49 protein-coding genes and 1 pseudogene (1 of these 50 running past the window's edge) are annotated in these 57,671 nt (G+C 51.1%); 30 read left to right on the top strand and 20 right to left on the bottom strand.

Annotated features, from left to right (window positions below):
• Positions 1-908: 908 nt before the first annotated feature.
• Positions 909-2,621, top strand: a complete 1,713-nt coding sequence (locus tag JQ822_RS17860) for an aryl-sulfate sulfotransferase (protein WP_213134585.1) — start codon at positions 909-911, stop codon at positions 2,619-2,621.
• A 66-nt stretch (positions 2,622-2,687) separates the two neighbouring features.
• Here the strand turns inward: JQ822_RS17860 and JQ822_RS17855 are convergent, their stop codons facing one another.
• Together JQ822_RS17855 and JQ822_RS17850 are read right to left on the bottom strand one after the other, a co-directional pair.
• Positions 2,688-4,259 carry a bifunctional metallophosphatase/5'-nucleotidase gene (locus JQ822_RS17855; RefSeq protein ID WP_213134584.1) on the bottom strand — a complete coding sequence of 524 codons (1,572 nt, stop codon included), beginning with the start codon at positions 4,257-4,259 and terminating at the stop codon, positions 2,688-2,690.
• A 104-nt stretch (positions 4,260-4,363) separates the two neighbouring features.
• A complete protein-coding gene (locus JQ822_RS17850) occupies positions 4,364-5,122 on the bottom strand; it encodes an outer membrane protein OmpK (protein ID WP_213134583.1) in 759 nt (252 codons plus the stop codon).
• Positions 5,123-5,693: 571 nt separating this feature from the next.
• Between JQ822_RS17850 and JQ822_RS17845 the strand changes: the two genes are divergently transcribed.
• From JQ822_RS17845 to nhaR, 6 genes are all read left to right on the top strand, one after another.
• Positions 5,694-7,187 (top strand): sulfatase family protein, encoded by a 1,494-nt coding sequence (locus tag JQ822_RS17845; protein WP_213134582.1) that lies wholly within the window; start codon positions 5,694-5,696, stop codon positions 7,185-7,187.
• A gap of 99 nt (positions 7,188-7,286) precedes the next feature.
• A complete protein-coding gene (locus JQ822_RS17840) occupies positions 7,287-8,486 on the top strand; it encodes an anaerobic sulfatase maturase (RefSeq protein WP_213134581.1) in 1,200 nt (399 codons plus the stop codon).
• A gap of 24 nt (positions 8,487-8,510) precedes the next feature.
• Positions 8,511-9,761 (top strand): IS1 family transposase, encoded by a 1,251-nt coding sequence (locus JQ822_RS17835; protein ID WP_213134580.1) that lies wholly within the window; start codon positions 8,511-8,513, stop codon positions 9,759-9,761.
• Between the two features lie 118 nt (positions 9,762-9,879).
• Positions 9,880-11,595, top strand: coding sequence for an aryl-sulfate sulfotransferase (locus tag JQ822_RS17830; protein WP_213134579.1), 1,716 nt, complete (start codon positions 9,880-9,882; stop codon positions 11,593-11,595).
• 165 nt (positions 11,596-11,760) lie between these two features.
• The gene (gene nhaA, locus JQ822_RS17825; protein WP_213134578.1) at positions 11,761-12,927 is read left to right on the top strand and encodes a Na+/H+ antiporter NhaA; all 1,167 of its coding nucleotides are present in this window, start codon (positions 11,761-11,763) and stop codon (positions 12,925-12,927) included.
• A gap of 38 nt (positions 12,928-12,965) precedes the next feature.
• Positions 12,966-13,865 carry a transcriptional activator NhaR gene (gene nhaR, locus JQ822_RS17820; RefSeq protein ID WP_213134577.1) on the top strand — a complete coding sequence of 300 codons (900 nt, stop codon included), beginning with the start codon at positions 12,966-12,968 and terminating at the stop codon, positions 13,863-13,865.
• Positions 13,866-13,918: 53 nt separating this feature from the next.
• On the opposite strand, the gene JQ822_RS17815 is transcribed toward nhaR, so the two are convergent.
• The 3 genes from JQ822_RS17815 to rpsT all read right to left on the bottom strand — a co-directional run bounded on the left by JQ822_RS17815 (position 13,919) and on the right by rpsT (position 18,086).
• The gene (locus JQ822_RS17815; protein ID WP_213134576.1) at positions 13,919-15,958 is read right to left on the bottom strand and encodes a glycoside hydrolase family 31 protein; all 2,040 of its coding nucleotides are present in this window, start codon (positions 15,956-15,958) and stop codon (positions 13,919-13,921) included.
• A 40-nt stretch (positions 15,959-15,998) separates the two neighbouring features.
• A complete protein-coding gene (locus JQ822_RS17810) occupies positions 15,999-17,372 on the bottom strand; it encodes an MFS transporter (RefSeq protein WP_213134575.1) in 1,374 nt (457 codons plus the stop codon).
• A 450-nt stretch (positions 17,373-17,822) separates the two neighbouring features.
• A complete protein-coding gene (gene rpsT, locus JQ822_RS17805; RefSeq protein ID WP_003018940.1) occupies positions 17,823-18,086 on the bottom strand; it encodes a 30S ribosomal protein S20 in 264 nt (87 codons plus the stop codon).
• A gap of 104 nt (positions 18,087-18,190) precedes the next feature.
• On the opposite strand from rpsT, the pseudogene JQ822_RS24425 reads away from it, so the two are divergent.
• From JQ822_RS24425 to JQ822_RS17765, 9 genes and pseudogenes are all read left to right on the top strand, one after another.
• Positions 18,191-18,406: pseudogene (locus JQ822_RS24425) on the top strand (DUF2575 domain-containing protein).
• A gap of 7 nt (positions 18,407-18,413) precedes the next feature.
• Positions 18,414-19,352, top strand: a complete 939-nt coding sequence (ribF, locus tag JQ822_RS17800) for a bifunctional riboflavin kinase/FAD synthetase (protein WP_213134574.1) — start codon at positions 18,414-18,416, stop codon at positions 19,350-19,352.
• Between the two features lie 37 nt (positions 19,353-19,389).
• A complete protein-coding gene (gene ileS / locus JQ822_RS17795; RefSeq protein WP_213134573.1) occupies positions 19,390-22,206 on the top strand; it encodes an isoleucine--tRNA ligase in 2,817 nt (938 codons plus the stop codon).
• Entirely contained in the window at positions 22,206-22,703 is a 498-nt protein-coding gene (gene lspA / locus JQ822_RS17790) for a signal peptidase II (RefSeq protein WP_213134572.1), read from the top strand. The genes ileS and lspA overlap by 1 nt, the downstream gene beginning before the upstream one ends.
• A gap of 84 nt (positions 22,704-22,787) precedes the next feature.
• Positions 22,788-23,237, top strand: coding sequence for an FKBP-type peptidyl-prolyl cis-trans isomerase (gene fkpB / locus JQ822_RS17785; protein WP_003018929.1), 450 nt, complete (start codon positions 22,788-22,790; stop codon positions 23,235-23,237).
• A gap of 1 nt (position 23,238) precedes the next feature.
• Positions 23,239-24,189, top strand: a complete 951-nt coding sequence (gene ispH / locus JQ822_RS17780; RefSeq protein ID WP_213134571.1) for a 4-hydroxy-3-methylbut-2-enyl diphosphate reductase — start codon at positions 23,239-23,241, stop codon at positions 24,187-24,189.
• 66 nt (positions 24,190-24,255) lie between these two features.
• Positions 24,256-25,170 carry a ribonucleoside hydrolase RihC gene (gene rihC, locus JQ822_RS17775; RefSeq protein WP_213134570.1) on the top strand — a complete coding sequence of 305 codons (915 nt, stop codon included), beginning with the start codon at positions 24,256-24,258 and terminating at the stop codon, positions 25,168-25,170.
• A gap of 97 nt (positions 25,171-25,267) precedes the next feature.
• Entirely contained in the window at positions 25,268-25,831 is a 564-nt protein-coding gene (locus tag JQ822_RS17770) for a glucose-6-phosphate isomerase family protein (RefSeq protein WP_213134569.1), read from the top strand.
• Positions 25,824-26,606: a glucose-6-phosphate isomerase family protein gene (locus JQ822_RS17765; protein ID WP_213134568.1), complete on the top strand. Its 783-nt coding sequence runs from the start codon at positions 25,824-25,826 to the stop codon at positions 26,604-26,606. The genes JQ822_RS17770 and JQ822_RS17765 overlap by 8 nt, the downstream gene beginning before the upstream one ends.
• Positions 26,607-26,923: 317 nt before the next feature.
• On the opposite strand, the gene JQ822_RS17760 is transcribed toward JQ822_RS17765, so the two are convergent.
• From JQ822_RS17760 to JQ822_RS17740, 5 genes are read right to left on the bottom strand one after another with little or no spacing between them, the layout of a single operon-like run.
• A complete protein-coding gene (locus JQ822_RS17760; protein WP_213134567.1) occupies positions 26,924-27,742 on the bottom strand; it encodes a PTS system mannose/fructose/sorbose family transporter subunit IID in 819 nt (272 codons plus the stop codon).
• Positions 27,742-28,539 carry a PTS mannose/fructose/sorbose/N-acetylgalactosamine transporter subunit IIC gene (locus JQ822_RS17755; RefSeq protein ID WP_213134566.1) on the bottom strand — a complete coding sequence of 266 codons (798 nt, stop codon included), beginning with the start codon at positions 28,537-28,539 and terminating at the stop codon, positions 27,742-27,744. The genes JQ822_RS17760 and JQ822_RS17755 overlap by 1 nt, the downstream gene beginning before the upstream one ends.
• 10 nt (positions 28,540-28,549) lie before the next feature.
• On the bottom strand, positions 28,550-29,044 hold the full coding sequence (locus JQ822_RS17750; RefSeq protein WP_213134565.1) for a PTS system mannose/fructose/N-acetylgalactosamine-transporter subunit IIB: 495 nt from the start codon (positions 29,042-29,044) through the stop codon (positions 28,550-28,552).
• Between the two features lie 11 nt (positions 29,045-29,055).
• Positions 29,056-29,484 carry a PTS sugar transporter subunit IIA gene (locus tag JQ822_RS17745; protein ID WP_213134564.1) on the bottom strand — a complete coding sequence of 143 codons (429 nt, stop codon included), beginning with the start codon at positions 29,482-29,484 and terminating at the stop codon, positions 29,056-29,058.
• Positions 29,485-29,488: 4 nt separating this feature from the next.
• The gene (locus JQ822_RS17740; protein WP_213134563.1) at positions 29,489-31,234 is read right to left on the bottom strand and encodes a class I mannose-6-phosphate isomerase; all 1,746 of its coding nucleotides are present in this window, start codon (positions 31,232-31,234) and stop codon (positions 29,489-29,491) included.
• Between the two features lie 187 nt (positions 31,235-31,421).
• On the opposite strand from JQ822_RS17740, the gene JQ822_RS17735 reads away from it, so the two are divergent.
• The 5 genes from JQ822_RS17735 to caiF all read left to right on the top strand — a co-directional run bounded on the left by JQ822_RS17735 (position 31,422) and on the right by caiF (position 38,903).
• A complete protein-coding gene (locus tag JQ822_RS17735; RefSeq protein WP_213134562.1) occupies positions 31,422-32,429 on the top strand; it encodes a LacI family DNA-binding transcriptional regulator in 1,008 nt (335 codons plus the stop codon).
• 133 nt (positions 32,430-32,562) lie between these two features.
• A complete protein-coding gene (gene dapB / locus JQ822_RS17730) occupies positions 32,563-33,384 on the top strand; it encodes a 4-hydroxy-tetrahydrodipicolinate reductase (protein WP_213134561.1) in 822 nt (273 codons plus the stop codon).
• Positions 33,385-33,840: 456 nt separating this feature from the next.
• On the top strand, positions 33,841-34,989 hold the full coding sequence (gene carA, locus JQ822_RS17725) for a glutamine-hydrolyzing carbamoyl-phosphate synthase small subunit (RefSeq protein WP_213134560.1): 1,149 nt from the start codon (positions 33,841-33,843) through the stop codon (positions 34,987-34,989).
• Positions 34,990-35,007: 18 nt separating this feature from the next.
• Positions 35,008-38,232 carry a carbamoyl-phosphate synthase large subunit gene (carB, locus tag JQ822_RS17720; protein ID WP_213134559.1) on the top strand — a complete coding sequence of 1,075 codons (3,225 nt, stop codon included), beginning with the start codon at positions 35,008-35,010 and terminating at the stop codon, positions 38,230-38,232.
• Positions 38,233-38,507: 275 nt separating this feature from the next.
• A complete protein-coding gene (gene caiF, locus JQ822_RS17715) occupies positions 38,508-38,903 on the top strand; it encodes a carnitine metabolism transcriptional regulator CaiF (RefSeq protein WP_213134558.1) in 396 nt (131 codons plus the stop codon).
• A 76-nt stretch (positions 38,904-38,979) separates the two neighbouring features.
• Here caiF and caiE read toward each other — a convergent pair whose 3' ends face one another.
• The 6 genes from caiE to caiT form a co-directional block, all read right to left on the bottom strand.
• Positions 38,980-39,576, bottom strand: a complete 597-nt coding sequence (gene caiE / locus JQ822_RS17710; RefSeq protein WP_213134557.1) for a carnitine operon protein CaiE — start codon at positions 39,574-39,576, stop codon at positions 38,980-38,982.
• 6 nt (positions 39,577-39,582) lie between these two features.
• Positions 39,583-40,368 carry a crotonobetainyl-CoA hydratase gene (caiD, locus tag JQ822_RS17705; RefSeq protein ID WP_213134556.1) on the bottom strand — a complete coding sequence of 262 codons (786 nt, stop codon included), beginning with the start codon at positions 40,366-40,368 and terminating at the stop codon, positions 39,583-39,585.
• A gap of 54 nt (positions 40,369-40,422) precedes the next feature.
• Positions 40,423-41,976 (bottom strand): crotonobetaine/carnitine-CoA ligase, encoded by a 1,554-nt coding sequence (gene caiC / locus JQ822_RS17700; RefSeq protein WP_213134555.1) that lies wholly within the window; start codon positions 41,974-41,976, stop codon positions 40,423-40,425.
• A gap of 63 nt (positions 41,977-42,039) precedes the next feature.
• Positions 42,040-43,257 carry an L-carnitine CoA-transferase gene (gene caiB, locus JQ822_RS17695; RefSeq protein ID WP_213134554.1) on the bottom strand — a complete coding sequence of 406 codons (1,218 nt, stop codon included), beginning with the start codon at positions 43,255-43,257 and terminating at the stop codon, positions 42,040-42,042.
• A 60-nt stretch (positions 43,258-43,317) separates the two neighbouring features.
• Complete coding sequence (caiA, locus tag JQ822_RS17690) at positions 43,318-44,460, bottom strand: crotonobetainyl-CoA dehydrogenase (RefSeq protein ID WP_005124373.1); 1,143 nt, start codon at positions 44,458-44,460, stop codon at positions 43,318-43,320.
• Positions 44,461-44,494: 34 nt separating this feature from the next.
• The gene (gene caiT / locus JQ822_RS17685) at positions 44,495-46,012 is read right to left on the bottom strand and encodes an L-carnitine/gamma-butyrobetaine antiporter (RefSeq protein ID WP_213134553.1); all 1,518 of its coding nucleotides are present in this window, start codon (positions 46,010-46,012) and stop codon (positions 44,495-44,497) included.
• A gap of 480 nt (positions 46,013-46,492) precedes the next feature.
• On the opposite strand from caiT, the gene JQ822_RS17680 reads away from it, so the two are divergent.
• The 9 genes from JQ822_RS17680 to folA all read left to right on the top strand — a co-directional run bounded on the left by JQ822_RS17680 (position 46,493) and on the right by folA (position 54,775).
• On the top strand, positions 46,493-47,263 hold the full coding sequence (locus JQ822_RS17680; RefSeq protein WP_213134552.1) for an electron transfer flavoprotein FixA: 771 nt from the start codon (positions 46,493-46,495) through the stop codon (positions 47,261-47,263).
• Positions 47,264-47,278: 15 nt separating this feature from the next.
• Positions 47,279-48,220 (top strand): electron transfer flavoprotein subunit alpha/FixB family protein, encoded by a 942-nt coding sequence (locus JQ822_RS17675; RefSeq protein ID WP_213134551.1) that lies wholly within the window; start codon positions 47,279-47,281, stop codon positions 48,218-48,220.
• Between the two features lie 49 nt (positions 48,221-48,269).
• Positions 48,270-49,556, top strand: a complete 1,287-nt coding sequence (locus JQ822_RS17670; RefSeq protein ID WP_213134550.1) for an FAD-dependent oxidoreductase — start codon at positions 48,270-48,272, stop codon at positions 49,554-49,556.
• Positions 49,553-49,840, top strand: a complete 288-nt coding sequence (fixX, locus tag JQ822_RS17665) for a ferredoxin-like protein FixX (RefSeq protein WP_096758345.1) — start codon at positions 49,553-49,555, stop codon at positions 49,838-49,840. Before JQ822_RS17670 ends, fixX begins: the two co-directional genes overlap by 4 nt.
• 99 nt (positions 49,841-49,939) lie before the next feature.
• Positions 49,940-51,283, top strand: coding sequence for an MFS transporter (locus tag JQ822_RS17660; protein WP_213134549.1), 1,344 nt, complete (start codon positions 49,940-49,942; stop codon positions 51,281-51,283).
• 90 nt (positions 51,284-51,373) lie between these two features.
• Positions 51,374-51,607 (top strand): YgdI/YgdR family lipoprotein, encoded by a 234-nt coding sequence (locus JQ822_RS17655; protein WP_213134548.1) that lies wholly within the window; start codon positions 51,374-51,376, stop codon positions 51,605-51,607.
• Between the two features lie 104 nt (positions 51,608-51,711).
• The gene (kefF, locus tag JQ822_RS17650) at positions 51,712-52,242 is read left to right on the top strand and encodes a glutathione-regulated potassium-efflux system oxidoreductase KefF (RefSeq protein ID WP_213134547.1); all 531 of its coding nucleotides are present in this window, start codon (positions 51,712-51,714) and stop codon (positions 52,240-52,242) included.
• Entirely contained in the window at positions 52,235-54,097 is a 1,863-nt protein-coding gene (kefC, locus tag JQ822_RS17645; protein WP_213134546.1) for a glutathione-regulated potassium-efflux system protein KefC, read from the top strand. The genes kefF and kefC overlap by 8 nt, the downstream gene beginning before the upstream one ends.
• A gap of 198 nt (positions 54,098-54,295) precedes the next feature.
• Positions 54,296-54,775 carry a type 3 dihydrofolate reductase gene (folA, locus tag JQ822_RS17640; protein WP_213134545.1) on the top strand — a complete coding sequence of 160 codons (480 nt, stop codon included), beginning with the start codon at positions 54,296-54,298 and terminating at the stop codon, positions 54,773-54,775.
• Between the two features lie 59 nt (positions 54,776-54,834).
• On the opposite strand, the gene apaH is transcribed toward folA, so the two are convergent.
• The 4 genes in view from apaH to pdxA are tightly spaced (at most 10 nt apart) and all read right to left on the bottom strand, a layout consistent with a single transcriptional unit that may run on beyond the window.
• On the bottom strand, positions 54,835-55,683 hold the full coding sequence (apaH, locus tag JQ822_RS17635) for a bis(5'-nucleosyl)-tetraphosphatase (symmetrical) ApaH (protein ID WP_213134544.1): 849 nt from the start codon (positions 55,681-55,683) through the stop codon (positions 54,835-54,837).
• A 10-nt stretch (positions 55,684-55,693) separates the two neighbouring features.
• A complete protein-coding gene (gene apaG / locus JQ822_RS17630) occupies positions 55,694-56,071 on the bottom strand; it encodes a Co2+/Mg2+ efflux protein ApaG (RefSeq protein ID WP_213134543.1) in 378 nt (125 codons plus the stop codon).
• Positions 56,072-56,073: 2 nt separating this feature from the next.
• Complete coding sequence (gene rsmA / locus JQ822_RS17625) at positions 56,074-56,895, bottom strand: 16S rRNA (adenine(1518)-N(6)/adenine(1519)-N(6))-dimethyltransferase RsmA (protein WP_213134542.1); 822 nt, start codon at positions 56,893-56,895, stop codon at positions 56,074-56,076.
• A protein-coding gene (pdxA, locus tag JQ822_RS17620) for a 4-hydroxythreonine-4-phosphate dehydrogenase PdxA (protein ID WP_213134541.1) crosses the window boundary here: on the bottom strand, positions 56,888-57,671 show its 3' portion. The gene runs 209 nt beyond the window's last position; the window shows 784 of its 993 coding nt (coding positions 210-993); its start codon lies beyond the right edge, outside the window; the stop codon is at positions 56,888-56,890. Before pdxA ends, rsmA begins: the two co-directional genes overlap by 8 nt.

Raw genomic sequence — 57,671 nt, 5'->3', positions numbered from 1 at the left:
GTAATGCCCATCCGTGGGCATTCTCATCCTATGGGAGGTAAAATAAATTTGCTACACAGGTGATAGTAAGGATAATTAAACCTAATATTATATAGTGGATATATTTTTTTTGATTGATATTTTTGTTGTTTTCAACATGCTTAATCTCTATGTTATCGTTAATCTTTATTCCTTGTCTGGGTATTGTAATAAATAAGTCATCAATCCCAAATATTCTGAGGTCTTTTCTGACCAGATAAAACAGCTGAGTTAAGTTTGCGTCACTTATAAATTCGCTTCGTTCCTCCCATAATGCCATTGAGATTTGGTTTTTTCTGATAACAAGCTCTTGAGTATGGGTGAGTATGAAATCTAAACATCTGGAGCGCATGTACGTAAGCTTTACAGTTCTCGTTCCATCTCTACTTTTTAACTCATGATTGATGTTATCATATATACAACAGTTTTTAATGATGTAGATGGTCATTTATATACCAGATATTAGTTGATATGTCAGGAAAGAATAAATATTAACTTCCTGTGATTCAATATGAATATGTTTTTATTAAATGTAAAAAAGACCTGTTTCACAAAAAAAAGTACTTATTTAGCAATTATGAATTCCCACTTAAATGGACTTTTAAGTATTCATCTGGCATTTGGTGGTGTGCGATAAGAGGGGGAAGTTGTCTGGCATAGGTCGGATGGCATTGTTTATAAGAAATTCATGCTGAAATGTTTATCATCGTATCTAATGATGCTATATCTATATATAGTGTTAGGGTCACAAAATATCCATTTCCATATTAAAAATATCATAAATTATTTTTTATATTTACTGATTTGTACTGCAGTTCTTTTATCAATATTTTAAATGTGTCGGGACTATATTATCGACATTAAATAAAATATTTTTAAAAGGTAATAATATGAACATTAATAATTTATTTTTAAAGCACCCCGCTCCTCGTCCTCCTGTTAATCAAAAAATTGATGTTAATAACACGATGGTGCTTGCGCATAATGCAATCTACCAAGGTTTATTCTCCGCAGTTACAGAAAATAATAGTTATAGCAATGCATTAATTACTTTAGATCCATATGATACAGCTCCTTTAACTCTTTACTTGGGCGTTTGGGCAAATAAGAATGAAGATTTGACTATTAGTGTCCAGGATCGTAATGGCAATAATGTTATTTTATCGTGGATATACTCAGCTCAAAATGGTACAAACCTAATCCCTGTATCAGGCTTGATTTCCGGAGAGGATAATGTAATCACATTAATGTTAGAGTCGCAGATTGTTGGCCAATATATAGTGACACCTGCCGCTTTACCTCCATCTGACTCTGCTGATATTAATCTTGGTTTCCCCATCATTACTGTAACTCACAGTGTTGAAGACCCATCATTGATAGCTGATGGACTTTACTTCTCAACATATTTTGATCGTTACAATTTGGCGTTTGATCAAAACGGAATAGTACGTTGGTATGTATCGCAAGATATCCCTTCCTATAATTTTGTGCGGATGGATAACGGTCATTTTTTGGCGACATCCCAAGGCATTAATCACTGTTTAGATATGTATGAATTTGATGTTATGGGCCGAGTATATACCGTTTATTTACTTGATAATGAGTTTCATCATTCCATCCTACCATTAAATGGAAGTCTTGCCATTGCCCCGTCTGAGTACAGTAATGGTCGTCCGGATGATTATTCAACTGGTAAAGACGGTGTCTCTATTATCGATCTAACAACAGGGTTTGAAGTTGCATACTACGACATGCTAAAAGTAATGGATTATTCACGAGCCCCACGTCCATCAGGGAGTGCGCCAGGTCAATCAGCAACAATGGATGACTGGCTACATATTAACCAAAGTTATATTAATACTACCAATAACTTATTAGTTTCATCCGGGCGTCACCAGAGTGCTGTTTTCGGTGTTGATGTCGACTCTGGCCAATTACGTTTTATTATGGCTGATCACGAGGGGTGGGGGGCTGATTTTGCACAATACTTGCTTACTCCAGTCGATGAGTCTGGAAATCCCCTATTCGATTTTTCGACGCAAGATGGGATTGATTCAGCAAATAGTAACTTTTGGACATGGGGACAGCATAATATTGTAGAGATTCCAAATGCCGAGAGCGGTATTCTGGAGTTCTTAGTTTTTGACAATGGAAATTATCGTTCTCGAGACGATGCCAGTAGCTTGTTGCCAATTGACAACTTTAGCCGGGTAGTTCAGTTTAAAATTGATTTAAATACGATGACGGTAACACGCTCGTATGAATATGGGAAAGATGAGGTCGGGAGCAGGGGCTACAGCAGTTTTGTTAGCGCCAAGCATTTATTGAACAATGGTAATCTGGTCATCCATTTTGGTGCAAGTACTATGGATGAAAATGGTCGTCCTCTATCTGCCCAACCGGGATACAGTGATATTGTGGATCCACAGGATGGAAGCCAGGCACTGGGGATGTTGGTATTACAAGAGATCAATAAACAGACGAAACAGCTTCTGTTTGAAGCGACGGTAACGTCAGGTTATTATAAAAATGCTGAAGTAAATGGTGATGATTATCGCTATGATATCTCAGCTTTTAGAGTTTATAAGCTTCCATTATTTTAACCAATGATAAAACAATGCGGCCACTTATGTGACCGCATTGAGTTTAAATATGAGATAAATTAATCGTTATTTGCTGATATCATCAACACGCATTGTGTGATCAGGCTGAATATTATTGACCTTCTTCATATAGTTAACAATCGCTGGTGCTGTTTGTATTCCGATATATTTGATATTTTTCCCTTTCGTGAAAGTAAATCCGCCACCGCCTTTACCGATGAATGAATCTAGCGCGACGGTATAGAGCTTATTGTCTTCTACCGATTTGCCTTTGATATCAAATTCGACAATACGCTGGCCTAGTGGTTTGGTGCTGTCATATTTAAACTGTACTGTTTTCGATACGTGCAGAGTGCCATTTTTCAGATCGGCTGCGTGTGACATAATGGATTTCAGATCTTTACCGCTGATTTCCATGCTCATTACATCATTGGTGAACGGATACATACTCAGCACATCGCCATAGGTGATGTTGCCTTTCGGCAGTTCGGTACGGATCCCACCAGCGTTATAGAAAGAGGCGTCGGCATAAGGAACAGTTGCCATCAACGCGTCGGTGATTAAATTGCCGGTTGGCGCGGATTCGCCGTAAGAACGGGTCAGTATTTCTGGAGAGTGAGCGACCACTTCATCGGTAATTTTCTTAACTTTTTGATTCCATTCGTCAATTTTAGCCTGCGTTTCAGGATCCGGCTTATAAGTGTCGGCATACATTGTGATTAGCTTGCCGTTATAGCTGTCCACTTTCTTAGTTTTCGGGTTCCAGTCAAGCACCAGCTTACCTAATTCAATAGTGTAAGCATCGGTGGAAACGACTAGGGTCTCGCCAACTTTAATCGGCTCTGGCGTACCTTTGTGCGCATGGCCGGTAATCAGAACGTTAAGGCCATAGCCTTCAAGTGATTTAGCCATCTCAACGTCAGTTTTCAGCGCACGGGCTACATCAGCCTCGCCCGCGCTGGACTGCATACCCGGCACGCCTTCGTGGGCAAGCAGAACGGTTAGGTCAACTTTACCTTTTAATTCTTCCAGCTGTTTTTTCACATAAGGAATAGGATCACGACAGTCAACGCCTTCACGTACACCAGCGGCAATAGCTTCATAGAATGCAGAAACGCCATGCATGCCGATGACGCCGATTTTTAACCCGTCTTTTTCTACAATGGTATACGGATCTTTAATTAACGGAGTATCCGTGCCGCTGTAAAAGACGTTATCCAATAGTACCGGGAATTTCATCTTGCTCAGTTGCTTTATCAGATTCTCATGTCCATGATCGAATTCATGGTTACCGACAGAAACGGCGTCATAAGGCATTGTGTTTAAAATATCAACAATGGCTTCGCCTTTAGTCAGCGTACTGATAAATGGTCCCGTGAAATAATCGCCCGCATCAAAGAAAAATACATCTTTTTCATTCGCTTTTGCATCTTTGACGATTTTTGAAATAGGTGCAAAACCGCCCACCGGACGTGTCTTAGATACATAAGGAATAATTTCCGGCGTTACATGGGCATGTAAGTCGTTAGTGTAATAAATAGTGATATCTCTGGCATTTGCTGATAAAGAGATTGCAGAAGACAGACCTATGCAGAGTGAAAGTAGAGATACCGAAAATTTCTGTTTCATATTACCCATCCATTTGCGCTACATTAAAGAATAACATCACAATACATCCATGCCATATTGGATGCACATCAGGAGAACACATGTAAGTGTTATATTTACTAGATTGATAAGAATTAAAACTCGAAACCAATCAGGTAATTCATACGGTCACCATAACCGTCGTATCCCAGCTTATTATTGAAATAGCGATAGGATACTGAGGCTGTCCATCTGGGCATAAATTTCCAGGTGAAGGTGAGTGCGCCGTTTAAACCAGTATCACCGCCTTGCTGCTCTGCATAGGCATCGTTACGATCGAACTCAATTTCATTCCAGTTAGAAATGGCAAAACGCTCATTAAAAAGTTCAAAATTATAGGCTGCTACCCAACCAGCAACATAGCCGTTAAAACCTGTTGCTTGTCCGTAGGTTTTGGAATTGTAGTCGTTAGATAAATTATGAATAGCTAGATACGGCTTGATAAACCAGGATTTTTCAACCAATCCTAAATAGCCAATGCCATACATCATATTCAGCTCATCGCCAAATTTGTTTTCCATCGACATATAGAGTTTCATCATTGCCGTAAAATCAGAACCCTCAATCGGACGATAATGACCTAAGAATTGCGTGACATGGTTACGTCCTTCTACTGGGTGGTTAAGCACATTCATCTCATAAAAAGATGCAAATTCGCCTCTGTCGAAAACGGCACCAAAATCGGCTACCGCTTTCCATACTTCGCCACGATCGACGTTTACAAAACCTTTATTCCAGTCACCATACCCGAGACTAATTTTTCCATATACGCGTTTTAGTTCGGCTGAATGACCATTAAAACAGGATAAGATAAGGCATGCACTAAGTAGGCTATTAATATATTTTTTGTTCATGCTCAGCTCCATGAGATAAAGACAATAACAAAGGGTAATGCTTTCGAAAAAATGGAAGTCTATTGGTTGATGTTTTGTTCGTGAGTGATAGATGTCGCAAAAATACCAGTGTTCGCATATTAATTCTGGAAAGTGTCGGGCGATGTTGTTTTTTTAATGCTAACTTTATGTTTTTTTTAATATAAGGCGTGTTACGGAAGTAACGTGAATATTTTTTTATCGATGTTCGCAATATTCTTTTTTGTATGATTTCTTCGCTATTAGTTACTTAGTGTCAGGAAAGCAACATATGCTGACATTAACGAGAGATAGAGAGGGTAGCGGAGGTATTTGAGATCTCCGTCACTTGTTGTTGTGCGGCTTTTTAATAGACTTTTCTGGTTGGTTTATATAAGTGAGAGTGACGTTTTCATTATTAATATAATATATATGAATATATATTCCTTTATTTTTACAATCGCTCTTTATTGCATGCTGATGTAATAGTGAGTGCCAGAAATCAACCGAAAATATTAAGCCTTTTGGCAAGTCTATTGCGTAATTGGTGATGTGATAATTCAAAGGAGTTGAAATGAAAAGAACTGTTGTTGCCAGTATGATCGGACTGGCCTTATGTGCCGGAAGCGTATCGTCTACCGCGCAGGCAGCTGCGGATAAACGTCCTAACTTAGTCATCATACTTGCAGACGATTTAGGCTATGGCGATCTGGCTGTTTATGGGCACCAAATAGTTAAAACGCCGAATATCGACAAACTGGCTCAGGAGGGGGTGAGATTTACGGATTATTACGCGCCCGCTCCGCTATGTTCCCCTTCTCGTGCCGGGCTGTTGACCGGACGAATGCCATTCCGTACAGGGATCCGTTCCTGGATCCCTGAAGGCAAAGATGTCGCGTTGGGACGAAATGAACTGACGATTGCCAACCTGTTAAAGCAACAGGGGTATGACACGGCGATGATGGGGAAATTGCACCTGAATGCCGGGGGCGATCGCACCGATCAACCGCAGGCGAAGGACATGGGGTTTGACTATGGTTTGGTGAATGCGGCTGGATTTGTTACCGACTCCACCTTGGATAATGCAAAAGAACGCCCACGCTATGGCATGGTGCACCCGACGGGATTTGTGCGTAATGGCAAACCCATTGGCAGAGCGGAAACGTTTAGCGGCGAGCTTGTCAGTTCTGAAGTCGTCAACTGGCTGGATAACAAGAAAGACGACAAACCGTTCTTCTTATATGTCGCGTTCACGGAAGTTCACAGCCCGCTGGCCTCGCCGAAAAAGTATCTCGACATGTATTCGCAATATATGAGCGCTTACCAGAAACAGCATCCGGATCTGTTTTATGGCGACTGGGCGGATAAGCCGTGGCGCGGAACGGGTGAATACTACGCGAACATCAGCTATATGGATGCTCAGGTCGGTAAAGTTATGGATAAGATCAAGGCAATGGGTGAAGAAGATAACACCATTGTCATTTTCACCAGTGATAACGGCCCAGTGACACGCGAGGCTCGTAAAGTATATGAACTGAACCTGGCGGGTGAAACGGATGGGCTTCGCGGTCGTAAAGACAACTTATGGGAAGGTGGTATTCGTGTTCCGGCAATCATCAAGTACGGTAAACATATTCCGCAGGGGATGGTAACGGATACGCCTGTTTATGGCCTTGATTGGATGCCGACGTTAGCAAACATGATGAATTTTAAACTGCCAACAGATCGTACTTACGATGGGCAGTCTCTGGTTCCATTACTGGAACAGAAAACGTTAGAGCGTCAGAAGCCACTTATTTTTGGCATTGATATGCCGTTCCAGGATGATCCTACTGACGAATGGGCGATCCGTGATGGCGACTGGAAGATGATTATCGATCGTGAAAATAAACCGAAATACCTCTACAACCTGAAAAAAGATCGCTTTGAAACTCTTAATCAGATTGGCAAACAACCTGAAGTCGAGAAACAACTGTATGGCAAGTTCCTGAAATACAAACAGGATATTGACAACGATTCGCTGATGAAAGCTCGCGGTGACAAGCCAACGCCAGTCACCTGGGGCTAATTGAATAATTATAAGAAACATTAGGTATGCCACTTAGGGCTATGCCCGCCTGGCTCAGTATTTTTATGCTGAGCCGGGTTCTTTTATTTATGGACTTCCGTGATGCAAAGGAAAAGTTGTCAGGTCATGATTAAACCGACAGGCTCGGTATGTAATCTGGACTGTAAATACTGTTTTTATCTGGAAAAAGAGATGCTTTATCCGGATAGAAAAGCGAATTACAGAATGTCAGATGACATGCTTGAATTATTCATCAAGCAACACATTGCCGCACAGGATGTGGATGACGTCATTTTTGCATGGCAAGGCGGAGAACCGACTCTGATGGGGCGCGGGTTTTACCTGCGGGCGATTGAACTTCAGCAGCGTTACGCTGAGGGGAGAACCATAGTAAATACCTTTCAGACTAATGGCATTTTGATCGACGATGAATGGGCTGAGTTTTTCAAGAAGAATGATTTCCTGGTGGGGATTTCTGTTGACGGTGATGCTGCGCTACATGATGAATGGCGAGTTACCCGTTCAGGCAAACCGACGCATAAGAAAGTGGAGCAGGCCATTAAATGCCTGGTACGTCACGGGGTTGAGTTTAATACGCTGACCGTGGTTAACCACACCAATATGTCTCATCCACTACAGGTTTACCAATATCTGAAAAGCATAGGTAGCCAGTATATGCAGTTTATTCCATTAGTGGAGAGGCGTAGTGACAACAGTGATTCTGAGTTGGCTGCACCCAGCGATAAACAAACGGAAATGATGCCGTGGTCCGTTGACTCACTTGAATTCGGCCATTTTCTCAATGCTATTTTTGATGTCTGGATCCGCAAAGATATAGGCAAAATTGGTATACAGATATTTGAACAAACGCTGGCGGCCTGGTGCGGATTACCACCGCAGGTGTGCGTATTTGCACCTACCTGTGGCAGCGCGTTTGCAATGGAGATGAATGGCGACGTGTATAATTGCGATCACTTTGTCTACCCGCAGTACAAACTGGGGAATATTCAGCATACAACGTTGCGTGCGATGAACAATAGTGAGCAAAATCAGCAATTCGGCAATGATAAAAGCCGTACCATGGCACAAGAATGTTACTCCTGCCAGTGGCAGTTTGCCTGCTATGGCGGTTGCCCAAAACATCGTTTTTTACCCTCAGTTTCGGATATGTCGAATCATAATTATTTATGTGCTGGTTATAAGGCCTTCTTCGCGCATACCGCTCCGACGATGGGCGCAATGAAAACGCTCTATGATAATAATATTTCACCAGCCGAGATAAGAACAATATTTGTGTGATAGTGATATTCGCAGGGAGTGAATATGTTTTCTAAAATTAATGTTGATGCCTGTAAAACGCCCGACTGTAAAAATATGGGCATCCTTAACAGCCCAGATTATTTATCTCAGGGAAAGGATATTTTATGCAGAGAATGTGGTTTTTTGTTTCCTGTCATTTCTGAACGGTCGCTTAATCTCTTCCGACAGTCGGTAAACCGGGCATGGCAAGGATTAATTAAGGCTTGCCCCGGCTGTGGTAGCTCATCATTGAAAAAATATGGTTTTTCCGCTCAGGGAGAGCCGCGAATGTACTGCCTCAAGTGCCATAAAACATTTATTTCGCCGGGCGAACATAAAGCTGATGCCCGTCAGGACAATCTTGTTCAACTCATCCAGGGCGGCTCTTCATTAGCAGATATCAGAGCGACGCTTTCTTTAGATAGCACGGGGTTGAATCGCGCCTTACAAAAATTGTCCCGCAAGGTTAATCAGGCTGAACGGGCGTTCATTTTTCCTGCATTCGACTTAGCCATGAGCACCCGTGCTTTTCGGGTTAATTATAACGGCAGTGATAACTGCCTGTATGTTCTGGTCACGGCAGAAGAGAGCAGTGGCAGGGTTATCGCTATTACAACCAATTATTCATCACAACCAGTCGAAAACGATTATCAATATATTTCTGACTATGAGGAGCGTCTGCCTCCAGGCACGTTAGCACATCTTGTCCAGCGCAAAGAACTCATGACGATGCGGCGAAATACCCTATTTGATGTCGACTATGGTCCCGCCACGTTGTACAAAAATGATCCAGGTATGTTGGTGAAACCTGTTCTGCCTGCATATCGCCATTTTGAGTTAGTCAAAGAACTTACGGATGAGCACTCTCTCAATGTTCAACACTACATCGATCATGAGTGTTTTATATTAGGAGGATGTATGATGGCTAATCTGCAATCTGTGCGGCAAGGTCGTTGTCATATTTCATTTGTAAGAGAAACAGGAGTTTTACCTCCGGATAAAGACTTTCCATATCGGGTGTTCCGTAGTGGCGGAATACGCAATAATGTCTGGCGAGCCTTCTCAACACGCGGTTACGCTAAAGGCGTGTGTAACCTCACAGGAAATAAAAAAACGAGTATGTTACGTCATGCTACCTTAACGGGTGGCACTAAATTTATTCAGTTTTTGCATACGCATCCGTTTTTCTTTCAGCTTAGTCGCCTGTCTCCTGCCAATGTTACGGTCGTACTGAATTATTTAAAATTTGAGTATAATAAAAATATAATGCGATAGCGGAATGTATTTTTTGATATCAATTGATGCTTTTTGATTGCCTGATTGATACATCCCCAGTGTATTTATTTTGCCGTTCCGCTGTGGAATGATGAAGTGAATACATTGGAAACGCATAATGAAAAATATTATTTCTACGGATATTAAGTTGCCGACACCTCGTCCGGCTGTTAATCAGGGGATTGACAGCAATAATGAGATGGTTCTCAGTCATACAGCTGTTTACCAAGATTGTCTGGCTCGGATCACTGATGAGAATACGCTGGAAAATGCGGTCATTGTTCTAAACCCTTATGGCACAGCACCTTTAAGTGCATATGCTGGTGTCTGGAGTGATGAGGAGCGCATTGTAACGCTGGAAATTCAGGATCTGACGCAAAGCGCGAGACAAATGGTGCAAGATTTTACGTTGGATGTTGGGGCAAATCTGCTGCCTGTACTTGGCCTCGTGGCTGATACCGATAATCAGCTGGTTATGTCAGTTGATAAAGTCGTTATCGCCACTTATACGATTGTAACCCAACCTTTACCTGCAACAGATTCTGCAGATGTGCAGCTAGGGTTTCCCGTTATTAATGTGACTCAACTGGCGACTGACGCCGACCTGATTGCGCCAGGCTGCTATTTCATTACGCATTTCGACCGCTATAACTACGCTCTGGATCAGGATGGCGTGGTGCGTTGGTACGTGACACAAGACTTCCCATCATTCAATTTGGTGCGCATTGAGAACGGTCATTTCCTGGCTACATCAGAAGCTAAAAACACCTATCTTGAGATGTATGACTTCGACATGATGGGACGGCTATATACTTTTTATATTTTGGATAACCAATTCCACCACTCAATTTGGCAATGGGACAGCAATACCATCGTCGCGCCTTCCGAATATACCTCGGGTAGGCCGGATTCACTGAAGACTAATGAAGATGGCGTCTCCGTTGTGGATTTATCTACTGGGCTGGAAATTGCCTATTACGATATGGCCGCTATTCTTGATACCTCCCGTACAGCACGACCAACGGGAACGGCACCCGGTGAAGACCCGACAGTTCATGACTGGCTGCATATCAACCAAAGCTATGTTAATGAAACGAATAGTTTGCTGATTGCTTCGGGGCGTCATCAGAGTGCGGTTTTTGGCATAGATCTGGAAAGCGAAGCACTACGGTTCATTATGTCCACACATGAAGATTGGGCGGATGAGTATCAGCCTTATCTTCTGACCCCCGTAGACAGTAATGGTGTTCCTCTTTATGACTTCAGCAAGCTGGAGGATGTGGATGCAGCGGACCGTGATTTTTGGTCATGGGGTCAGCACAACGTCGTTGAGGTAGCAAATGAAGCACAGGGAATAGTCGAATATATGGTGTTCGACAACGGTAATTTCCGCTCCCGTGATGACAGTAAAAGTCTCCTTCCTCCTGATAATTACAGCCGGGTTGTGCATTTCATCGTTAACCTGAATACGATGACCGTCATGCGTCCTTTTGAGTATGGAAAAGAGTTGGGCTCTCGCGGCTATAGTAGCTGTGTGAGCGCGAAAGAAGTGCAGCAAAACGGTAATATTGTGGTGCACTTCGGCGATTGTACATTTGATGAGAATGGTCTGGCTATCTCTTGCCAACCGGGGGATAGCGATATTGTTGACCCGCAAGAAGGCAATCAAGCGATGGGTAATTTGCTTCTGCAAGAGATTGAACCGGCAAGCAAAACTGTGCTTTTCGAGGCAACGATGACCTCTGGCTACTATAAAAACGAGGACGTTAATGGAGAAGGCTATCGTTATGACATCACCAGTTTCCGCGTTTACAAAATGAATCTCTATGCCTGAGTGACGCTTACGCATCAGTGATGCTTCTTTTCTCAGCCCAACGTTCTGTTGGGCTTTTCACCTCAGAAAAACCGATCTATTCATCATGAATAATCTAATTTTAACGAGCTTTTTGAGGGTGTAAGATAGTAATTACGAAGTATTCACCCAATAGAGAGAATAAAAGTGAAACATCTGCATCGTTTTTTTAGTAGCGACGCCTCGGGAGGCATCATTCTGATCATCGCTGCCGTAGTCGCTATGCTGATGGCAAATATCGGGGTTACCAGTGGATGGTACCACGCCTTTCTGGAAACACCTGTCCAACTGCGGGTTGGCGCGCTTGAGATCAACAAAAATATGCTGCTGTGGATCAACGACGCGCTGATGGCGGTGTTTTTCCTGTTGATTGGTCTGGAAGTGAAGCGTGAGTTAATGCAGGGTTCGCTTGCCAGCCTACGTCAGGCGGCGTTTCCGATCATTGCCGCTATCGGGGGCATGATTGTCCCGGCGTTGCTGTATCTGGCATTCAACTATGCCGACCCTGTCACTCGTGAAGGATGGGCAATTCCGGCAGCAACGGATATCGCTTTTGCGCTCGGTGTACTGGCACTGCTGGGTAGTCGCGTTCCGCTGGCACTGAAAATCTTCCTGATGGCGCTGGCGATTATCGACGATCTCGGCGCGATTGTGATCATCGCACTGTTCTATACCAGCGATCTTTCCTTGCTTTCATTGGGGGTTGCCGCGTTCGCAATTCTCATTCTGGCGGTGTTGAATCTGTGCGGTGTCAGACGTACCGGTATTTATATTCTGGTTGGCGTCGTGCTATGGACGGCAGTGCTGAAGTCCGGCGTACATGCCACTCTGGCGGGCGTGATCGTTGGTTTCTTCATCCCGCTGAAGGAAAAACATGGGCGTTCACCCGCGAAGCGACTGGAGCATGTTCTTCATCCGTGGGTGGCTTATCTGATCCTGCCGCTGTTTGCCTTCGCGAATGCGGGCGTTCCACTGCAGGGCGTGACGATGGACGGGCTGACCTCCATCCTGCCGTTGGGGATTATTGCCGGCCTGCTTATCGGTAAGCCGCTGGGGATCAGCCTGTTCTGTTGGCTGGCATTACGTCTCAAGGTGGCACAACTACCTGAAGGCACGAATTTCCAGCAAATCATGGCGGTGGGTATTCTGTGCGGCATTGGCTTTACGATGTCGATTTTCATCGCCAGCCTGGCGTTTGGTAATGTTGATCCGGAGCTGATTAACTGGGCAAAACTGGGGATCCTGATTGGTTCACTGTTGTCGGCAGTTATCGGTTATAGCTGGCTGCGTACCCGGTTGAATACGTCAGCTTGAGCAGATAACTCTTTGGTGACAATTTTCAGGGAGAGAGTATGTCTCATATAAATTACAACCACCTGTATTACTTCTGGCATGTGTATAAAGAAGGATCGGTGGTGGGTGCCGCAGAAGCGCTTTATCTGACACCGCAAACTATTACCGGGCAGATCAAAGCGCTTGAGGAACGCTTACAAGGGAAGTTGTTTAAGCGTAAGGGGCGAGGGCTGGAACCCAGCGAGTTAGGCGAATTAGTTTTTCGTTATGCGGATAAAATGTTCACCTTAAGCCAGGAAATGCTGGATATCGTGAACTATCGCAAAGAGTCGAATTTGCTGTTTGATGTCGGCGTGGCGGATGCATTATCGAAGCAACTGGTTAGCAGCGTGCTGGATGCTGCTGTGGTTGAGAACGAGCAAATCCATCTGCGTTGTTTTGAATCAACACACGAGATGCTGCTGGAGCAGCTCAGCCAGCATAAGCTGGATATGATTATCTCCGATTGCCCGATCGACTCAACGCAGCAGGAAGGGCTTTTCTCGGTGCGGATTGGCGAATGCAGCGTGAGCTTTTGGTGCACCAAGCCGCTGCCTGAGAAAGCGTTTCCAGCCTGTCTGGAAGAGCGTCGATTACTGATCCCAGGTCGTCGTTCGATGCTTGGACGTAAGCTGTTGAACTGGATTAACTCACAAGGACTGAACGTTGAAATCCTTGGCGAGTTTGATGACGCCGCGCTGATGAAAGCGTTTGGCGCAACGCATAACGCTATATTCGTTGCCCCTACGCTGTATTCACACAATTTCTATACTGATGATTCTATTGTTGAAATTGGACGCGTTGAGAATGTGATGGAGGAGTATCACGCCATATTCGCGGAGAGGATGATCCAGCATCCGGCGGTGCAGCGTATTTGCAATGCCAACTACTCAGCACTGTTCAAGTCGCCACAGGTCTAAACGCCTTCATGTTGCCGGCTGCGGTGTATGTACTAACCGCAGCCGGACTATGACTACAGTTTCAACATATTACGATACTGCCCGCCTTCGCGGATAAATACCGGAATTTTGTTCAGGGGGGCGTCATAGCGTAGCGTTTGCCCTCCCTGATAGCTCTCGCCGGTCGCAAGATCCGTCCATGTTTCCCCTTCTGGCAACCAAACGTCGCGTTCGCGCATACCTTCATGCATAACGGGCGCAACCAGCAGATCGGGGCCGAAACAGTACTGGTCGGTGATTTCCCAGCTTTTTAGCTGATCGGGGAACTCAAAAAACAGGGTACGCATTACCGGTGTATTGTGTTTATGCGTTTCTGTCATTAACGCTTTGATGTAGGGCTTGAGCTTCTCACGCAGGGTCAGGCAACCCGTCAACACGTCACACACATTATCACCGTAGCTCCAGATCTCGTTGGGCGCGCCGGTAGGACACTGGGCAATCCCGTCCCGATACGGCTGCTCCGGTAAAATTTGTGGATCGCGGTTACCGTGCAGGCGCATCACCGGGCTAAACACACCCCACTGGAACCAGCGAATCAGCAACTCATGAAAGCGTGGGTCGTGGATGTTACCGCCGTGAAAACCACCGATATCTGTCGTCCACCACGGGATACCTGCAATCCCCATATTCAGCCCAGCGGCAAACTGATTGCGCAGAGAACGAAACGATGAGTGGATATCACCTGACCACACCAGTGCGCCGTAGCGTTGGCTGCCCGCCCACGCGCAGCGTAGCAGGTTGATCACCTGATCCTCACCATCGGCTTTCATGCCGTCAAAGAAGGTTTTCGCATACATGCGCGGGTAGATATTGCCCACTTCCAGCACCGGTCCGGCGTGGTAGCGATAGTTATCGTAGTCGTAAACGCTGAACTCCGGCTCGGCTTCGTCTAGCCAGAAGAGCTTCACGCCCTTATCGTAATAGTTGCGTTTTGCTTTACCCCAGACGTAGTCGCGGGCACCCGGATGGGTGGCATCAAAGAAAGTAGTATTGCCGAGGAAATCCATATTAATTGGCAATCCGCGCTCCGTTTGTACCAGCCAGCCGTTTTCGCGCATCTCCCGATAGCTCTCGGTTCGGCTATCCACGGTTGGCCAGACTGACACCATTAGTTCGATACCCAGCGACTTCAGTTCGGCAATCATCGCGTCAGGATCGGGCCAGTCGCGTGAGTCGAACATCCAGTCGCCTTGATTCGGCCAGTGGAAGAAATCGATAACGATCACCGAGAGGGGTAAATTGCGCTGTTTATACTCGCGGGCGACCGCGAGCAGTTCGTCCTGAGTGCGATAGCGTAACTTGCACTGCCAGAAGCCCATGGCGTAATCCGGCATCATCGGCGGCGTGCCGGTGGCAAGTGCATACGCCTGGCTGATTTCTGCCGGGGTATCCCCGGCGGTGATCCAGTAGTCCAGCTGCTCGCTGACCTGGGCTTCCCACTCGGTCACGTTGTGGGCGAACGTCACGCGGCCGACCGCAGGGTTATTCCATAAAAATCCGTAGCCCAGGCTGGAGAGCATAAAGGGAACCGAGGCCTGAGAGTTACGCTGGGCCAGTTCGAGCACGCATCCTTTGAGATCCAGATTGGCCTGCTGATATTGTCCCATGCCGTAAATTTTTTCCCCTTCGGCGGCTTCGAAACGGGCTTTGACTGCGTACTTTCCTCCTGGAATTGGGCGAAACTCACGCCCCTCAAGGTTAAGTGCGCTGACGTACTGACCGTGAGAAGATTCATCTTCGCCAATTTCTCCGCGCTGACGCCAGAACTCCTGCAACAGGCACTTATGCGGATGGCGATAAAAAGCGATTTGTCCTTTTTGATTGACGATTGCGCTAATTTTTCCGTTGGTCAGCGTCGCCTGCTTGTGATCATAAACGATGTGGCAGGCGCTTTCTGCGACCGGTTCCGTCAGCGCCCAGTCCTCATTTCGCATAACCGGCAGATGACGGCCACTGCGCACGCGCAGGCTATTCTCGCCCCAGGGTTCAATCCAGAGATAGCGATCGTTTTGCTGCCAGACCAGGCGGCGTGGGTCTTGTTGCAAAAATGGCATAATGGTTACTCCCGTAGACAGGTAATGAAGGTAAAGAGTGTTAGGGGTTTGCGGTTTCCAGATCGTGGCGGACTCTGTCTTCCATTGCTTCGTACTTACGGAAGAAAAGCAGCGGGATTGCTGCGAGAGCGAAGAGCAGGGCGGGCGCCCAGATAAAGGCCCAGGTTATCCCTTCCAGTCCGGCGGCACTCTGGGCATGGTTGGGAACGTAGCCGAAGCTGTTCATGATCCAGGCGGCGAAAGCTGTGCCAAGGCCGCTGCCCATCTTGATACAGAAAGTACTGCCAAAGGCGATAAGGATGCCGGTTGCCTTGATACCCGTCTTCCATGCGCCAAAGTCGACGGCAAAGCCCAGCATGGCAAAGGGCATTGAACAGGCGATGCCGCTGCCGATATTGCCGAGCACCCAGGCGGCGATCAGCAATGGGATGCTATCCGCAGCCAGCCACATCAGAACGCCGCCCAGCGTAGCGACCAGCAGGCCGCTAATCCAAATCCAGGTTTTAGAGAGATATTTGCTAAAGACCGGAATGGCAATAATGAACAAGATCTGAATGGTGGCCAGGCTGTTGATCAGCGGGACCAGATCTTTGCGGTCAAGGTTATAGGTCAGATAGTAAACAATGGTTGTCGAACGCTGTTGCAGAGCTATCCAGAAAATCAGATTTGCCAGTACCATCAGGATCCACGGCCAGTTACCTTTCATCGCCGCAAAGCTCTTTTTCAGCGGCAATTTTGGCTCTTGCTGTATTTTATCCGTATTCATTTCGCGAATGTTTTTAAAGGCAAAGAGCGTCAATGAGCAGGATATAACGGCAAACAGTACTGCCGTATAAATAAATCCTGCATGGTCATTACCATTACCTAAAAATGCGACTAACGGTAGCGCGGTCGCATTCATTAATAAGACACCAATTTGCCCACCGGTCATTCTCCAGGAATTGAGCACCAGTCTCTCTTTTGGTGATAACGTCATTAAGGGTAATATTGCGCTGAGCGGAGTATTCAATCCAGTAAATAGAATGCTGGCAATCATGTAAGATATTGCTGCATATATGGCTTTTCCCGTCATGCTGATATCAGGGGACCAAAATGACAGCGCGCTGAATACGCCAAAAGGTAACGGTAACCATAAGAACCAGGGACGACATTTCCCGTAACGTGAACGCGTCTTATCGATAATAATTCCCCAGATGGGCGCATCGATGCCGTCTACAATGCGTGCCAGCAGCAGGATGACCCCGGCGACGGCGAGACTGATCCCCGCAACGTCAGTGTAGAAATATAATATGTAGGTTGAACCGAAGCAGTACAACAGATTGCCAGCCACGTCTAAAGAACCATAGCTAATACGCTGCAGTAAAGGTAATGATATTGACCCGGAAGATTGGGTATCCTCAATAACAGAACTCATAATGATAACTCCTGTATTGGTGCGATACGCCCAGAAAAACAGCTTTTACTTTCTAAGCAGTAGGGGGTTGTTATTTTTTTTGTCTGAAAGTTTGAACCTTTTGAGAAAAATAGTAGTTAATTGGTTTGGTGAAAAATAGTTAACCCGGGCATTGTGATCAATTATCAAATCTTACATCAGGATTGCGTTTATTCGTTTTTGGGTGAGCAATGATGTCATTTGCAATGACGGTCACAATTTGATTAGCAATGAAATTAAAAAAATTAAACAGTGAAAGAAAATAACTTTCATTTACCCGGTGAGGCGGCTGGCTGAAAAGAGAAGCGGTTTAGAGGAGCACGAACAGGGTCAGTGGACGGTGGTTGCCTTCGAAGCTGGTTGCACAAACGACAGGCATAAAAAAACCCGCTTTACGCGGGTTTTTTCACAAAGCTGATAACAAGCAGGCGATTAAGCCAGTTTGTTGATCTGTGCAGTCAGGTTTGCTTTATGACGTGCAGCTTTGTTTTTGTGGATCAGACCTTTAGCAGCCTGACGGTCCACGATTGGTTGCATTTCGTTAAATGCTTTCAGTGCAGTAGCTTTGTCGCCAGCTTCAATAGCTGCGTATACTTTCTTGATGAAAGTACGCATCATAGAGCGACGGCTAGCGTTGTGTTTGCGAGCCTTTTCAGACTGAACGGCGCGCTTCTTAGCTGATTTGATATTAGCCAAGGCCAACTCCCAAATGTGTTCTATATGGACAATTCAAAGGCCGAGGAATATGCCCGTTTAGCCTTCTTTTGTCAATGGATTTGTGCAAATAAGCGCCGTTAAAATTGCAGCACTCTTTGCGTAGTGATGGCGCAGGATTCTACCAGCTTGCGTGGCGTGAATACAGCTTTTCCACGAGAAAAATTGCATTGGCGTGCCCGTGAAGGGCGTCAATTTGTTTCATAGCAATGAAAACAATCTTCTTTCTGTTTCGCAGGACCAATCGCCGGTTAACGTTGACCGCGGTACAGGGTATACTTTCACGATTTTCACTGTTTTGAGCCAGACATGAAGCTGATACGAGGCATACATAATCTCAGCCAGGCCCCGCATGGGTGTGTGCTGACTATTGGTAATTTCGACGGCGTGCACCGTGGTCATCGTGCGTTGCTGCAGGGCTTACAGGAAGAAGGGCGCAAACGAAATTTACCGGTAGTGGTGATGATTTTCGAGCCGCAGCCGCTGGAACTATTTGCGACCGACAAGTCCCCGGCGCGACTAACTCGCTTACGGGAAAAGCTGCGTTATCTGGCGGAGTGCGGCGTTGATTACGTACTGTGCGTGCGCTTTGACAGGCGTTTTGCGGCATTAACGGCGCAGACCTTTATCAGCGACCTGCTGGTTAAGCGCCTTGGTGTACAATTTCTTGCCGTTGGCGATGATTTCCGCTTTGGCGCTAGCCGTGCGGGCGATTTCTTGTTATTACAGGAAGCGGGCGCTGAGTATGGTTTTGATGTCACCAGCACCCAAACCTTCTGTGAGGGCGGTGTGCGCATCAGCAGCACAGCGGTACGTCAGGCGCTGGCAGAAGATAACCTGCAACTGGCCGAAAGCCTGCTTGGGCACCCTTTTACTATCTCAGGACGCGTAGTTCACGGTGACGAGTTAGGGCGTACCATCGGTTTTCCGACGGCAAATGTCCCCCTTCGTCGCCAGGTTTCTCCGGTGAAAGGGGTTTATGCGGTTGAAGTGATGGGGCTGGGTGATAAACCTTTACCTGGGGTCGCGAATATCGGTACCCGCCCAACGGTGGCAGGCGTACGCCAGCAGCTAGAGGTGCATCTCCTGGATGTTGTAATGGACCTCTACGGTCGCCATATAGATGTAGTGCTGCGTAAAAAAATACGCAGCGAACAGCGATTTGCCTCGCTGGATGAACTAAAAGCGCAGATTGCGCGTGATGAGTTAACTGCCCGCGAATTTTTTGGGCTATCAAAACCGGCTTAATGCCTATACGAGTTTTAAATACGGAACCGAGAATCTGATGAGTGACTATAAATCAACCCTGAATTTGCCGGAAACAGGGTTCCCGATGCGCGGCGATCTCGCCAAGCGTGAACCGGGAATGCTGGCGCGCTGGACCGATGATGACCTGTACGGCATCATTCGTGCGGCTAAAAAAGGCAAAAAAACCTTTATTCTGCATGATGGCCCTCCTTATGCGAATGGCAGCATTCATATTGGTCACTCGGTTAACAAGATTCTGAAAGATATTATCGTGAAGTCCAAAGGACTCACGGGCTATGACTCGCCTTACGTTCCGGGCTGGGACTGCCACGGTCTGCCTATCGAACTGAAAGTAGAGCAGGAGTTCGGTAAGCCGGGCGAGAAGTTCACTGCCGCTGAGTTCCGCGCCAAGTGCCGAGAATACGCCGCAACGCAGGTTGACGGTCAGCGTAAAGACTTTATCCGTCTGGGCGTGCTGGGCGACTGGCAGAAGCCGTACCTGACGATGGACTTCAAAACCGAAGCCAACATCATCCGCGCGCTGGGTAAAATCATCGGCAACGGTCACCTGCATAAAGGCGCGAAGCCGGTGCACTGGTGCGTAGACTGCCGTTCCGCGCTGGCGGAAGCGGAAGTTGAGTATTACGACAAAACCTCCCCGTCCATCGACGTTGCGTTCCACGCCGCCGATCAGGATGCAGTGAAAGCGAAATTTGGCGTCTCTGACGTCAACGGCCCGATCTCGCTGGTTATCTGGACCACCACCCCGTGGACCCTGCCTGCTAACCGCGCGATCTCTCTGGCCCCTGATTTTGATTATGCGCTGGTACAGATTGACGGCCAGGCCGTGATTCTGGCGAAAGACCTGGTTGAAAGCGTCATGCAGCGTATTGGCGCGGCGGAGTACACCATCCTCGGCACGGTAAAAGGTGCGGAGCTGGAGCTGTTGCGCTTTACCCATCCGTTTATGGGCTTCGACGTTCCGGCTATCCTCGGCGACCACGTGACGCTGGATGCGGGTACCGGCGCGGTACACACAGCACCAGGCCACGGTCCGGATGACTTTGTGATTGGTCAGAAATACGGTCTGGAAGTCGCTAACCCGGTAGGACCGGACGGCGCATATCTGCCGGGTACCTATCCGACGCTCGACGGTGTGAACGTCTTTAAGGCGAATGACATTGTTGTTGCATTGCTGACGGAAAAGGGCGCACTGCTGCACGTTGAGAAGATGCAGCACAGTTATCCGTGCTGCTGGCGTCACAAGTCGCCGATCATCTTCCGTGCGACCCCGCAGTGGTTCGTCAGCATGGATCAGAAAGGCCTGCGCGCGCAGTCGCTGAAAGAGATCAAAGGCGTGCAGTGGATCCCGGACTGGGGCCAGGCGCGTATTGAATCGATGGTTGCCAACCGTCCTGACTGGTGTATCTCCCGTCAGCGTACGTGGGGCGTGCCGATGTCTCTGTTTGTCCACAAAGACACCGAAGAGCTGCATCCGCGCGCCATCGAACTGATGGAAGAAGTGGCGAAACGCGTCGAAGTTGACGGTATCCAGGCGTGGTGGGATCTCGATCCGAAAGATATCCTTGGCGACGAAGCCGACCAGTACGTCAAAGTACCGGACACCCTGGACGTGTGGTTCGACTCAGGTTCAACCCACTCATCCGTCGTGGACGTGCGTCCTGAGTTTTCGGGCCATGCGGCAGATATGTATCTGGAAGGTTCTGACCAGCACCGTGGTTGGTTCATGTCATCTCTGATGATCTCCACCGCGATGAAAGGCAAAGCGCCATACCGTCAGGTACTGACCCACGGTTTTACCGTTGATGGTCAGGGTCGCAAAATGTCCAAGTCTATCGGTAACACCGTAAGTCCGCAGGATGTGATGAACAAACTGGGCGCGGATATTCTGCGTCTGTGGGTCGCTTCTACTGACTACACCGGTGAAATGGCGGTTTCTGACGAAATCCTGAAACGTGCTGCCGACAGCTATCGTCGTATCCGTAACACCGCGCGCTTCCTGCTGGCGAACCTGAACGGGTTCGATCCGGTAAAAGACATGGTGAAACCGGAAGAGATGGTGATTCTGGATCGCTGGGCCGTTGGCTGTGCGCAAGCGGCTCAGGAAGAGATCCTCAAAGCCTATGAAGCCTATGACTTCCACGAAGTAGTACAGCGCCTGATGCGTTTCTGCTCCGTCGAAATGGGTTCGTTCTATCTCGACATCATCAAAGATCGTCAGTACACCGCGAAAGCGGATAGCGTGGCGCGTCGTAGCTGCCAGACTGCGCTGTTCCATATCGCCGAAGCACTGGTGCGCTGGATGGCGCCGATCATGTCCTTCACTGCAGATGAAATCTGGGGTTACCTGCCGGGCGATCGCGAGAAGTATGTCTTCACCGGTGAGTGGTACCAGGGCCTGTTTGGTCTGGCCGATACCGAAGCGATGAATGACGCCTACTGGGACGAACTGCTGAAAGTGCGCGGCGAAGTGAACAAGGTTATTGAGCAGGCGCGTGCGGATAAAAAAGTGGGCGGTTCTCTGGAAGCGGCAGTGACCCTGTACGCTGAACCTGAACTGGCTGCCAAACTGACCGCGCTGGGCGAAGAGTTGCGTTTTGTTCTGTTGACCTCTGGCGCAGCGGTTGCGGATTATGCCGCGGCTCCTGCTGATGCTCAGCAGAGCGAACTGCTCAAAGGGCTGAAAATCGTCCTCGGCAAAGCCGAAGGCGAGAAATGCCCGCGCTGCTGGCATTACACGACCGACGTCGGTCAGGTGGCGGAACACGCAGAAATCTGCGGACGCTGTGTCAGCAACATCGCCGGTGATGGCGAACAACGTAAGTTTGCCTGATGAGTAAGCCTCTCTGTTCAACAGGACTACGCTGGCTGTGGCTGGTAGTAGTCGTGCTGATTATTGATTTGGGCAGCAAATACCTGATCCTCCAGAATTTTGCTCTGGGGGATACGGTGTCGCTGTTCCCGTCGCTTAATCTGCACTATGCGCGTAACTATGGCGCGGCGTTTAGCTTCTTAGCCGACAGCGGTGGCTGGCAACGTTGGTTCTTTGCCGGTATCGCGATCGGTATTTGTGTCATCCTGATGGTGATGATGTATCGCTCGAAGGCGACGCAGAAGCTGAACAACATTGCGTATGCGTTAATCATTGGCGGTGCGCTGGGCAATCTGTTTGATCGCCTGTGGCACGGCTTCGTGGTTGATATGATTGACTTTTACGTTGGTGACTGGCATTTCGCGACATTCAACCTTGCCGATACGGCGATTTGTATCGGTGCGGCGTTGATTGTGCTGGAAGGCTTCTTACCGTCGAAAGAGCAAAAAGCCGCATAAAAAAAGGCCGGATGGCGCTATGCTAATCCGGCCTACAGTTTTATCGACCTTTTCGCCTTCGGGCACACTATGTGAGCAACCTGCATGTCTAAATCAGTACAGAGTAACAGTGCGGTGCTGGTGCACTTCACCTTAAAGCTCGACGATGGCTCCACCGCAGAGTCAACCCGCAATAATGGCAAACCTGCACTGTTTCGCCTGGGCGACGGTTCTCTGTCTGAAGGGCTGGAACAACACCTGCTGGGGTTAAAAGAGGGCGATAAAACCACGTTTGCTCTGGAGCCGGACGCTGCTTTTGGCGTATCAAGCCCGGACCTCATTCAGTATTTCTCGCGTCGGGAATTTATGGACGCGGGCGAGCCAGAAATTGGCGCAATCATGCTCTTTACCGCAATGGACGGCAGTGAGATGCCAGGCGTGATCCGCGAAATCAACGGTGATTCCATCACGGTTGATTTCAACCATCCGCTGGCCGGGCATACCGTTCATTTTGATATTGAAGTGCTGGAAGTCGAACCGGCACTGGAGGCGTAAAATGCAGATCCTGTTGGCTAACCCGCGCGGCTTCTGCGCTGGCGTAGACCGCGCTATCAGCATTGTGGAAAACGCGCTGGCTATTTACGGCGCGCCGATTTATGTCCGTCATGAAGTGGTGCATAACCGCTATGTGGTAGATAGCCTGCGCGAACGTGGGGCCATTTTTATCGAGCAAATCAGTGAAGTGCCGGACGGCGCGATCCTGATCTTCTCTGCCCACGGCGTGTCTCAGGCCGTGCGTAACGAAGCCAAAGGCCGCGATCTCACGGTTTTTGATGCAACCTGCCCGCTGGTGACCAAAGTGCATATGGAAGTTGCGCGCGCCAGCCGTCGTGGTGAAGAGTCGATTCTGATTGGCCACGCCGGACACCCGGAAGTCGAAGGTACGATGGGCCAGTACAGCAACCCGTTGGGGGGGATGTACCTGGTGGAATCACCGGAAGACGTGTTGACGCTGAATGTCAAAAATGAAGGTAAGCTCTCCTTCATGACGCAGACCACGCTCTCGGTTGACGACACGTCTGATGTGATCGACGCGCTGCGCCAACGCTTCCCGAAAATTGTTGGGCCGCGCAAAGACGATATCTGCTACGCCACCACCAACCGTCAGGAAGCGGTTCGCGCGCTGGCGGAACAAGCCGATGTGGTGCTGGTGGTCGGTTCGAAAAACTCCTCTAACTCCAACCGGCTGGCGGAACTGGCCCAGCGTATGGGGAAAGCGGCGTATCTGATCGACGACGCAACCGACATCCAGGAAGCCTGGGTGAAAGAAGCGGCGTGCGTCGGTGTGACGGCCGGGGCCTCTGCGCCGGATATTCTGGTGCAAAACGTGATAGCCCGCCTGCAGGAACTCGGCGGTGGGGACGCTATCCCACTGGAAGGCCGTGAAGAAAACATCGTTTTCGAAGTGCCAAAAGAGCTGCGTGTGGATGTTCGTGAAGTAGAGTAAGTCTTTCCGGTTACGATTATGAGAAGATGCCAGACCTAACGTCTGGCATTTTTTTATGGAGAAACCATGCGCTTACCGATCATTCTTGATACCGATCCCGGCATTGATGATGCCGCCGCTATTGCCGCCGCGCTGTTTGCCCCCGAGCTGGATCTGCAACTAATGACCACGGTAGCAGGCAATGTTTCAGTGGAAAAAACCACCCGCAATGCGTTGCAACTGCTGCATTTCTGGAATGCGGATGTTCCTCTGGCGCAGGGAGCATCCATGCCGCTGGTGCGGCCGCTGCGTGATGCCGCTTCCGTACACGGTGAGTCGGGAATGGAAGGGTATGAATTTGTCGAGCACGACCGCCAGGCGATGGCAAAACCCGCCTTCCAGGCTATTCGCGATGCGCTGATGCATGCCCCGCAGCCCGTGACGCTGGTAGCAATTGGCCCCCTGACGAACATTGCGCTACTGCTTACCCATTATCCTGAATGCGTATTCAACATTTACCGTCTGGTAATTATGGGCGGTTCAGCCGGGCGGGGGAACTTCACGCCTAACGCGGAATTTAACATTGCTATCGACCCCGAGGCCGCGGCGAAAGTCTTCCAGAGTGGTCTGGAGATTGTGATGTGCGGCCTGGACGTCACTAACCAGGCGATGCTTGCGCCGGACTACCTGGCGACGTTACCTCAGCTTAACCAGACGGGAAAAATGCTGCACGCGCTGTTCAGTCATTACCGAAGTGGCAGTATGAATACCGGGCTGCGCATGCACGATCTCTGCGCCATTGCCTGGCTGGCCCGCCCGGAGCTGTTTACGCTGCACTCCTGCTTTGTGGCGGTGGAAACCCAGGGTGAATATACCTCCGGTACGACGGTGGTGGACATCGAAGGGCGTTTGGGTCAACCGGCGAACGCCAGAGTTGCGCTGGATCTTGATGTGGCAGGTTTTCAGCAGTGGGTGGCAGAGGTGCTGGCGCTGGCTCCGTGAGGTTGTGACCCGGCCCGCAATATGTTGATGGAATTAGCAGGTTAATCGATTAATCTGCTAATCTGATGCTGTTGTTCTCCTCGGGCCGGAGACACGTATGAACCATTTTTTTATCCAGCCACCGCAAGTGGCGTGGGCGAGCGGCGCGTTAGCCGGTGGCCCGTTATTGCGTAAATCAACCCGGATTCAGGATCTTACTGACGTTTTTGCCGATGAGCCTGTCCGCCAGAAACTGGCCGGTGAGCAGGTCGTGTATGACGTGGAGATGCTGGATTCCTCTCCCGCCGAAGGCGAACTCTATACCGGTGTTACCCATCTTTATCCAGGCCGGGTCGGCGGCGAGTATTTTATGACTCGCGGGCATTTCCATGCGCGCCGTGAACAGGGAGAAGTCTATTTTGGCCTGCGCGGCACGGGTCTGCTGTTGCTGCAAACTGAGCAGGGCGACGCGCGGCTGGAAAAGGTATTCGCGGGCTCTGTCCATATCATTCCTGGTTTTACTGCTCATCGATTAATCAACACCGGGGAAGACGTACTGTCTGCGCTTGCCGTATGGCCAGGGGTTGCGGGTCATGACTATGCGGCGCTCGCCAGGGGCTTCAGAATAAGAGTCTTTGAGGAGAATAAGACGGTCCAGGCGAAGGAGGTACAGAATGGCTGATTCAGCGCATTCTTACGGCCTGGATATGACGGTCCACCATCACCCGCTTGGTTTTAGCTATGGGGATGACGTGACCGGACCGATGCCGGAGATTCGCCGACTTGATCACATTCGCGCCTCACTGCGCGATCCAAATTGTGAAGGACCGGAAGAGGTGTATGCCATCGCGATGGACGTGGCGCGGGTGCAGGATCGCGAAGAACTGCAAAAGCGAATGCTGCTGTTTGGGGTGGTGACCTATGCAGCCGGGCGTTTGGGTGAAGAGCCGGTGCGTAGCCAGGGGCATATTCATCGAATCAGCCAGCACAGCGGCTGGTCCCCGCCGGAGCTTTACGAAATCTGGCAGGGGAAAGCGATAATTTACATGCAGGAGTATGTTGAGGACGATCCTGGCCGCTGTTTTGCTGTGATTGCCGGACCCGGTGAGAAAGTGCTGGTACCACCCGGTTGGGGGCATGCCACTATATCTGCAGACCCGAATGTGCCATTAACCTTTGGGGCGTGGTGCGATCGTGAATATGGTTTTGAGTACGATGCCGTGCGTGCGCATAAAGGGCTGGCATGGTACCCGTTACTGCAGGGTAACCATGTTATCTGGCAGCATAATCCGCGTTACCTCCCCGGACGACTGCAGGCCGTTACGCCCCGACACTATACGGAGTTCTCGATTACCTCTGCGCCTGTCTATCAGCAATTCATCGAGGACCCGGCACGCTTTCAATTTATCTCACGCCCGGATAAGCACCCAGAGCTGTGGCAAAACTTTCATCCATAAGAAAACCGGGGCATTGCCCTAATACGTGTCAGTTAACGAAGATAAATGATTGTAACGATAACTGATAGTGGAACATCCGGAGGTAATGAGCCTGTTGCCTCCGGTATATTGCTACGTTCACCTTATGTTTTTCACTTCTTTGAAACGATACTCCCTGTGAACGTGTTAAGGGTACTATCGCCGTACCCTTAACACGTTCACAGGTGTCTGCGCTTCAGAGAAATGATACCGCTGAGGTGAACGTAACCTTAAGCCAGAATGATATGTTCTCCATAATACTTAACTGACTGACATTAGGAATAGCCCCGGTTGTAGTGTTACCCCGCAAACAGGCCCGTGGCGACGCCAAGCGCCGCCAGTACCAGCAGTAAAATCATCGCTTTCACTGGCGACACGCCGCGCTTGGCCATCAGATACCAGGTGCCAAGCACCACAACCAGCGGCAGCAACTGTGGGAAGATGCCATCCAGCATTTGCTGAACGTGGATATTGACGCCGTCCTTGGTGATAAATTCCAGCCCGGTGCCAAGCTTAACGTAGCTTGCCGCCACGCCGCCCATAACAAACACACCCAGCAACGATAACGCTTCGCGCAGCCGGGCCGATTTGCTGCTGACCAGCATCTCCACCGAGCCAGAACCCATTTTGTAGCCTTTGAGAAACAGGAACCACGAGCCAGGAATGATAATCGCAAGCCAGGCGACGGTATAAAACAGAGGCCCCAGAATATTGCCGCCCGCCGCCAGCGCCATACCGATACTCAGCAGAATCGGGATCAGCATTCCGGGGATCATCGAATCACCGATCCCGGCAATTGGCCCCATCAGCCCAACTTTCAGGGTATTGATTGTCTCGCCGTCGATCGGTTCGCCGTTGGCTTTTTTCTCTTCCAGCCCCAGCGCCATACCGTTAACGATCGCGCCGATCTGCGGCTCCGTATTATAAAACGAGGCGTGGCGACGCAGCATTTCGGTACGCTGGGCAGCATCCGGGTAGAGCTTTTTCGCGACCGGCAGCATACTCAGACAAAAGCCAAAGGATTCAAGGCGCTCAAAGCTCATTGACGACAGGTTATGCATCATCCACGCCCGCCAGCAGCGGCGCAGATCTTTACGGGTAAGAGTACGATCTTCCATCAGAATTCATCCTCATCATCGACCACCGGTTTCGCACCCGTAGCCTGCGGTGGTTCCGGTTTGTAGTTGTAATGAATAAGCGCCAGTAGCGAACCGACGATCACCAGCGCAACCATGTTGAGCTTTAAAAACACAATGCAGATGAAGCCAACCAGAAAGTAGATCAGCATGGTGTAGTTCTTGATGATCTGTTTTAGCAGGATGGCGATCCCGACGGCGGGCAGGATGCCACCCAGCACGTTCATCGTTGACAGAACGATTTTCGGCAGGCTGTCCATAAATCCGCTGATGTACTGTGCGCCGAAATAGACCGCGATAAACGTCGGCACGAAACGCAAAATAAAGTTGGTGGCTTGCGGCCAGATAGCGCTGTTCAGATACAGTCCACGTTCATCGCCGCGATCCAGCGCCACATCTGCCCGGTGGTTCCAGAAGGAGTTCAGCACCATCATGGCGTTGAATAAAATGGTCCCGGCGATGCCAATTGTGGCTGCCAGTGCCACCGCCACTTCCGGCCCCTTTCCAGACAAAATACCCAGTGCAATGGCCGGATAAGCGACAAAGTTGAGATCCGCGGGCATTGAACCGCCCGGCGTTACCATGGCGATATACACTGCCTGTACCGCAACGCCTATCATGATCCCCGTTTTCAGGTCGCCGAGAATAAGCCCAACCAGCATTCCGGATACCAGAGGTCGGGTAATGAGATACCAGCCGCCGGTCAGCCCCAGAAGCCAGGGGCTGCTAAGCGCGCCCAGATAGCAAAGAATGCCAATTAGCGTAGCTTCGATAATCATCGTGCGCTCCTTATTTCAGCTTCTGGCGGGCGTCCTGCCAGCTGTAGCAGCTGGCATCGGGAACCAGGCGGAATTCAACCAGATGCCCGCGCTGCGTCAGCCAGTCAAAGGCGGTGATTTCGTCAGCATTGACCGACTGATTCGGACCGATGGTGGTGGTATCCGCGCGGGCGCTCATCGGGCCGACATTTATCTTGCCATTGGCATTTTTCAGACTGATGCCGGCTTCCTCAATGCGTTGCAGAGTGAGTGGGGATTTACCGATAACGAAATAGCGCTTCTCGCTGGCAATGACTTTTGGCAGTTTTTCAATCGCTGTGGCGGTATCGAACAGCCAGACTTTAGTGTCCTGCACGGCGCCTTTCATCACCGATGAGAGCAGCGGGTCGGCCGCGACGGCATCGTCAATAGCGACAATCCCATCGCAGGGCAGCTCTTTGGCCCATCGTGTCACGAGCTGCCCATGGATTACGCGGTCATCGATACGTACAAAAGAAATACTCATAGTGGTTTCCTTTAAAAATCGTCGGACTGAACGGATAAGACCGGGGCGGCTTTAATCAGAGTGGGTACCGTCAACGCCAACAGCTCATCGGCTGCGGCGTGAACATCCGTTAAATGGCAGATCTCTTCGCTTTGCAGCAGCATCGGGAAATTCACGCCTGCCACGACGGCGAGGGGAGGTGTGGTTTCGGGAGAAAACGCGTGCTGACAAGCTACGTTCCACGGGGTTCCGCTTTGCATATCACACAGCACCAGCACGCCGTCAGCGCTGTGACCGGCTCTCTTCAGCGTGCTGGCAAAGTCTTGTTTAAACCCTTCAATACCCGCCTGCTCGTTCAGTGTTACAGTGAAAACATGCGGTAATTCCCCGTAAACCATGCGGCCGCTAGCGAGAAGCGCTTCCGCCAGAGGACCATGGGAGGCAACAATAACGTTGATCATGTGTTTATCCTCTTACCCAGGCTTTGATGGTGGCGAGCTGTTGGCCGACACCCTTGCCAAATGGCGAAATACGATATTCTCCAACGGTGGCCGGAATGATAAAGGTCTCAGCATAGTTGACGACAAACGGGGCAAATGCGCCGCTCGGACTTTCGACAATGGCTTGCGCACCTTCAACCAGGTTCAGGACGTTAACACCGCCATGGGTATGGTGCGTTACCGGCCCTGTAAACCAGTGGCGACGCGTTTCGATAAACTCGCGTTCGTGCATCCCGGTTCTTTCTTCCCGCCAGCCTTCCCCTTCAGCGATGGGCTCAATGCGGTTGACCAGATTATCGTGTACCCATTGGGTGTCGCGTTGCCAGTCGATAACCTGCTGACCGTGATCCAGATGGACCGGGCGTGGTAAGCCATCCAATCCTAAGCGTCCCCAGTCCCACAGCTTGAAGGTGAAAATATAAGGCGTTGCGCTGATCTCCAGCACCATGGTTCCCGCACCCGAACAATGTACGGTTCCGGCGGGGATCAGGAAGTGATCGTGTTTACGCGCAGGGAGCTGATTCACGAAGCGTTCATCATCAAACGTTTTTTCGCCACGACCCGCAGCCCGCAGGTCGTTCAGCATATCCTGCGGCGCGATCCCTGTTTTGGTGCCCAGATAAACCACAGCATCCGGCTCGGCTTCGAGAATGTAATAGCTCTCGTCCTGGGTATAGTGCATGCCAAACTGCTGCTGGATGTACTCAGTGACCGGATGAACCTGAAAGCTTAAATTCTGACCGCCAATGGTGTCGAGGAAGTCAAAACGAATCGGGAATTCCGCGCCAAAACGTGCGTGAACTTTCTCGCCAAGCAGGGCGCGTGGATAAGTTAATACCAGATCCTGAGAGGGGATCTCGATCCGCACGTTGCCAAAACGCAGTAACAGGCTGTTTTCCTCGGGCACGCAATCAAAACACCACGCGTAATTGGGGGCTGAGGGATCGAGATCAAATTGTTGTTTCATCCATTGTCCGCCCCAGACGCCTGGGTCAAAGAAAGGGGCAACGCGAAACGGTTGTTCGGTGGTTTGCTGCAGGCCGGCTCGCAGCGCGTCGCCGCTGACCATCGCAGGGTTATTTTCTACCGTGGTATCAAGTAAATAATCGGCGCGTTTGAGTAACGGCGTTTTGTGTCTGTCGAATACCCGCCACTCAATGAAGAAAGCGCGTTTGTAACGACGAAGAATATCTTCATCCTGGTTTTCCGTCCCCCAGTTACCCAGCCCGTCATGGCGCATCCGCTGTTGAATTTCCCAGCGCGGTAGATCGGCATAAACCAGCACGTCACCAGGGTGGGCCAGCGCAGCACCAGACCCGTACACCACGACCAGGCCTTCGGCAACAGCATCAATCTGTTGTCGGAGCTGGTTGAGTTTGTCGCCATCAAAAAACTCATCCAGATGATGACAGGAGAGGACGCCAAATACGCGATCGTCGGTCAGATTACGCGCCAGTAAATCATGCAGAGCCTGCTCATCGCGGCGGGCGGATTCAATATTCAGCACCAGCGCGGTATCTAATGTCGTAACAAGCTGTTGCTCCAGCTCGTCAAGCCGTACGCCGGGGTAGCAATCCACGATCAATACGGTTTTGGCTGTAGCAGAAACCCTGGTGTTAAGCACAGAATGGATCGACGCCCAACCCTGCCAGGCGTGATTGTCATAACCCTGAACGTTAACCTCAGGGAATTTATTATAGGTTGTACGCATTTTCTGTCTCCGTGTTGGCTTATTTAAGATTAATCGATTAACCTTATTTTCATAGTGTGGTTAACGCGATTAACCCGCCATATTCAGAATCCAGCGCGGCGAAATGCACGTTAGCGTGATGTGAATCACACGTAATAATGCGAAATTTAGGTTATTCGATTAACCTGCGAATAATACAGGAGAAGTCATGACAACAGTCACGTTGGCGCAGGTCGCTGAACGCGCGGGAGTCTCCACGGCAACCGTTTCAATGGTATTGCGTAACCGGGGACGTATTTCTCAGGCCACGCGCGACCGCGTGCTCAAAGCACTGGACGATGCCGGCTACGTTTATAATCAAACTGCCGCTAACCTGCGAAACCGGAGTAGTAATCAGGTCGGATTGTTGTTACACGACATCACTAACCCTTTTTACGGCGAGATGACTGCCGGGCTAAGTCACGAGATGGAGCGGCATGACCTGCTGTTGTTTCTGGCAAACAGTGAAGAGTCAGGAGAACGACAGCAAAAATTTGTCGACTCTTTGATGCGTAATAATGCCTGCGGCATGGTGCTCTGCGCTGCACGCGAGACGCCGACATCGTTCTTCGAAGCGCTGAAAAGGCGCAATATCCCGGCCATTATGGTTGTCCGTCCCCTCAGCGACCCAGATTTTGATTTTGTAGGAACCGATAACTTTCTCGGTACGCAAATGGCTACCACCCATTTAGTCAAAATGGGACATAAGAATATTGCATTTATTGGGGGGAGCCCAAATTCCGGGAGCCGGGCGCAGCGTATCGGCGGGTTCACCAGCACGTTACTGGATCAGGGGATATCGCCGAATCCAGAATGGATCGTGGCGGCGCAGGCCAGCCAAATTGATGGCGCAAAAGTGGCAGAGTCTCTCCTTCTGCGTTATCCACAAATTACCGCCGCCGTTTGTTATCAGGATATCGTGGCGCTTGGGGTGATGCAGGCGTTACGTAAAATGGGGCGCGAACCGGGGCGAGATTTTGCGCTGGTGGGCTTCGATGATATTACTGAGGCGGCGCTGGTACAGCCTGCGCTCACCACTGTGTCGGTGGCGGCAAAAGAGATAGGTCGTAAGGCGGGGGAGCTGCTTTACAGTCGGATTCAGGGAAATGACGAACCGCCGAAACGTATTATTCTGCCGCCCGCGCTGGTGGTCAGAGAATCATGTGGTTTTTGCTGATCGTCATGCCTTTTACTGATATCTCTGCCTGTTTATCATTAAATTCTAATTATTGACGTTTTCGGCTGGCGGCGCAGCGATACGCTGGTTACTCTGAAAACGATTTACGTAAAATTAACAAAAGAGAATAGCTATGCATGATGCACAAATCCGCGTTGCCATCGCGGGAGCCGGAGGACGCATGGGGCGTCAGTTGATTCAGGCCACCCTCGGCATGGATGGCGTACAGCTTGGCGCAGCGCTGGAGCGCGAAGGATCTTCGCTGCTGGGTAGCGATGCCGGAGAGTTAGCGGGCGCTGGGAAAACGGGCGTTACCGTGCAGAGCAGCCTTGAGGCGATTAAAGATGATTTCGATGTATTCATCGATTTTACCCGTCCGGAAGGCACGCTGACGCATCTGGCGTTTTGTCGTCAGCACGGTAAAGGCATGGTGATTGGTACCACCGGTTTTGATGAGGCGGGCAAACAGGCTATTCACGATGCCGCGCAGCAGATTGCTATTGTCTTCGCCGCGAACTTTAGCGTGGGCGTTAACGTCATGCTTAAGCTGCTGGAGAAGGCGGCGAAAGTGATGGGGGATTACACCGATATTGAGATTATTGAAGCCCACCACCGGCATAAAGTGGATGCGCCATCAGGCACTGCGCTGGCGATGGGCGAGGCGATTGCCGGAGCGCTGGATAAAGATTTAAAAGAGTGTGCCGTCTACTCACGTGAAGGTTACACCGGTGAACGCGTACCTGGTACTATCGGTTTTGCCACGGTGCGAGCGGGTGATATCGTCGGGGAACATACCGCGATGTTCGCCGATATTGGTGAGCGTATTGAGATTACGCACAAAGCGTCCAGCCGTATGACGTTTGCTAACGGTGCGGTGAGATCGGCGATTTGGTTAAAATCTAAATCAAACGGTATTTTTGATATGCGTGACGTGCTTGATTTACGCAATTTGTAAGGTTTTTTTACCCTTCGTGATGTGGTTATGGTAATCATAATTAGTTGATTACATAGGGCAATGTTTTATTGCCCTTTTATTTTTATCATTTTGCTGTGATTTTTTGTTTAGTTCTGTTTTTTTCAATGTTTAGCGTGTCTTTTTTGTTGCTTTAATGTGAATTTTGACCAAATGGTCCACTTTTTCTCAGGCTCATTCTCTTTTTAACACTGTTTACGTTCCGCAAGCGTTTTCTACCTCCACTTAGCTGATCTTTTTGCCTGTTAAATTGGATGATTAACCTCAATGGCGTAAAATAATCACAAAAATTGCCCTTTTGGGTAGACTTTTATCCGGGCTGTCTCTAGAATGCCGCCGTTTGCCAGAAATCCATAGGTAAGCAAATTTGCATTGATTCATGATGTGTTAATGAATTAATATGCAAATAAAGTGAGTGAATATTCTCTGGAGGGTGTTTTGATTAAGTCAGCGCTATTGGTTCTGGAAGACGGAACCCAGTTTCACGGTCGGGCCATAGGGGCAACAGGTTCGGCGGTTGGGGAAGTCGTTTTCAATACTTCAATGACCGGTTATCAAGAAATCCTCACTGATCCTTCCTATTCCCGCCAAATCGTCACCCTTACTTATCCTCATATCGGCAATGTCGGCACCAATGAAGCCGATGCAGAATCCTCCCAGGTACATGCGCAAGGCCTGGTCATCCGTGACCTGCCGCTGATTGCCAGCAACTACCGCAACACCGAAGACCTCTCTTCTTACCTCAAGCGCCATAACATCGTGGCGATTGCCGATATCGATACTCGTAAGCTGACCCGTCTGCTGCGCGAGAAAGGCGCTCAGAACGGCTGCATCATCGCAGGCGATAATCTGGATGCGGCGCTGGCGCTGGAAAAAGCGAAAGCCTTCCCGGGCCTGAACGGTATGGATCTGGCAAAAGAAGTGACTACGACAGAACCGTATAGCTGGACGCAGGGGAGCTGGACGCTTTCAGGCGAACTGCCGGAGGCGAAGTCCGAAGAAGAGCTGCCGTTCCACGTCGTGGCCTACGATTTTGGTGCGAAACGCAACATTCTGCGTATGTTGGTGGATCGCGGCTGCCGCCTGACGGTTGTGCCTGCAAAGACCTCCGCCGAAGATGTTCTAAAGATGAATCCGGACGGTATCTTCCTGTCCAACGGTCCTGGCGATCCGGCACCGTGTGATTATGCGATTGCTGCGATTCAGAAATTCCTCGAAACCGATATTCCGGTATTTGGCATCTGCCTCGGCCATCAGCTGCTGGCGCTGGCGAGCGGTGCGAAGACCATCAAGATGAAATTTGGCCACCACGGCGGTAACCATCCGGTAAAAGATATTGATAACAACATCGTGATGATCACCGCGCAGAACCACGGTTTTGCGGTAGATGAGGCCTCCATGCCTGCCAACCTGCGCGTGACCCACAAGTCGCTGTTCGACGGCACACTGCAAGGGATTCATCGTACCGATAAACCGGCGTTCAGCTTCCAGGGCCACCCTGAAGCGAGCCCGGGGCCGCACGACGCTGCACCACTGTTCGACCACTTTATCGAGCTTATTGAGCAATACCGTCAGTCCGCGAAATAATCAGGAGTTAAAAGAGCCATGCCAAAACGTACAGACATAAAAAGTATCCTGATTCTGGGCGCGGGTCCGATTGTTATCGGCCAGGCGTGTGAGTTTGACTATTCCGGCGCACAGGCCTGTAAAGCCCTGCGTGAAGAGGGTTATCGCGTAATCCTGGTCAACTCCAACCCGGCGACCATCATGACCGACCCGGAAATGGCCGATGCCACCTACATCGAGCCGATTCACTGGGAAGTGGTACGCAAAATTATCGAAAAAGAGCGCCCGGATGCGGTACTGCCGACCATGGGCGGCCAGACGGCGCTGAACTGTGCGCTGGAACTGGAGCGTCAGGGCGTACTGGCTGAGTTCGGCGTGACCATGATTGGCGCGACGGCGGATGCCATTGATAAAGCGGAAGATCGCCGTCGCTTCGACATCGCGATGAAGAAAATTGGCCTCGACACTGCGCGTTCTGGCATCGCCCACACTATGGAAGAAGCGCTGGCGGTTGCTGCTGACGTAGGCTTCCCGTGCATCATCCGACCTAGCTTCACCATGGGCGGCACCGGCGGCGGTATCGCCTATAACCGCGAAGAGTTCGAAGAGATTTGCGAACGCGGTCTGGATCTTTCCCCAACCAAAGAGCTGTTGATTGATGAGTCGCTGATTGGCTGGAAAGAGTACGAGATGGAAGTGGTGCGTGATAAAAACGACAACTGCATCATCGTCTGCTCGATTGAAAACTTCGACGCCATGGGCATTCATACCGGTGACTCCATCACCGTGGCGCCAGCCCAGACGCTGACTGACAAAGAATATCAAATCATGCGTAACGCCTCGATGGCGGTACTGCGTGAAATCGGCGTAGAAACCGGCGGTTCAAACGTGCAGTTTGCGGTGAACCCGAAAAACGGTCGTCTGATTGTTATCGAGATGAACCCGCGCGTTTCCCGCTCCTCGGCGCTGGCGTCGAAAGCGACCGGCTTCCCGATTGCCAAAGTGGCGGCGAAGCTGGCGGTCGGTTACACCCTCGATGAGCTGATGAACGACATCACCGGTGGACGCACCCCGGCATCGTTCGAACCGTCCATCGACTACGTTGTGACCAAAATCCCTCGCTTTAACTTCGAAAAATTTGCTGGTGCTAACGACCGTCTGACCACCCAGATGAAATCGGTCGGCGAAGTGATGGCGATTGGCCGCACCCAGCAGGAATCTCTGCAGAAAGCGCTGCGCGGTCTGGAAGTGGGCGCGACCGGTTTTGACCCGAAAGTGAGCCTCGATGACCCGGAAGCGCTGACCAAAATCCGCCGCGAGCTGAAAGACGCAGGCGCTGAGCGTATCTGGTACATCGCTGACGCCTTCCGCGCTGGTCTGTCTGTTGACGGCGTGTTCAACCTGACCAACATCGACCGCTGGTTCCTGGTACAGATTGAAGAACTGGTGCGTCTGGAAGAGAAAGTGACCGAAGTCGGTATTACCGGCCTCGACGCCGACTTCCTGCGCCAGCTTAAGCGTAAAGGCTTTGCCGATGCGCGTCTGGCGAAGCTGGCGGGCGTGCGCGAAGCAGAAATCCGTAAACTGCGCGAACAGTATAAGCTGCACCCGGTTTACAAGCGTGTGGATACCTGCGCCGCGGAGTTCTCCACCGACACCGCCTACATGTACTCCACGTATGAAGAAGAGTGCGAAGCGAATCCGACGCAGGATCGTGACAAAATTATGGTGCTGGGCGGTGGGCCGAACCGTATCGGTCAGGGCATCGAGTTTGACTACTGCTGCGTACATGCTTCCCTGGCGCTGCGCGAAGACGGTTTCGAGACCATCATGGTCAACTGTAACCCTGAAACGGTTTCTACCGACTACGACACCTCAGACCGTCTGTACTTCGAACCGGTAACGTTCGAAGATGTGCTGGAAATCGTGCGCATCGAGAAGCCGAAAGGCGTTATCGTCCAGTATGGCGGGCAGACCCCGCTGAAGCTGGCGCGCGCGCTGGAGGCTGCAGGTGTGCCGGTTATCGGCACCAGTCCGGACGCGATTGACCGCGCCGAAGACCGTGAACGTTTCCAGCAGGCGGTTGATCGTCTGAAGCTGAAACAACCGGCTAACGCCACCGTTACCGCCATTGAAATGGCTGTCGAGAAGGCGAAAGAGATTGGCTATCCGCTGGTGGTGCGTCCGTCCTACGTTCTCGGTGGCCGTGCGATGGAAATCGTCTACGACGAAGCCGACCTGCGTCGCTACTTCCAGACTGCGGTCAGCGTCTCTAACGATGCCCCCGTGCTGCTGGACCGTTTCTTAGACGACGCGATTGAAGTCGACGTTGATGCTATTTGCGACGGCGAAATGGTGCTGATTGGCGGCATCATGGAGCACATCGAGCAGGCGGGCGTGCACTCCGGTGACTCAGCGTGTTCCCTGCCAGCCTACACGCTGAGTCAGGAAATTCAGGACGTGATGCGTCAGCAGGTGCAGAAACTGGCCTTCGAGCTGCAGGTTCGCGGCCTGATGAACGTGCAGTTTGCGGTGAAGAACAACGAAGTTTACCTGATTGAAGTCAACCCGCGTGCGGCGCGTACCGTACCGTTCGTTTCTAAAGCCACCGGCGTACCGCTGGCAAAAGTGGCGGCGCGAGTAATGGCAGGACAAACGCTGGCACAGCAGGGTGTGACCAAAGAAATCATTCCACCGTACTACTCGGTAAAAGAAGTGGTGCTGCCGTTCAACAAGTTCCCGGGCGTTGACCCGCTGTTAGGGCCAGAAATGCGCTCTACCGGGGAAGTGATGGGGGTGGGCCGCACCTTCGCGGAAGCGTTCGCTAAGGCGCAATTGGGCAGCAGTTCCACCATGAAGAAACAGGGCCGTGCGCTGCTCTCCGTTCGTGAAGGCGATAAAGAGCGCGTGGTTGACCTGGCGGCGAAATTACTGAAGTTTGGTTTCGAGCTGGATGCAACGCACGGTACGGCGATCGTGCTGGGCGAAGCGGGCATCAACCCACGTCTGGTGAATAAGGTGCATGAAGGTCGTCCGCACATTCAGGACCGTATCAAGAATGGCGAGTATACCTACATCATCAACACCACCGAAGGTCGTCAGGCGATTGAAGACTCCAAGCTGATTCGCCGCAGTGCGCTGCAATACAAAGTGCATTACGACACCACCCTGAACGGCGGTTTCGCCACGGCCATGGCGCTGAATGCGGATGCTACCGAGAAGGTGATTTCGGTGCAGGAAATGCACGCGCAGATCAAAAAGTAATAAACAGTAGGTTCGGTGAAATTTGCGTTAACCGAACCTGCAATATAATTTTGAAAGGGTTTCTGTAAAGAAACCTTTTTTTATATCTCGTAAGGTCATTCCTGGCCAAATGCGGTTGCATAACCACATTTTCAATGTAATAAGCACGATGTTGCTCACACTAATCAACATTTAAGTCGCATACTATTCCTTATATCCACAATTTTAATATGGCTTAGTTTTTATTTATTTGGACAGGCCGTAGCCAGATTTTTAATTTGTGAAATGGTGTGCTTATGTGTAATGAATATGTTGAAAAACCACTGTATTTGTTAATTGCTGACTGGGTAATGGCAGAGGATCGTTGGGTCACGGCAAAGGAGATTTCCCGTCATTTTGATATTGAACACTGCAAAGCGATTAATACGCTCTCTTATATTTTGTCAGAAGTGAGTGAAATTGTTTGCGAAGTTAAGATGATCCCTAATCAGATTGCAGGACGGGGCTGCCAGTGCCAGCGCCTGGTAAAAGTCGTGAGTATTGATTCTCATCTCTACAGCCGATTGAGCCACAATTTGCAGGAAAAAAAAGTCAGTGTGGCGAAAACGCCGCGCATGCCAGCCGTTCCCCCAACAGAGCTTAACCGTGAGCAGAAATGGCAGATGATGCTGTCAAAAAGTATGCGTCGCTAATTGTCAGTTTTCCTGATGGCGGCATAAACGGTGATTAACTCGTAGGCCGGATAAGCGTGAGCGCATCCGGCATCAATTACCGTGCTGATTTTGGCTTCACGTCCGTCGTGCCTTGCAGGCGCGGCCGGTTTTCTTCGACCTGCGTTAATGGCTGTGTTTCGCGTAAACCTGCCAGGCAGCGGACCGCCAGATCTTGATACTCTTTGGTGTTCAGCCGTTTCCAGTTCAGCTCCTGGTCTGTGACTTCGCGTAGCACGCGAGCAGGAGAACCGACCAGCAGTTGCCTTGCCTCCCCCTGAAACCCGGCTTTGACAAAGCTCATGGCGGCGACAATGCTCTCCTCGCCAATTACCGCGCCGTCCATAATCACGCTGTTCATACCGACCAGCGCATCCCTGCCAACTATGCAACCGTGCAGGATTGCGCCATGTCCGATGTGCCCGTTCTCATGCACGATAGTGTCTGTGTCGCAGTAACCGTGCATGATGCAGCCATCCTGCAGATTAGAACCTGCCTCCAGAATCAGACGACCATAGTCACCGCGTAGCGAGGCGAGTGGGCCGACGTAGACGCCAGCCCCCACGATCACATCGCCGATCAACACGGCGCTGGGATGGACATACGCCTCTGGATGCACTACCGGAATCAGGCCTTCAAAGGCGTAATAGCTCATGAGTTATCAGCGTCCTTTCCACACCGGATCGCGTTTTTCGGCAAAGGCCTGCGGCCCTTCGAGCGCATCTTCCGAGTGCAGCACTGCCGGATAGTGCTTCAGCACACCGCTGCGGATGTAACGGTAGCCTTCTTCTACCGGCATTTCGCTGGTAGCACGGTAAATCTCTTTCAGCGCAGCGATAGCCAGCGGGGCGCTATTCACCAGCTGCTGCGCCAGTTCGCGGGCGCTGTCCATCAGTTCAGACTGGCTGACGACGCGGTTCACTATCCCCCAGCGCAGCGCTTCTTCGGCGCTCATCCGTCTGCCGGTCATCACCATTTCGTTGACGATAGCAGGCGGCAAAAGCTTGGGTAGGCGCAGTACGCCGCCGCTGTCAGGCACGATCCCAAGTTTGGCTTCCGGTAGTGCGAAACTGGCGTTTTCTGCGCAGACGATAAGGTCCGCCGCCAGCGCCAGCTCGAATCCGCCGCCGAAAGCATAGCCGTTGACTGCGGCAATGACCGGTTTGTCGAGGTCGAAAATCTCGGTTAAACCGGCAAAGCCGCCTGGACCAAAGTCGGCATCCGGCGCTTCGCCTTCTGCCGCCGCTTTTAAGTCCCAGCCTGCGGAAAAGAATTTCTCACCGCCGCCGGTGATGATCGCTACGCGCAATTCCGGATCGTCGCGGAAATTCAGAAAAGCCTCGCCCATGGCAAAACTGGTTTTGGCGTCAATGGCATTCGCTTTTGGGCGATCTAATGTAATTTCCAGAATCGGGCCATTGCGGGTCAGATGTAATGATTCACTCATAGTTCATCTCCAGATAAATAAGTTTTCCGGCAGGAGGAATTCCGACCAGAAGGGTTATTTCAGATTTTTTTTGATTATTTTTCCTGAACAATTACGCGGCAGGTCGGCTCTTATCTCCATAAAAGAAGGAACCTTAAATTTCGCCATATTGCATTCGCAGAAACTGAAGAATTCCGTTTCGCTTAATGTTTCACCTTCATTCAGAACGATGAATGCTTTAATGGCTTCATCGCGGATAGCGTCTTTTATACCAACAATGACAATATCCTGAATTTTAGGGTGAGCAGAGATAATATTTTCCAGTTCGACGCAGGAAACATTTTCCCCACCGCGTTTAATCATGTTGCAGCGTCTGTCGACGAAATAGAAAAAGCCTTCTTCATCCTGGTAACCGGAATCACCAGTATGCAGCCAGCCGTCAGACTCCAGCGCTCTGGCGGTGGCCTGCGGCTGTGCGTAGTACTCCTTAAATATCGTTTTACCCGGTACGCCCTTAATGCAGATTTCACCAATTTCTCCGGCAGGTAGTGCCTGATTATGATCGTCACGGATTTCGGCTTCATAGCTAAAGCCCACGCGACCAATGGAAGGCCAGCGCCGTTTGTCTCCGGGACGGTCGCCAATAATACCGACGATGGTTTCCGTCATGCCGTATGAGGTCAAAAGCCTGACGCCAAAGCGCGCGATAAAATCGTCTTTTTCCTGCACCGACAAATTGAGATAGAACATTACTTCACGCAGATTGTGCTGTTTGTCCGTCGGGCTTGCGGGCTGCACCATCAGCGTGCGGATCATCATCGGGATGCATTCCGTCACCGTCGCCTGGTATTTACGCACCTGATCCCAAAACGCCCTGGCGCTGTACTTCTCTACCAGAACAAAGGTGCAGCCTGCGGAGAAAGCCGCCATGGCTGCCGTACACTGGCAGTCGATGTGGAAGGCGGGCATTACCGTCAGGTAGACGTCGTCATCGCGCAGGGCGATTTGCCAGGAGGAGTAGTAGCCGGCAAAACGCAGGTTATAGTGGGTAATGACCACCCCTTTGGGACGCGAGGTGGTGCCTGAGGTAAACAGAATTTCCGCCGTGTCGTCAGTGGATAACGGCGGCGTATAGCACAGCGTAGCCGACTGGCGCGCCTGCAGTTGGGTAAAGTGGCTCACGTCGTCGTCAGCTGGATATTCCTCGCCAATCAGACAGATGTGATTAAGCGGTGTGGTATTTTCCTGTTTTATCTGGCGGTACATAGGATAAAACTGGGCGCTGGTGACCAGCAAGCTGACCTGGCTGTTTTGCAGGATCCAGGCGCTTTCTTCCCCCAGCAAGCGGGCGTTAATCGGCACCATCACGGCACCAATTTTTGCCAGCCCAAACCAGCAAAAAATGAATTCCGGGCAGTTATCCAGATGCAATGCAACCTTATCGCCTTTGCGTATGCCCAATGAATGAAAAAGATTTGCCGTGCGGTTAATCTCTTTATTGAGCGAGGCATAGCTAAACTGTCGAACGTTTCCTTCACAGGATTCGAAAATAAGCGCCGTTTTATCTCCGTACACCCCGGCCAGGTCGTCCCACATCTGACGTAAGTTTTGTCCGCCAACGATATCCATTTTATCTTATCCGCTTAAATCAGGCGTGAGCGCTAACCAGCAAAGCCGATCAGCGCATCGCGTTTATTCCTCAACTCTGGCCAGGCCTTTGCCGACCAGCTCATTTATGTCTGCTTCGCTATAACCAATGTTTTTCAGAATGGCGGCGGTATCCATGCCGTGTGACGGCATGCCACGCCAGATTTTCCCCGGGTTGTTTTTAAATTTCGGCATGATGTTTGGCCCTTTACAGGTGCGACCGTCCATCGTTTGCCACTGGGTAATAGATTCACGGGCAACGTACTGCGGGTTGTCTTCCAGTTCCGGAATCGTCAGTACTTTCGCGCAGGCGATGTTCAGCTCGGCAAAGCGCGCCTGGACTTCGGCAATGGTGTGTTCTGCCAGCCAGGCATCCAGCTTCTCTTCCACGAGCGGGCCGTAAGGGCATTCCACACGATGGATAAGCTGCGTGCCTTCCGGGACTTCCGGCGTACCGAGGATGTGCGCCAGACCAATATCCTTGAAGCACTCGCTGATTTGCGTAATGCCGACCAACTCCATCACGATGTAACCGTCAGCGCATTTATACAGGCCGCAACCGGCGTAGTAAGGATCTTTGCCTTTGGTCATACGTGGGCAAATTTCACCGCCGTTGAAGTAATCCATCATGAAATACTGGCCCATACGCAGCATGACTTCGTACATAGCAATATCAATACTTTCGCCTTTACCCGTTTCGCGCACTTTGTGTAGGGCCGCCAGCGCCGCGGTGGTGGCGGTCATACCTGAGAAGTAATCGGCGGTGTAGGGGAAAGCGGGCATCGGTTGGTCAACGTCGCCGTTTTGAATCAGATAACCGCTGAATGCCTGGGCGATGGTGTTGTAAGCCGGAAGATTAGTGTACTCATCGGTACCAAACTGGCCGAAGCCGGAGAGGTGAGCGATAACCAGCTTCGGGTTGTGTTGCCACAAGACTTCATCGGTAATACCACGGCGGGCAAAGGCCGGGCCTTTACTGGCTTCAATGAAAATGTCGGTGGTTTCCATTAACTTTAGAAACGCTTCCCGGCCTTCATCTTTGAAAATATTGAGCGACAGGGCGTGCAGGTTGCGGCGTGAGAGCTGCGGGTAGTTGGGTTGCACGCGGATGGTATCGGCCCAGGCGACGTTTTCAATCCAGATAACCTCAGCGCCCCATTCGGCAAACATTTGCCCGGCGAACGGCCCGGCAATTTCGATCCCTGAAAAGACAACCCGAACCCCGGCAAGCGGCCCAAACGCCGGCATTGGTAAATGGCCCATAATTTAGCTCCTGGCAGTTAGTTGTAGGCCGGATAAGCGAAGCGCCATCCGGCATTCCACTTAGCGGTATTGCTTGAGTACCGCACGACCCAATGTCAGGATCTGCATTTCGTCAGAGCCACCGGAAACACGGTCAACGCGCAGGTCACGCCAGAAGCGTGTGATGCGATGATTGCCCGCGATGCCCACACCGCCCAGCACCTGCATGGCGGTGTCTACGACCTCAAACGCGGCATTGGCGCAGAAGTATTTGCACATGGCCGCATCACCCGAGGTAATGGTGCCGTTATCTGCTTTCCACGCGGCTTCCAGCAGCATGTTTTTCATCGAGTTCAGTTTGATCGCCATATGCGCAAACTTCTCCTGAATCAGCTGGAAGCGACCGATCGCTTCGCCAAACTGAACGCGCTGATTGGCGTAGCGCGCGGCGTCTTCAAAAGCGCACATTGCGGTGCCATAGTTGGTCAGGGCGACGAGGAAGCGTTCGTGGTCAAACTCTTCTTTCACGCGGTTGAAACCATTGCCTTCCCGGCCGAACATGTCTTTCTCGTCCAGTTCAACGTCATCAAAGGTGATTTCACAGCAGCTATCCATGCGCAGACCGAGTTTCTCCAGCTTATTGACCTTGATACCGGCCTTACTCATGTCAACAAACCACTCGGTGTAAACGGGTTTATCCGGCGATGCACCATCTCTCGCCATCACCACGATATACGGGGTATAGGCGCTGCTGGTGATAAAGCACTTACTGCCATTAAGATAAACCTTACCATTTTTGCGTGTATAAGTGGTTTTCAGACTGCCAACATCCGATCCCGCTCCCGGTTCGGTAATGGCGGAGTTCCACATCTGCTTACCGGTACCCTGGAACGCCATAATTTTATCAATTTGTTCCTGAGTCCCTTCACGCAGGAACGTGTTAAAACCGCCCGGTAACTGGTACAGCACATAGGTTGGCGCGCCAAGGCGACCTAACTCCATCCAGACGGCGGCAACGGTGACAAATCCCGCTTCCAGACCACCGTGCTCTTCCGGGATCAGCAGGCTATCGATGCCCATATCCGCCAGCGCTTTCACAAAACGTTCTGGGTAGACGCTGTCACGATCGCACTCGGCAAAATAAGCTTCCCAGTTCTCACTGGCCATCAGTTCACGAATACCGGCGACAAACAGTTCCTGCTCGTCATTTAAGTTGAAATCCATCTTTCAGCCTCTTGATCAATTGAGTTAATGAGAATTACTTGTCTTTCCAGTGCACTTTGGCGTCTTTAATAAAGGACAGCGTGACCATAATGTTGACGAAGAACAGCGGGCATCCTCCGGCAATAATCGCCGTCTGGATAGGCTTCAACCCGCCCAGTGCCAGCAGAACAATACCGATGACGCCCACCAGTACCGACCAGCCGATACGTACCAGCAGAGGCGGTTCTTCACCGTCACGAATTTCGCGGCAGGTGGACATTGCCAGGGTGTAAGAACAGGCGTTAATCAGGGTGACGGTGGCAATAAAGCAGAGGATAAAGAATCCCCACATAGTGGCGGTGCTGAACGGCAAGGCGGCCCAGGTTTCGATAATGGCGCGCGCCACGCCGTGCTGTTCAATCAGTTGCGGGATGTTGAGAATATTTTTATCCATCAATAGCAGCGTGTTGCTGCCAAGGACAGTCCACAGGATCCAGGTGGAAGCCGTCAGACCCAGCACCATGCCGAAGCACAGTTCACGTACGGTACGACCGCGAGAAATACGGGCGAGGAAGATACTCATCTGGATGGCGTAAATCACCCACCATGCCCAGTAGAAGACCGTCCAGCCCTGCGGGAAACCGCCTTTACCGATAGCATCGGTATAGAACAGCATGCGTGGCAGATACATCATCAGCATACCGACGGAGTCGGTGAAGTAGTTCATGATGAAGCTGGCGCCGCTGACGATAAACACCCAGCCCAGCATCAGAAAGCTCAGGTAGCTACGAATGTCGCTGGCGATCTTCACCCCTTTTTGCAGACCGCACGCCACGCAAATGGCGTTGAGAATGATCCAGCAGGTAATGATGATGGCGTCTAATTGCAGCGTATGCGGAATGCCGAACAGGTACTGGATACACTCGGTTACCAGCGGTGTGGCCAGACCGAGGCTGGTACCCATCGCAAAGATCAGCGCGACCAGGTAGAAGTTATCGACGATCGTGCCGAACAGCCCTTTTGCGTGCTTCTCGCCAACCAACGGCACCAGCGTGGAGCTGGGACGGATAACATCCATCTTGCGCACAAAGAAGAAGTAGGCGAAGGCAACAGAAAGGAAGCTGTAGGTTGCCCACGGCAGCGGTCCCCAGTGGAACAGGCTGTATGCCAGGCCAAGCTCTTTTGCGCCGGTGGAGTTCGGGGCGAGTGCAAACGGTGGGGTAGAGATATAGTAGTAAATCTCGATTGAACCCCAGAACAGCACGGCAGCCGATGTACAGGAGGCGAACATCATAAAAATCCAGCTGGCGGTGCTAAACTCCGGTTTTTCGTCACCTAATTTCTTTTTGGCGTACGGACCAAAGACCAGCCAGAACCAGCCGCCTAGCATGATGACCATATACCATTCAAATGCCCAACCCCAGACGTTGGTGACGTAACTGAATACCGCATTAATAACCACATTCGCGGCATCAAGATCTCTTACTGTTAGCCAACAAAGTATTCCGACAATTATTAATGGCGGGAAAAAAACCTTTGGTTCTATTCCCGATTTTTTCTTTTCATTTTTCATAAGTGAATTCCAGTGTGAAAACGAAATTTATTTAGCGTTCCCGATTGTGCCGTTTTGTATATTTATTATTAATAATTTGTTGATAACTATTTAACCTCTGTGGCGCCTCGGTGAGTAACTCATAATGGGTATTCATTACTGGAGCTTCTGTTATGTTCGTCACACTTTTTTACGCTGGCGATTTTGGTTGGTTTTTTGATATTTATTGTTGTTAATCAGTTACTTGATGTTGGTTTTTTAAGTTTTTTAAGTGGTTATCTTTCAATATTGTTGAGCCAGCAAACAATATTGAAAATTTTCATATTTGACGTGTGCCTTTCAATATTGGTGAGGTACATAACACTATTGAAAGTTACGAATTTCAATGTGTGACATTTTCAATATTGGTGATTAATGTTTTATTTCCGAATTAAAGAGCGTGATATCTGTATTTAACACCGCCGATATAAATACGTTTCCTTCATGATTTCTGGAGATGCAATGAAGATAATTACTTGCTACAAATGCGTGCCTGATGAACAGGATATTGTGATTAATAATGCTGACGGTTCGCTGGATCTCAGTAAGGCCGACGCCAAAATTAGTCAGTACGACCTGAATGCGATTGAAGCTGCCTGCCAGTTAAAACAACAAGTAGGGGAGGCTCAGGTTGTTGCGCTGAGTGTGGGCGGCAAAGCGTTGACCAATGTTAAAGGGCGCAAAGATGTGCTCTCACGTGGCCCGGATGAACTGATCGTGGTGATTGACGATCAATTTGAACAGGCGCTGCCACAGCATACGGCGGCAGCACTGGCGGCTGCGGCACAAAAATCTGGTTTTGATCTGCTTATCTGCGGCGACGGATCTTCCGATCTTTATGCGCAGCAGGTCGGCCTGCTGGTGGGCGAAACGCTGAATATCCCGGCGATTAATGGCGTGAGCAAGATCCTCTCGCTGGTGGATAACACCCTTACGGTAGAGCGTGAGCTGGAAGATGAAATAGAAACCCTGAGCATCCCGCTTCCGGCGGTGATTGCGGTCTCTACCGATATCAACACACCACAAATTCCGTCCATGAAAGCCATTCTTGGCGCGGCGAAAAAACCGGTACAGGTCTGGTCGCCAGCGGATATTGCGCTTAATGGCGTGGATGCGTATTCCGTCCAACAGGTTGCTGCACCAAAACAACGCGAGCGTCAGCGCGTGGTGATTGAAGGTGACGGTGAAGAACAGATTGCCGCGTTTGTCGAGAACCTGCGCAAAATCATTTAATTATCAGGGGATGTTATGAACAAGTTTTCCAGTGTCTGGGTATTCAGCGATACCCCTTCTCGTCTGCCGGAACTGATGAGTGGTGCGCAGGCTTTAGGTGAAACAATTAACACGTTCGTACTGAACGAGGCTGACAGCGCGGCGGCTCACCAACTGGGTGCGAACCATGTCTGGCTGCTCAACGGAAAGCCAGATGACCGCATGATGGAAGATTATGCGGGCGTGATGGCCCAGACTATTCGTCAGCACAGCGAGGGCGGCGCGGTACTGCTGCCGAATACGCGTCGCGGCAAACTGCTGGCGGCAAAGCTGGGCTTTCGGTTGTCGGCTGCGGTCTCTAACGACGCCAGCGCGGTGACGTTGCAGGACGGTAATGCCGCGGTCAAACACATGGTTTACGGCGGTCTGGCTTTGGGGGCGGAAACCATCGCCTCGCCATTTGCGGTGATCACGCTCAGCAGCGGAACGTTTGAAGCGATGCAGCCAGATGCTTCCCGCAGCGGCGAGAAGCATGATGTGCAGTGGCAGGCTCCGGCTACCGCCGTTATCCGCACCGCCACGCAGGCGCGTAAAAGCAATAGCGTCGATCTCGATAAGGCGCGCCTGGTGGTCAGCGTGGGGCGCGGTATCGGCAGCAAAGAGAATATCTCGCTGGCCGAAGCGCTGTGTCAGGCCATGGGGGCCGAACTGGCCTGCTCCCGTCCGGTGGCAGAAAACGAGAAATGGATGGAGCACGAACGCTACGTCGGTATCTCCAATCTGATGCTAAAACCTGAGTTGTATCTGGCCGTGGGGATCTCCGGGCAGATCCAGCACATGGTTGGTGCGAACGGCGCACAGACGATTTTTGCTATTAACAAAGACAAAAATGCCCCGATTTTCCAGTACGCGGACTTTGGCATCGTCGGTGATGCGCTGAAGATCCTGCCTGCGCTGACGGCCGCATTCGCGCGCTAAACCATTTCGGGCAGGATGCGAAGGTGTCCTGCCGCTGACAGGAGTACGTATGTCCGAAGATATCTTTGATGCCATCATCGTGGGTGCAGGCCTGGCCGGTTCGGTTGCAGCGCTGGTGCTCGCTCGCGAAGGCGCACAGGTGCTGGTTATCGAGCGCGGCAATTCTGCTGGCGCGAAGAATGTCACCGGGGGGCGCATGTATGCGCATAGCCTGGAGCGCATTATCCCCGGCTTTGCTGAACATGCCCCCATTGAACGCATGATCACCCACGAAAAACTCGCCTTTATGACCGAAAAAGGGGCGATGACGATGGATTACTGTAACGGAGAAGACGCGACGCCATCGCAGGTTTCTTATTCCGTATTGCGCAGTAAATTTGATGCCTGGCTGATGGAACAGGCCGAGGAAGCGGGGGCTCAACTGATCACCGGCATTCGCGTGGATAACGTCGTCCAGCGTGATGGCAAAGTCGTGGGCGTGGAAGCCGATGGCGACATTCTTGAAGCCAAAGTCGTGATCCTTGCTGATGGCGTGAATTCTCTGTTGGCTGAAAAGTTGGGCATGGCAAAGCGCGTCGAGGCGGCACATGTTGCCGTTGGCGTGAAGGAGCTTATCGAATTACCGAAATCAGTGATTGAAGATCGCTTTCATCTGCAGGGCAATGAAGGTGCAGCCTGCCTGTTTGCCGGTTCGCCAACCGATGGTCTGATGGGCGGCGGCTTCCTCTATACCAATGAAACAACCGTGTCTTTAGGGCTGGTATGCGGCCTTCACCACCTGAAAGACGCGAAAAAATCGGTCCCACAAATGCTGGAAGATTTTAAACAGCATCCGGTCGTTGCCCCGCTGATCGCCGGTGGCAAGCTGGTGGAATATGCCGCACACGTTGTACCGGAAGCCGGGATGAATATGCAGCCGGAACTGGTGGGCGACGGCGTACTGATTGCCGGTGATGCCGCCGGGATGTGCATGAACCTCGGTTTTACCATTCGCGGTATGGATTTGGCGATATCCGCAGGCGAAGCGGCAGCGAAAACGGTGCTTTCAGCCATGAAGCGCGACGACTTTAGCAAACAGTCGCTGGGTGAATACCGTCAGCATCTGGACGATGGCCCGATGCGCGATATGCGCATGTATCAGAAGCTGCCTGCTTTTCTTGATAACCCGCGCATGTTTACCGCCTATCCCGAAATGGTGGTCAATATCGCCCGCGACCTGTTCACCGTTGATGGCTCAGTGCCGGTTCCGATGCGTAAGACACTGCTGCGCCATGCGAAGAAAGTGGGTTTCATCAATCTGATGAAAGATGGCCTGAAAGGAGTGACCGTATTATGACTTCTCCCGTCAATGTGGACGTCAAACTGGGCGTCAATAAATTCAATGTGGATGAAGAAAGCCCGCACATCATTCTGAAAACTCAGCCCGACAAACAGGTGCTGGAGGTGTTGATTAAAGCCTGCCCGGCCGGATTGTATAAAAAGCAGGATGACGGCAGCGTGCGCTTTGATTACGCCGGTTGCCTGGAATGCGGAACATGTCGAATTCTCGGACTTGATACGGCGCTGGAAAAATGGGAGTACCCACGTGGGACGTTTGGCGTGGAGTTTCGCTACGGTTAATCGGTTGCCGGATAGTCGTTTCACCTTATCCGGCCTACAAAAATGTGTGAACCGTAGGCCTGATAAGCGTCAGGCAATCAGTTAAAAAAGGATAAAACCATGCCGCAGCCCAGGAACTTTGATGACATCAAATTCACCTCTATTCACCGCCGGATAATGCTGTGGGGAAGCGGCGGGCCGTTTCTGGATGGCTATGTGCTGGTGATGATTGGCGTGGCGCTCGAGCAGCTCACACCGGCATTGAATCTGGATGCCGAGTGGATTGGCCTGCTGGGAGCCGGCACGCTGGCTGGGCTGTTTGTCGGCACGTCGCTGTTTGGCTACATCTCCGATAAAGTCGGGCGGCGCAAAATGTTCATCATCGATATCATCGCTATTGGCGTGATATCGGCGGCGACGATGTTTGTTTCTTCTCCTGTTGAACTGCTGGTGATGCGGGTGTTGATCGGAGTGGTGATCGGGGCTGATTATCCGATAGCTACTTCGATGATCACTGAGTTCTCCAACACCCGCCAGCGCGCCTTCTCCATCGGTTTTATTGCCGCCATGTGGTATGTCGGTGCGACCTGCGCCGATCTGGTCGGCTACTGGCTGTATGATGTCGAGGGCGGATGGCGCTGGATGTTGGGTAGCGCGGTGATCCCCTGCATTTTGATCCTGATTGGTCGCTTCGATCTTCCCGAATCGCCGCGCTGGCTGCTGCGTAAAGGCCGGGTAAAAGAGTGTGAAGCGATGATGATCAAGCTGTTCGGCGAACCGGTGGTGTTCGACGAAGAAGCGCCGCAGGAAACACGATTTCTCCAGCTGTTTAATCGCCGGCATTTCCCTTTTGTCCTGTTTGTTGCCGCCATCTGGACCTGTCAGGTGATCCCGATGTTCGCCATTTATACCTTTGGTCCACAGATTGTAGGTCTGCTGGGCCTCGGCGTCGGGAAAAGCGCCGCGCTGGGTAACGTGGTGATTAGCCTGTGCTTTATGCTGGGCTGTATTCCGCCGATGTTCTGGCTGAATAGCGCGGGCCGTCGACCGCTGTTGATCGGCAGCTTTATTATGATGACGCTGGCGCTGGCAGCGTTGGGGTTGATTCCGGATATGGGCGTCTGGCTGGTGGTGCTGGCGTTTGCCGTGTATGCGTTTTTCTCGGGAGGGCCGGGGAATCTCCAGTGGCTGTACCCCAATGAGCTGTTCCCTACTGATATTCGTGCGTCTGCCGTCGGCGTGATCATGTCGTTAAGCCGGGTAGGAACCATTGTTTCCACCTGGGCGCTCCCTGTTTTCATCAGCAAATACGGGATCAGTCATGTGATGCTAATGGGGGCCGGAATTTCGCTGATTGGCCTGTTGGTTTCCATTGCCTTTGCGCCAGAAACTCGGGGGTTAACGCTGGCGCAAACCAGCCAAATGACGATTCGCAGCAAGCCTGTATCCAGAGTAAGTTATTAGGAGTGTTCTGTATTTTCCCTGTTACTCAGTCAGTTAGCCTACAGTTAACGGGTATATCACTGAAAATGACTGAAAAGCAGGGAGAACACCATGCAAAAACATATTCTGATCACCACCATTTTTACCGCAGCAGCACTGTTTACCGTTGGCGGTTGTTCCTCAAACCAGGCGGTTAAAACTACCGATGGTAAAACCATTGTTACCGACGGCAAGCCGCAGGTGGATGACGATACCGGTCTGGTGTCGTATAAGAACGCGGAAACCGGTAAAACGGAACAGATTAACCGTGATCAGGTTAAGGATATGAGTGAACTGGACAACTAGTTCAGTTTTCTCCATTCAGCTACTCAATAATATTGACTTTTAGCCTGCGGATTAAGTGACTAAACTCACTGGTATTACAATAATGCAGTAATAGCAGGCTAATCATGATTCTCATCATTTATGCGCATCCCTATCCGCAGCACTCGCATGCGAATAAGCGGATGCTTGAGCAGGCAAGGACGCTGGAGGGTGTAGAGGTTCGTTCGCTGTATGAACTCTATCCCGACTTCAATATCGATATCGCCGCTGAACAGGATGCGCTGGCGCGCGCGAATCTTATCGTCTGGCAACACCCCATACAGTGGTACAGCACACCACCTCTCCTCAAACTGTGGATGGACAAAGTTCTCTCTCACGGCTGGGCGTATGGCCATGGCGGCACCGCGCTGCACGGAAAACATCTGCTGTGGGCGGTCACCACCGGCGGCGGTGAAAATCATTTTGATATTGGCTCCCATCCAGGTTTTGACGTGCTTTCCCAACCTTTGCAGGCCACGGCATTATATTGCGGTCTCAAATGGCTGCCGCCGTTTGCCATGCACTGTACGTTTATCTGTGATGACGAAACGCTGCAGGCGCAGGCGCGTCATTACAAGCAGCGTTTAATGGAATGGCAGGAGGCACACCATGGATAGCCATACGCTGATACAGGCGCTGATTTATCTCGGTTCGGCGGCGTTGATTGTGCCGATTGCGGTACGGCTGGGGTTAGGATCGGTGCTGGGGTATCTCATCGCCGGGTGCATTATCGGACCGTGGGGCCTGAGGCTGGTGACGGATGCAGAAGCTATCCTGCATTTTGCGGAAATCGGCGTGGTGCTGATGCTGTTTGTCATCGGTCTGGAACTTGACCCGCAGCGCTTATGGAAACTGAGAACCTCGGTATTCGGCGGCGGTGCACTGCAAATGGTGGTTTGCGGTGGGCTGATTGGTTTGTTCTGTATGTTCCTCGGCCTGCGCTGGCAGGTGGCAGAACTGATTGGCATGACGCTGGCGCTTTCCTCCACCGCTATCGCCATGCAGGCGATGAATGAACGTAACCTGATGGTGTCGCAACTGGGGCGTAGCGCGTTTGCCGTGCTGCTGTTCCAGGATATCGCCGCCATCCCTCTGGTGGCGATGATCCCCTTACTGGCGGCGAGCGGCGCGTCAACCACGCTCGGAGCGTTTGCGCTGTCCGCGCTGAAAGTTGCCGGTGCGCTGGTGCTGGTGGTGCTGTTAGGGCGTTACGTCACCCGTCCGGCATTGCGTTTTGTGGCGCGTTCCGGGCTGCGGGAAGTCTTCAGCGCCGTCGCGCTGTTTCTTGTTTTTGGCTTTGGCTTATTGCTGGAAGAAGTTGGCCTGTCGATGGCGATGGGCGCATTCCTGGCCGGTGTGCTGCTGGCGAGTTCGGAGTATCGCCATGCGCTGGAAAGCGATATCGAACCGTTTAAAGGGCTGCTGCTGGGGCTTTTTTTCATCGGCGTGGGGATGTCTATCGACTTCGGTACGCTGATTGATAATCCATTACGCATTATTATTCTGCTGGTCGGTTTCCTGGCGATCAAAACCATCATGCTGTGGGTGATTGCCAGACCGTTGCAGGTACCGAATAAGCAGCGTCGCTGGTTTGCCGTATTATTAGGGCAGGGCAGTGAGTTTGCCTTCGTGGTGTTTGGCGCGGCACAAATGGCAAACGTGCTCGATCCGGAATGGGCAAAAGCGCTGACGCTGGCGGTGGCGCTGTCGATGGCGGCTACGCCGATTTTACTGGTGCTCCTGACGCGTCTGGAAAAATCGTCCACCGATGAAGCGCGTGAGGCGGATGAAATCGATGAGGAACAGCCGCGGGTGATCATCGCCGGATTTGGGCGATTTGGTCAGATAACCGGTCGTTTGCTGTTGTCGAGTGGTGTGAAAATGGTGGTACTCGATCACGACCCAGACCATATCGAAACGCTGCGCAAATTTGGCATGAAGGTTTTTTATGGTGATGCGACGCGGATGGATTTGCTGGAGTCTGCGGGGGCCGCGAAAGCGGAAGTGATCATTAACGCCATTGACGATCCGCAAACCAGTCTGCAACTGACCGAAATGGTGAAAGCGCATTTCCCGCACCTGCAAATTATAGCCCGGGCGCGCGATGTCGATCATTACATCCGGTTACGCCAGGCGGGGGTAGAGATGCCCGAGCGTGAAACCTTCGAGGGGGCACTGAAAACCGGGCGTCTGGCACTGGAAGGTCTGGGACTTGGGCGCTATGAGGCACGCGAGCGGGCCGATGTCTTTCGTCGCTTCAATATGCTGATGGTTGAAGAGATGGTGAAAGGTGAAAACGACGCGATTTCGCGCGCGGCGGTTTATAAACGCACCAGTGCCATGCTGAGTGAAATTATTGCGGAAGATCGTCAGCACTTATCGTTAATTCAACGCCATGGCTGGCAAGGCACGGATGAAGGTAAACATACGGGCGACGCCGCCGATGAGCCGGAAGTGAAACCGTCAGCATAGGGTAAAAAATGTGATGTTCTGCAAACTTTACTGCTAATTGACTGTTTTTGAACTACTGTAATGCTGGCGCTCCACCAGAAATAGGTCGGATCGCCAGCAGAACGGAAAATTTTCGTGCACATCCTCTTTCCGCCAGTCGACGAAAGATTGCGCTTTCCGTATAGTGGCGACAATTTTTTTGTATCCGGGAAATATTCAATGATCAGTCTGATTGCGGCGTTAGCGGTAGATCGCGTCATCGGTATGGAAAACGCCATGCCGTGGAACCTACCTGCCGATCTCGCCTGGTTTAAACGTAATACCTTAAACAAGCCAGTTGTTATGGGGCGCCATACCTGGGAATCCATCGGGCGACCGTTGCCAGGGCGTAAAAATATCGTCATCAGTAGTCAACCTGGCACCGACGATCGCGTGCAGTGGGTGAAGTCTGTTGATGAGGCTATTGCGGCCTGTGGCGATGAACCAGAGATTATGGTGATTGGCGGTGGGCGCGTGTATGAGCAGTTCCTGCCAAAAGCGCAGAAGCTGTATCTGACGCATATTGATGCAGAAGTAGAAGGGGATACGCATTTCCCGGACTACGAACCGGACGATTGGGAATCTGTTTTCAGCGAATTCCACGATGCCGACGCGCAAAACTCTCACAGTTATTGCTTCGAAGTTCTGGAACGTCGCTAAGTTGCTAATGTAATGCCGGATGGCGGCGTAAATGCCTTATCCGGCCTACAAACTAACGATCAGGCGTTGACCGCCTCGCCTGGATCCAGCTTCAGATGGCGATTTGACGGCTGAGTAAAGTACTGCTTGTCTTCCCAACGCAGACAGGTGAGATCCCCACCCCAGCAACAGCCCGTATCCAGCGCGTAAATTCCTTCTGGCGTGCCTTTACCCTCCAGCGATGCCCAATGCCCAAAAGCAATGCTATAGGCGTCACTGACGGGGCCAGGAATGGCAAACCACGGTTTCAGCGGGGCTGGTGCATCTTCCGGTGACTCTTTGCTGTACATGTCCAGTTGGCCGTTCGGGAAACAGTAGCGCATACGAGTAAAGGCGTTAGTAATAAAACGTAACCGGGCCAGTCCCGTCAGTTCCGGCGTCCAGTTGTTGGGCATGTCGCCATACATGGCATCGAGGAAGAACGGATACGAGTCGCTCGACAGGACCGCTTCGACATCGCGAGCACACTCTTTCGCGGTCTGCAGGTCCCACTGTGGGGTAATCCCGGCATGCGCCATCACCAGCTTCTTCTCTTCATCAATCTGCAGTAGCGGCTGGCGACGTAGCCAGTTCAGCAGCGAATCAGCATCCGGGGCTTCGAGTAGCGATGTGAGGCGGTCCTTGGGTTTATTCCGGCTGATGCCTGCAAACACGGCCAGCAGGTGTAAATCGTGATTACCTAATACTAACCGTACGCTGTCGCCGAGCGATTTGACATAGCGCAGCACGTCCAGCGAGCCGGGCCCACGAGCGACCAGGTCGCCGGTGAGCCATAAGGTATCTTTCCCAGGGGCAAAATTTACTTGATGCAGCAATGCGATCAGTTCGTCGTAACAACCGTGAACGTCGCCAATGAGGTATGTTGCCATAGCTATTGTTTTAGTGGATGAGAGTTGGAACGGCGAGTCGGAATACGGGAATGTCGATGGTAAAGGCAACGCCCTGCGCATCGATCATTTCGTAATGACCCTGCATGGTGCCCAGCGGGGTTTCAATCACCGCACCGCTGGTATATTGGTACTCTTCGCCGGGCTCAATGTGGGGCTGAACGCCAACCACACCTTCGCCCTGAACTTCGGTTTCACGGCCATGACCATTGGTAATCAACCAGTAACGTCCCAACAGCTGCACCGGCGCTCGCCCCAAATTGCGGATGGTTACGGTATAGGCAAAAACGTAACGTTCATCATCAGGTGAGGATTGCGCCTCAATGTAGACGCTTTGTACCTGAATACACACTCGGGGCGAATTGATCATGCTTAACTCTCCTTCGATGGCGTTTTTTCTGACAGATAGTTAGCCATCCGGCAGTATTGGGCGACAGAGATATTTTCCGCTCGCAACGCCGGATCAACACCCAGTTCCGTCAGCACTTCAACGCTGAACAGATTACCGAGGCTGTTACGTACCGTTTTACGGCGCTGGTTAAACGCTTCGGTCGTAATACGGCTCAGGACGCGAACATCTTTAACCGGGTACGGCATCGTCGCGTGAGGGACCAGGCGTACAACGGCGGAATCGACTTTAGGTGCAGGCGTAAATGCGGATGGCGGCACTTCAAGTACCGGGATCACATTGCAGTAATATTGCGCCATGACGCTCAATCGACCATACGCCTTACTGTTTGGCCCTGCAACCAGACGATTGACCACCTCTTTTTGCAACATGAAATGCATGTCAGCAATGGCATCAGTATAGGTAAAAAGATGGAACATCAACGGCGTGGAGATGTTGTAAGGCAGGTTACCAAATACGCGCAGCGGCTGACCCAGGGTTTGCGACAGTTCGCCGAAGTTCATGGTCATGGCGTCTTGCTGATAGATAGTCAGCTTGGGTCCTAAAAACGGGTGCGTTTGCAGGCGTGCGGCGAGATCGCGGTCCAGTTCAATGACCGTGAGCTTGTCCAGACGTTCACCTACCGGCTCGGTCAATGCCGCGAGGCCCGGGCCGATTTCGACCATTGCCTGACCCTTTTGCGGGTTGATAGCAGAGACAATACTCTCGATCACAAACTGATCGTTGAGGAAGTTTTGCCCGAAACGTTTACGGGCTAAATGGCCCTGATGGACTCGATTATTCATTAGTATTAACAATCATTTTGATGGCGAGGTTAAGCGCCGTAATAAAACTGCCGACATCTGCTTGCCCACGACCCGCCAGTTCAAGTGCGGTGCCGTGATCAACGGATGTACGAATAAATGGCAGGCCCAGTGTGATATTCACACCGCGACCAAATCCCTGGTATTTTAGCACGGGCAGACCCTGATCGTGGTACATTGCCAATACGGCATCCGCGCTATCGAGATATTTGGGCTGAAACAGGGTGTCTGCAGGCAACGGACCGTGTAATTTCATGCCCTGTGCGCGCATCTCATCCAGCACGGGAATGATAGTGTCTATCTCTTCTGTCCCCATATGACCGCCTTCTCCGGCATGCGGGTTCAGACCGCAGACCAGAATATGCGGATCGTTCAGGCCAAACTTGGTGCGTAAATCATGATGCAGAATGCCAATGACTTCGCGCAGTAGCGCGGGCGTAATGGCATCGGCAACGGCTCTGAGCGGCAGGTGCGTGGTCGCCAGCGCAACGCGCAGTTCCTCGGTCGCCAGCATCATCACGACTTTCTTCGCCTGCGAGCGCGCTTCAAAAAATTCGGTATGTCCGGTAAACGGCACGCCAGCATCATTGATCACGCCCTTGTGAACCGGGCCGGTAATCAGTGCGGCAAACTCACCTTGTAAGCAACCATCACACGCACGAGCCAGCGTATCGACCACATACTGTCCATTTTCTACCGCCAGTTGACCCGCGACGGCAGGAGTGCATAGTGCAATCGGTAGCAGCGTCAATGTGCCT

It is taken from the genome of Citrobacter sp. FP75, assembly GCF_018342065.1.
GTDB lineage: Bacteria > Pseudomonadota > Gammaproteobacteria > Enterobacterales > Enterobacteriaceae > Citrobacter.
Note: the sequence above shows the minus strand (reverse complement) of the source record. Positions and strands in the feature narration are given on the sequence as shown.

Bases quoted from the DNA above. Each gene is read 5' to 3' on its own strand.
- JQ822_RS17860 (WP_213134585.1), top strand. From the start codon at position 909: ATGAACATTAATAATTTATTTTTAAAGCACCCCGCTCCTCGTCCTCCT.
- JQ822_RS17855 (WP_213134584.1), bottom strand. From the start codon at position 4,259: ATGGGTAATATGAAACAGAAATTTTCGGTATCTCTACTTTCACTCTGC.
- JQ822_RS17850 (WP_213134583.1), bottom strand. From the start codon at position 5,122: ATGAACAAAAAATATATTAATAGCCTACTTAGTGCATGCCTTATCTTA.
- JQ822_RS17845 (WP_213134582.1), top strand. From the start codon at position 5,694: ATGAAAAGAACTGTTGTTGCCAGTATGATCGGACTGGCCTTATGTGCC.
- JQ822_RS17835 (WP_213134580.1), top strand. From the start codon at position 8,511: ATGTTTTCTAAAATTAATGTTGATGCCTGTAAAACGCCCGACTGTAAA.
- JQ822_RS17830 (WP_213134579.1), top strand. From the start codon at position 9,880: ATGAAAAATATTATTTCTACGGATATTAAGTTGCCGACACCTCGTCCG.
- nhaR (WP_213134577.1), top strand. From the start codon at position 12,966: ATGTCTCATATAAATTACAACCACCTGTATTACTTCTGGCATGTGTAT.
- JQ822_RS17815 (WP_213134576.1), bottom strand. From the start codon at position 15,958: ATGCCATTTTTGCAACAAGACCCACGCCGCCTGGTCTGGCAGCAAAAC.
- JQ822_RS17810 (WP_213134575.1), bottom strand. From the start codon at position 17,372: ATGAGTTCTGTTATTGAGGATACCCAATCTTCCGGGTCAATATCATTA.
- ribF (WP_213134574.1), top strand. From the start codon at position 18,414: ATGAAGCTGATACGAGGCATACATAATCTCAGCCAGGCCCCGCATGGG.
- ileS (WP_213134573.1), top strand. From the start codon at position 19,390: ATGAGTGACTATAAATCAACCCTGAATTTGCCGGAAACAGGGTTCCCG.
- lspA (WP_213134572.1), top strand. From the start codon at position 22,206: ATGAGTAAGCCTCTCTGTTCAACAGGACTACGCTGGCTGTGGCTGGTA.
- fkpB (WP_003018929.1), top strand. From the start codon at position 22,788: ATGTCTAAATCAGTACAGAGTAACAGTGCGGTGCTGGTGCACTTCACC.
- ispH (WP_213134571.1), top strand. From the start codon at position 23,239: ATGCAGATCCTGTTGGCTAACCCGCGCGGCTTCTGCGCTGGCGTAGAC.
- rihC (WP_213134570.1), top strand. From the start codon at position 24,256: ATGCGCTTACCGATCATTCTTGATACCGATCCCGGCATTGATGATGCC.
- JQ822_RS17770 (WP_213134569.1), top strand. From the start codon at position 25,268: ATGAACCATTTTTTTATCCAGCCACCGCAAGTGGCGTGGGCGAGCGGC.
- JQ822_RS17765 (WP_213134568.1), top strand. From the start codon at position 25,824: ATGGCTGATTCAGCGCATTCTTACGGCCTGGATATGACGGTCCACCAT.
- JQ822_RS17760 (WP_213134567.1), bottom strand. From the start codon at position 27,742: ATGGAAGATCGTACTCTTACCCGTAAAGATCTGCGCCGCTGCTGGCGG.
- JQ822_RS17755 (WP_213134566.1), bottom strand. From the start codon at position 28,539: ATGATTATCGAAGCTACGCTAATTGGCATTCTTTGCTATCTGGGCGCG.
- JQ822_RS17750 (WP_213134565.1), bottom strand. From the start codon at position 29,044: ATGAGTATTTCTTTTGTACGTATCGATGACCGCGTAATCCATGGGCAG.
- JQ822_RS17745 (WP_213134564.1), bottom strand. From the start codon at position 29,484: ATGATCAACGTTATTGTTGCCTCCCATGGTCCTCTGGCGGAAGCGCTT.
- JQ822_RS17740 (WP_213134563.1), bottom strand. From the start codon at position 31,234: ATGCGTACAACCTATAATAAATTCCCTGAGGTTAACGTTCAGGGTTAT.
- JQ822_RS17735 (WP_213134562.1), top strand. From the start codon at position 31,422: ATGACAACAGTCACGTTGGCGCAGGTCGCTGAACGCGCGGGAGTCTCC.
- dapB (WP_213134561.1), top strand. From the start codon at position 32,563: ATGCATGATGCACAAATCCGCGTTGCCATCGCGGGAGCCGGAGGACGC.
- carB (WP_213134559.1), top strand. From the start codon at position 35,008: ATGCCAAAACGTACAGACATAAAAAGTATCCTGATTCTGGGCGCGGGT.
- caiF (WP_213134558.1), top strand. From the start codon at position 38,508: ATGTGTAATGAATATGTTGAAAAACCACTGTATTTGTTAATTGCTGAC.
- caiE (WP_213134557.1), bottom strand. From the start codon at position 39,576: ATGAGCTATTACGCCTTTGAAGGCCTGATTCCGGTAGTGCATCCAGAG.
- caiD (WP_213134556.1), bottom strand. From the start codon at position 40,368: ATGAGTGAATCATTACATCTGACCCGCAATGGCCCGATTCTGGAAATT.
- caiC (WP_213134555.1), bottom strand. From the start codon at position 41,976: ATGGATATCGTTGGCGGACAAAACTTACGTCAGATGTGGGACGACCTG.
- caiB (WP_213134554.1), bottom strand. From the start codon at position 43,257: ATGGGCCATTTACCAATGCCGGCGTTTGGGCCGCTTGCCGGGGTTCGG.
- caiA (WP_005124373.1), bottom strand. From the start codon at position 44,460: ATGGATTTCAACTTAAATGACGAGCAGGAACTGTTTGTCGCCGGTATT.
- caiT (WP_213134553.1), bottom strand. From the start codon at position 46,012: ATGAAAAATGAAAAGAAAAAATCGGGAATAGAACCAAAGGTTTTTTTC.
- JQ822_RS17680 (WP_213134552.1), top strand. From the start codon at position 46,493: ATGAAGATAATTACTTGCTACAAATGCGTGCCTGATGAACAGGATATT.
- JQ822_RS17675 (WP_213134551.1), top strand. From the start codon at position 47,279: ATGAACAAGTTTTCCAGTGTCTGGGTATTCAGCGATACCCCTTCTCGT.
- JQ822_RS17670 (WP_213134550.1), top strand. From the start codon at position 48,270: ATGTCCGAAGATATCTTTGATGCCATCATCGTGGGTGCAGGCCTGGCC.
- fixX (WP_096758345.1), top strand. From the start codon at position 49,553: ATGACTTCTCCCGTCAATGTGGACGTCAAACTGGGCGTCAATAAATTC.
- JQ822_RS17660 (WP_213134549.1), top strand. From the start codon at position 49,940: ATGCCGCAGCCCAGGAACTTTGATGACATCAAATTCACCTCTATTCAC.
- JQ822_RS17655 (WP_213134548.1), top strand. From the start codon at position 51,374: ATGCAAAAACATATTCTGATCACCACCATTTTTACCGCAGCAGCACTG.
- kefF (WP_213134547.1), top strand. From the start codon at position 51,712: ATGATTCTCATCATTTATGCGCATCCCTATCCGCAGCACTCGCATGCG.
- kefC (WP_213134546.1), top strand. From the start codon at position 52,235: ATGGATAGCCATACGCTGATACAGGCGCTGATTTATCTCGGTTCGGCG.
- folA (WP_213134545.1), top strand. From the start codon at position 54,296: ATGATCAGTCTGATTGCGGCGTTAGCGGTAGATCGCGTCATCGGTATG.
- apaH (WP_213134544.1), bottom strand. From the start codon at position 55,683: ATGGCAACATACCTCATTGGCGACGTTCACGGTTGTTACGACGAACTG.
- apaG (WP_213134543.1), bottom strand. From the start codon at position 56,071: ATGATCAATTCGCCCCGAGTGTGTATTCAGGTACAAAGCGTCTACATT.
- rsmA (WP_213134542.1), bottom strand. From the start codon at position 56,895: ATGAATAATCGAGTCCATCAGGGCCATTTAGCCCGTAAACGTTTCGGG.